Below are 57,671 nucleotides of genomic sequence, written 5' to 3'. Positions count from 1 at the left end.
TCGCGACGATTCGGTCCGTGTCCGCCGCACCCCGGTTCCGGCAAAACATGCACCGGTAACCCACCTGCAACCGATCGGCGATCGCAAATCGGCACCCCCAGCGCTTCGCCCCGCGGTCTTTGAACAATCGGCGATGGGAGACCGTTGGTCGGCACCGCTACATGTTGCCCGACTGCAAAGCAAATAAAAAGCGCAGGCGATCGAAGCGACATCAACTGCGAGACGCAATTGACTGGCGAGCGGATCGTGGGATTCAGGCGACCGAACCCGCTTCCTCGCGGAAGAACCTTCGGTCCGACGGATGCCACAGCGGCAATCCCTTCTGCACTCGCCCTTGCAGGACGCTTAACTTCTCTGCGCTCCCGGGGAGCGCGGCGGTTGGCTGATACTGCTTTTCATCGCAGGGCAGCGGCTCAAAAGCCCAATCGCCATCTTGGACAGCATCAAGAATGGAACGTCTCATCTCGCGAATCTCCGCAACAATTATGTCGTACCACGATGAACGAACGATCGCCGTCCTGACATGAGCTGACAGCCGCGGCAATCGTTCTTTGGACCTTTGCCACGATCGGCTCGAACTCCAAGTCTTTGCGGCAGCGGGGCTCCCCCATCCGTCGCAACAAGTATCGAGCGGTCGCGGACCAAAGTCAAGCAACGGAGTGTTGCTCGACGCTTCCAAGATGTCGCATCACGCGCGGCGGTGATTAGCTTTCGTCGTTCTCGCGGAGCTTCGCGATCACGGCGTAATCTTCCAGAGTGCTGGTGTCGCCAGCGGTCTCTTTTCCTGCGGCGATGTCTCGCAGCAAGCGTCGCATGATCTTGCCACTACGCGTCTTTGGAACTGCGGCGGCGAAGCGAATTTCGTCGGGCTGAGCCAACGCGCCGATCTCTTTGCGAACGTGCAGACGGAGTTCTTTTCGCAGCTCATCGGTCGGTTCACCCGACTTCAGCGTGACGAATGCGGCGATTCCCTGACCTTTGATTTCGTCAGGGCGGCCAACGACAGCAGCTTCCGCAACGGCGGGGTGACTGACCAGAGCGCTCTCGACTTCGATCGTGCTCAATCGGTGCCCCGAGACGTTGATCACGTCATCGATGCGTCCCATGATCCAGTAGTAGCCATCGGGGTCGCGACGGGCATTGTCGCCGGTCAGATACTTATCGGGGAATTTACTCCAGTACTGTTCGACATACCGTTCCTCGTCGCCCCAGATGCCGCGCAACATTCCCGGCCAAGGTTGAGCGATGCACAACATGCCGCCTTGATCGACATCCAGTTCGGTTCCCGCTTCGTCGACGACAACTGGCACCACGCCTGGCAACGGCCGCGTGCAACTGCCCGGTTTCGTTGCGGTAACGCCCGGCAGTGGACTCATCATGATTCCGCCGGTTTCGGTCTGCCACCACGTGTCGACGATCGGGCAACGCTTGCCGCCAATCTTCTCGTGGTACCACATCCACGCTTCGGGATTGATTCCTTCGCCGACTGAACCGAGCAGCCGCAAGCTGCTGAGGTCGTGCTTGTCGACGTGATCATCGCCCCACTTGATAAACGCGCGGATCGCCGTCGGTGCGGTGTAAAGAATCGTAACTTTATACTTCTCGATCAGATCCCAGAATCGATCCTCGGCGGGATGGTTGGGGGCTCCTTCGTACATCATGCACGTCGCGCCAGCAGCCAACGGGCCGTAGACGAGGTAGCTGTGCCCGGTGATCCAACCGCAGTCGGCGGTGCACCAATAGACATCGTTGTCGCGGTGGTCGAAGACCCATTCGAAGGTCCGTTTCGCCCACAGGTTGTAGCCAGCGGTTGTATGCCGGATACCCTTCGGTTTGCCGGTGCTGCCGCTGGTGTAGAGGATGAACAACGACGCTTCGCTGTCCAACGGAACCGCAGGAAAATCTTCGGGTTGGTCGGCAACGAGGTCATGCCACCAAATGTCCCGTCCCTCGACCATCGGTGTCTCTTGGTCTTCGATCCGTTGCAGGACGACACACTTTTCGATCGTCGGCGATTTTGCCAACGCTTCGTCGACAGTCTCCTTCAGTGGCAGCACTTTGCCGCGGCGATAGAGTCCGTTGGCGGTCAGGACGACTTTGGCTTTCGCGTCGTTGTTACGATCGGCGATCGCTTCGGCGCTAAAGCCGGCGAAGACGACCGAGTGAACAGCACCGATCCGGGCGCAACCAAGCATCGCGATCACCAACTCGGGCGTCATCGGCATATAGATGCTGACGACGTCGCCCTGTTGGACACCGATCGATTGCAGACCAGCGGCGAATTTGGAGACTTCCTTTTGCAGATCGGCAAAGGTCAATGTGCGGGTATCGCCAGGTTCCCCTTCCCAGATCAAAGCAGCTTTGTCGCCGCGACCGGCCGCGACATGACGATCGACGCAGTTGTAGCAGGCGTTGGTCTTGCCACCGACGAACCACTCGACGTTGGGGCTGTTCCAGTTCAGGACCTTGGTGAACGGTTCGAACCAATGCAGGTGCTCTTTCGCTTCGGCACCCCAAAAACCTTCGGGGTCGTTCTTGGCGGCTTCGTAGAGCGCTTCGTATTGGGCTTGAGATTTGATTACAGCCTGATCGGTGAATTCCGCGGGAGGCGGAAACAGCCGAGATTCGGTTAACACGTGATCGAGGTTGCCACCGGCGGATTCTGACATGCGTATTCTCTGAGCGTCGAAACGGTAGGATTGAGAGGGGGTGAAGGCAAGATTCTAAATTGCAAGCATCTGAACTGTCAACGAACAGAGAGAATCGAGCCCACGTTCTTACCGCTAAGGGTGTCGGTCTGCCCAAAACGACCTGAATATCCCCTACGCTTTGGCACCGACTTGGTCACCACCCCATTTTGCGGCTAGACTTGAGATCCCAACCGCAGTGATCCTTCGCAAATTCCGGTTGGTGCCTGTTCATCGACTGCCCCCATTTCGAGTGCCCCCCGAGTGAATCGCATCGACCCTTCATCTACCAGCGGTTCCCGCCCCTTCCTTTCCGGCAAACGCCGCTGGATGCTGGGTCTCGCGGCCTTCTTCATCGCGATCGCCGGTGGCGTCTTTGCCGATTATTGGTCGGCGATGCCGATCGATGCCAAAGCCAGCTTTACCGGCCGCGACGCCTGTATCCAGTGCCATCAAAAAGAAGCCGAATTGTTTGCCGGATCGCATCACGATTTGGCGATGGATCTGGCGACTGACGAGTCGGTGATCGGTGACTTTAGCGGCGTCGAATTTACCCATCACGGGATCACCAGCCGGATGTTCCGCGACGGCGATCGGTTCATGATCCATACCGAGGGTCCCGATGGCGAGATGGCCGATTTCGAGATCAAGTACGTCTTCGGCGTCGATCCGTTGCAGCAGTACATGGTCGAATTCGATCGCACGGCGGAGATGTCCGAAAACGAGGTCGGTCGGCTGCAAGTGCTGCGTGTCAGCTGGGATACGCACGCCAAAAAATGGTTCTACCTAGAACCGCCAGATGTCCACGAGAAACTTGCTCCCGACGACGATCTCCACTGGACCGGCATCGCACAGCGTTGGAACACGATGTGCGCCGAGTGCCATTCGACCAACCTGCAGAAGAACTTTGATCCTAAGACGGCCAGATATCACACGAGCTGGTCGGAGATCGATGTCAGCTGTGAAGCCTGTCACGGACCGGGCAGCCTGCACGTCGAACTGGCGCAAAGCAAGTCGCTGTTTTGGGATCGCCATCACGGGATGGGATTGGCCGACTTGAAAGGCGCCGATGCGATTCCGCAGATCGAAGCGTGCGCGCCGTGCCACAGTCGCCGCCGCGTGCTGAAGTCCGGTTTCCAGCCGGGTCAACGCTTCTGCGACTTCTACGAACCCGAACTGCTGCAGGAATCGACCTATCACGCCAACGGCGAGATCTTGGACGAGGTCTACGTCTACGGGTCGTTCATTCAAAGCAAGATGTACCACAAGGGGATCCGGTGCAGCGATTGCCACGACCCGCATTCGCTGAAGCTGAAGCAACCCGGCAACGCGACCTGCACCTCGTGCCACGCTCACCCGGCGGGCAAATACGACACGCCATCGCACCACCGGCACGAACCCGGCACGGCGGGGGCTTCGTGTGTCGAATGCCATATGCCCGAGACGACTTATATGGCCGTCGACCCGCGACGCGATCACAGCATTCGAATCCCACGCCCCGATCTGTCGGTCGCGTTGGGAACGCCCAACGCTTGCACTGGCTGCCATGTGGAGTTGGAGAAGGAGAAGCAGCCCGAAGAGATCCGCAAGCGATTGCCCAAGTTTGCGGAGTTCGTCGCGTCCAGCGAACAACTGCCCAGCGATTCGTATTCCAAATTGACCGAATACGCGAAGTGGTTGGAGCAAGCTCGCGGCGGCGACACAAAAATCAAAGCGGTACTGCACGAGATCGATCAGTGGTGCGATGACGCTTGCGATCGCTGGTACGGCGATCAACGCAAACGCCCCGATCACTTCGCCACCGCGCTGCATGCCGCTCGCACGCAACAGCCCGACGCGCTGCAGCAACTGGCAAACGTCGCGCTCTCCAAAGAAGGTGTGCCCGATCTGGCTCGCGCCACCGCAATCCAAGAACTGAGCCGCGCCGACAGCGGCGCCGACGCGACCCGCGTCGCTCGCGAAGCTCTAAAAGATCCGAATCCAATCGTTCGCGTGGCGGCGGTCCGCGTCTTCGAAGGTCGCGATCCGAGCCAGATTCGTCGGACGATCGTTCCGATGTTGACCGATGATTCGCGGCTGGTTCGCAGCGAAGCGGGGCGGATCTTGTCGACGGTCCCCGCGGACAGTTTGTCGGCCGGGCAACGCGAGCAACTGCGAACTGCGTTGGATGAGTACCACGAATCGTTGATGGAGACATCCGATCGCGGCAGCGCTCACTTGGTCTGGGCCGTGGTTCTGGAAAACCAAGGCCGCTATGGCGAAGCGATCGAGTCGTACGAGACGGCGATTCGTGTGCAACCTGGCGCCGTCGGACCGCGCAGCAACTTGGCGGCGCTGTTGGAATCGATGGCTCAATCGGGACAATTGCCTCCCGCCGAGGCGGCGGAGATTCAAGCACGCGTCACGAAATTGCGAGCGGATGAATTGCCGTTGCTGCAGCGCGACGCCAATCTCGCTCCCGACAACGGCCCGCTGCAATATCGACTTGGCCTCGCGCTCTACCTCCAAGGCGATGCGGAAGCCGGATTGCAACGGATTGAAAAATCGGTCGCCTTGGAACCGGAGAACGAACAGTTTCTGCTGGCCCTGGTGCTGTTGTTGCAAAAGCTGGAACGGATCGATGAAGCGAAAGCGGCTTGCGAGCAATTGCTCCAACGTTCGCCCAACAACCCACAATACCGCAACCTACTACAACAACTGTAACGGCAACCACGGGGACGCAAAACCTCGAATGAAAGCCCGTGCGTTCATCACAGGCAATTCGAATCCTAGGAACACGCCGACATGAAGCACCTGCTCGGTGCAGGTCGCCACCGTCTCGACCGCAACGTCAATTCGGCAACGCCTCGCTACAATGGCAATGACCAAATCGTCTTTGCAACCTTGGCCATGGCGGCTTGCCTCTGCTCGATGGCGACTTCCGTCCAATCATCAAAACGGGACAGTTCGCTCGTTAGACGGTACGTCGATTTAGCATAGGCAATCAATTTATTCTGAAATGACGCGTTCCCAGCGGCAGCCGAATTGAGACTGCGTTCTAACAGCGTGTAGTTCCCGAGACGTTCGACCACCCGATCCTGAGCGATTGCCGAAAACCCCTCCCATCCCGTATCGGCAGGATTCTCGGGAAGGATATGCTCGATTGTTGCCTGCATTGTTTCATCGCTAATCTCCACATTGCCCTTTTGCTTTTCAATCTTTGCAAGTAGATAACGCAAACGCTTACCCGATACACCACGCGGCTTCAAACGAAGGGTTGAAAAGTCTGCCACGAACTCTTCATCTGGAACGTAAATTCCCTGAAGCGTATCCCGCAGATCGGCAAGACGCTTCACTTTACCAGTTCGCAATTCCAACGCAGCACGATTGTAAACCTCTTCAAGAATGTGGGTACTTCGCCGTCCTACGCCGTTGAAGCGAACCGATAACACGGCACAATATCTGAGTACGTCAACCATCTGGCTAGCGTCACTAAAACTATCTTTTGCAGCCAAAACAAAAGGAGTGAACTGAGAAACGTTAAACAGTTTCAAGACCCGAACATGTTCTCTGCCCCCTTGAAAATCGAGCCAGAATTCATTGGAATCGTCATTCAACGCCTCGAACCACGCGGCGTCCTGCTCGAGTCGATCGAGTAGTGCGTACACGTCTTCAAGCGTTGCCACCTCTCTTTTGATCGTCTTAAAGAGTTGCTTGCGACGAACATACTCGTTTCGAGAATTATGATGATGTCGCAAAAACTCTGGAAATCTTGCAACGCCGACTCGAGACGTGATCCTGGCCCATTGCTTTAGCACCGGCTCCATCTGAGACTTGCTCAAGCGGTCAGCCAAAGACAACAGGTAATTCTTCAACAGGTCTGTTTCGGTTAATTCTAACCCTCGAGCATTCAGCGTTTCGAAAACAGTATACGCACTTACCTGATCCTGAACCCGCACGGTAATGAATACCAACCGTTCGGTAACGACTTCGTTGACAAATCGAGCGACGTCCGCCCCCATCGAATTGGATTCAAATTTCTTCCGCACCTTGAGCTGAAAAAACTGGAAACAAGCCCAAAGCAATTTCTCCGAGTCACTCAAGCCGCGCGTTCCTCCCTGCGGCGCCTTGCGCTGGGCAATATTCAATTGAAAAAAATCGTCATCGTTGGCATTCAATTGCAGCTTTGGCGTGATTCGTAAACTCGCGGGATCCTTGGCACCGAGATAACTTCGCTCCAGTTCTGACGCTCGCTCACGATTGTCCTCCGAGTGGAGGCCATCACGAGCCAATTGATCCAGAAAATCGACACACGCCAAAATCAAAATACTTAGTGTGGCCATCCGTTGTTGGCCATCAATGATACGGTAGTGCTTCCGCTCTGCACTCTCCAAGACCACCGCACCCATATAGTGATCTTCTCGACTTGCTTCGATCGACATCAAATCTTCCCAGAGATCTTCCCAATGCTCCTGTTTCCATGAATAATCGCGTTGGTAGGGCGGAACCTTGTAGCTCTTTCCGTTACTTAATAGCTCCTTGAGATCTTCGGTATCGGTGTTGAGTAGAGAGTTACGTGTCATTGGTTAGTGAACCTAAACATTTTGGTTGCAGCATCGGCTTTGGGGTAACAACGAGCACACCATTTCCATCCGCACTTCTTGGTCATTCTCGCGATTAACGTCCAATGCCATTATAGGCCTTTGGTTCCATAGCCAACAGTTCGTCACGCGAAGCATCTCGCGGCAGTTCGCCTCGAGAGTATCGCGTCCGTAACGCAAAGCTGGCAATGGATCGACCATTCCACCCAGACTTCCAGACGTTCCATCAGGAGTGCATCAAACGAAAACAGCACGGTTCTTGCGAACCGTGCTGTTGATGCTCGTTAGAAATCGGGACTGCCCCGACCGACTCAGTTGCCCGGCACGACGGGAGCTGCTGCTCCGGCGGGATCCTTTTTCTTGATCAGATCATCGCGAGTCAGGTGGATCTTGCGGTATTCGCTCTCGGGAACCACGTAGTACCATTCGGCGAAGCGTTCGTTCAGGCTACGAACCTTTTTCCGCGCCTCTTCCAGTTGATCGTTTCTCGCGTCCAACTTGCGTTGATTCGCTTTACGGATCGATTCCTGTGCAACCTCCAATTCCTCCTGCTTCTCCTCATCGGTCAGTTCCGGAGCGGCGGGCTTAGCTTCCGCATCGGCAGGCTTCTCCGCCTCGGACGCCTCATCGTCCTGGAACAAAGTCTCTTCGGTCTCTTTGTCATCGTCGCTAGGAGCTTCACAACTATCAGCTTCCTCTTCGTCGGCAGGCGCCTCTTCGGTCGGCTCGTCAGCGGCAGGCTTTGATTCCTCTTCAGCCGCAGGCATATCAGCTTCCTCGGTCTTTTCAGCCGCAGGCTTTTCGTCCGCTTTCGGCTTGGCATCTTCCGGCTTGGGCTCCGCCGCCGGTTGATCGGTCTTGGGTGCTTGAGCCGCTTGGATCTCTGGATGCAATTGTTCCCAGGTCTCGGGAACGGTTTGCAGTTCGGGTTCAGGGAAAGTCGCTTCGTTGACCCGCGCGCTGACCAACAAATATCGGTTCACACCGACAACTTGCTCCTCCGCTCCCTCTTCGGATTCCTCTTCCGAATCCAGGCTTTGTTGATCGATTTCACCGAAGCGGAGCAGATATTCGACTCCGTTTTTAAGCGTCGCGATCAACTCGCCATTAGCCGCAAAGACCTCTCCCTTGCCATCTTCGGTCGGTTGAGGATAGAAGCCGCGTGTGATCAGCGAACGAACGGCATCGTCGTTCTTCATGAACCCGGCGTCGGTCTTCAGATCGCCCGAGAGGCCCTCGGGTTTGCGACGAACATCAACGATCTTGAGGTCGTCCAACGCGCTGCGAAGGTCGCCCAATTTGGTTCCGTCGAGCTCTTCATCGGCGGCCAACGTTTGGGCGACTGGCTTCCCTTTTTCGTAGACATCCAACTTGGCAAGCTTCCAGACGTCATCCTCTTCCAAAGCGATATCGGCATCGAAGTTCGGTTGCATGCTGGCACCTTGCAAGGTGCGGACGATCGAATAATCGCGAATTCCGATCTCTTTGATGTCGAACGAACTGAGATCCAACAGATTGTCTTCGATCCAAGATTCAAATTTTGTCGTCAGCGGAGTGTCGTCAAATTTAACGACATAGGTGACATCTTGAGTCGGGATTCGGACGAAGCGTTGGTCCTCGGTATCTTTGACCATGCTGCCGATGATCAAATTCACCAGCACTTCCCCATTGTCGTTTTCGAATTGCACCAACCGTCCGACACCTTCGTCACCGACTTTCAACGAACTGGCGTTGGGTTCCAGAACGCCGAACTTCTCGTGATCGTCTTTGACTTCGCTGGCGACATCCAAGATCTCCAGATCCAAAAACGCGGTTGCGGCATCGCGGATCTGTTCGGTCGCATCGGCTGGATAGCCATCGTGCGAAGGGATCGACCACTGATTGGTTTTCGAGTCGCGAGTGACCTCGAAGGAACTCAGCTGCCCCAGTTCTTCGTCGAAGCGATCGATCTTCAACATCGAAACGTCCAACACATCGTTGAAGTTTTCGAAGATCGGTTTGCCGATCAAGGCGGCCAGATCGGTCTCGGTCGAACGAGGCCACGCCACGATGGCCGCCATCGCGACCACAGCCGACGCGACTAACCAAAAGACGCCTGTCTTTCCACTTTCACTCACGTTTCTATTCTCCGCAATTCTGTCTTGGTATCAGTCTGATTTAAGTCGGGGGTTATCGAAGCCGGCTTTTGGAAATGTTCTCGCGTTCACGCAGTCGACGCGACGCAAAGACGATCACGCCGATCAACAACGGCGGGATACAAGGGAGCGTCACGGCAGCAGCCTTCACACGATTCTGTCGCGCTCGAACGGTCAGATCGGCCGCCCGGCGTTCCTTTTGAATCTGGCTGTCTCGTTCGCGCTCCAATTTCTCGCGACTGACGGTCAACATCCGTTCCAACTGTTGCTGTTTCATCATGAATCGGGTCTGAATCGCCTGGAACGCACCGAGATCGATCTTGCCGTCTTGGTTGTTCTTCTTGGCGTCGTCCAGTTCCTTTTGCAGCTTCTGCAGCTCTTCGGTGTTCTTCTCTTCGATCTCGCGGACCTTTTCTTTAAACGCTAGATCGAACTCTGCTCCCGCAGCGCTCTCTTTTTCGCGAGCTTCGTTCTCGACCTCTTCGATCCACTGCAGCGTGCTGAACCGTGGCTCGTGCTTGCGGACGTCGATGAACAGGCTTTCGTCCGCCAACCAATCGACGATGTTCAACACAAAGGTCACGTTCTGAACGCGCAGATCGACCTCGGCAAACAACTCTGGCTGAGCCCGAATCGCCAAGAACTCTTGGATCAACAGATCGGTATCGGCCACATAAACGGCTTTGATCGATCCGCTGCCAGACTCGTCGGTTTCGGACTTCGCATCGGCGTCATCCTTCTCGGCGCTCTCCTTGCCAGATTCATCCTTCGCAGCTTCCGACTTGTCAGATCCTTCGATCGCCATGGCGATCGTTTGAATTCCTTTGAAGTCACCCTGTTCGGCACGCAAGGTGTTTGGGTCGCGCATCGCGGGCTGCAGTTTCGCCAACGGGATCAAGCCCGTCGCCATACCGGTTTGCACCAACGGCGTATGCTTCAGCACCGAATCTTTCTTGGCGTTGACCGCACCGGCGTAGATGAACAAGATCTCGCCGAGTCCCGCGGTGATCGGGTTCGCTTCGGAGAGCGCGTCCTCGGCGCCGGGCGATTCCTCTTTGGCGAACAACCATTGGTCGTTGTAGCCCAACGCGGCCATCTTGGGATACGGATTGTAGTGTTGCCAAACGATATCGGGGGAGAAGAGAGCTGTCATTCCCGGCATGCCGGGCGACTCGATCTCCAACACATCCCACAGTTTACGGATATCGCCCTTCGGAACTGGGCCGCCCTGCTGGCCAAACATGCCCCCTGGCGACTGCTTCGGTTCGCCCGTTCCTGGGATCCCCCGGCTCGTCATCGGATCCTCGAAGATGGCCGTTGGAATTCCCGCCTTCACCCCTTCGACCAAACGGTCGAATTGATCGGGAGCCAGCGACGAAGGTTGCACGGCGACGACCGCATCAAACCGGCTCGGATCCAATGGCGACGACAGATCGACCTCGTCGACTTGATATTGCTTTTCCAACTCGACGACCAACGGATGCTTTTCGATTCGCCGCGGCGATCCGCCAGCCATCGAGAATCCGCCCATCAGGTTGGCGTCGGTATTGACGATGCCCAATCGCTTGCGAGTGCTTTGCGAAACGGTTTTGATCGAGCGAACCAATTCGTATTCGACCGGAATGCCGTAGTCGAAGAATGGCACGACAACCTTCTCCAACCCGCTTCGGAAAGCGGCCCCCAACAGGATCTCTTGGTTCTCCATCGAGCCTTGCGAGCGAACGAATCGGGAGACCGGTTCGATCCCAAAACGCTCCGACGCCAGGGCGGCTTCGTCGCTGAACAACTCCAGATCTTGGTACAGGTTGACGTCGATCGTCTTGCCCCGCTTGGCCGCTTCGGCGCGGAACTCTTTGAGCACGCTGACCAATTCGTATCGGGTCCGTGCGTATTGTTCGGGAATATCGGTCGAGATAAACGCATCGACCACGATCGGGCGATCGGCGTCGAGATTCTTGATCAATTCGATCGTGGCGGGGGCCAACGAACTGACGTTTCCCTCGGTCGTATCGATCCGTTGGTCCCAGTTGCGAAGCAGCACAACCGCACCACCGGCCAGCACCATCAAGGCGACAGCGCGAGCGGCGTAATGCCAAAACATCGTGTTTCCATCTTTGCTGCCCGACCAGTGACGGCGACCGATCAAGACCATGCACAGATAGATCCCGATCAGGGCGACCAACAAGAAGTAAACGGTCGACGAAAGACTGATCACGCCGCGGCCAAAGTCGTCGAATTGGGCGCTCAGTCCCGATCCGCTAACGATCCGCTGGAACCAACCGCCGGGAATGATCACGTCGGCCATCGACGCAAACGCCAGCGGCGCGTTGAACAGAGCTCCCAAGATAAAGCCAACGGTCAGGTTGCCGGTCAAGAACGAAGCGACCATCCCGATCGCAATCATCGTCAGCCCGACGAACCAATATCCGAGGTAGGTAGTGAAGAACAGCCCGGTATCGAGATCGCCATAGCTGAGCACAGCCAGGGTGATGAAGTTCGACAGCTGAGAGAAGATCAACGACGCGGTGAAGATCGCCGAGGCCGCCAGATACTTACCGATCACGATGTCGAAATCATCCGCCGGCAGGGTCAGCAGCAGTTCGTCGGTCCCTTGGCGTTTCTCTTCAGCCCAGATACTCATCGTGATCGCGGGGATAAAGAACAACATGATCAACGGCAGATAGCGATTCAATTGGTCCAGCGTCGCAAGGTTGTCGTTGAAGAATTCGTACGGCCAGAAGGCAGCCAACGAAGTCAAAAAGACAAAGATACACAGGAACACATATCCGGTTGGATTGCTGAAATAACCGAAGAAATTGCGTCGCAATACCGCAAACGCGGCGCGTTTGGTGCGAGCCAAGAGACTGATCAGAACAAACAGCACGCCGACGAAGATCAAGTCGATCAGAAGCAGTTTGAGCAGAGCCAATAGGAGAGTTACTAGATCCATTCTTCTACACTATTTCAATTGCGAGAACTGGTGATTTGATTTCAACGGCATGTTCGCGATCCCCAACCGGAACCGCGAGCTCAGATAGAAACAGGAGGCGGGGCGGAATCAGCTGATGATTTCGCCATGGGTGAGTTTGTGGAACGCTTCGTCCAACTGGCCTTTGTGTCCCAAATCGTCGACGGTTCCGTCGTAGACCTTGCGTCCCTCGTTGATCAAAACGACACGCGTCGCCATCGCTTCGACCTCTTGCAAGATGTGCGTGCTCAACAGAATCGTCTTGGTCTCGGCCAACTTGGCCATCGTCGCCCGCACGCCGCGAATCTGGTTCGGATCCAGACCGGCCGTCGGTTCGTCCAAGATCAACACATCGGGGTCGTGCAACAGCGCTTGGGCCATGCCGACGCGTTGCTTAAAACCTTTAGAAAGCTTGCTGGTCGCTTTGTGCATGACTGTCGAAAGGTCGCAGATCTCGACGACGCGCTCGACGTGCTGCTTGCGTTCGCGAAGTCCCATCCCGCGGGCATCGGCGAAGAATTCCAACAGACTCGCCGGCGTCATCTCGGGATACAACGGGCCGTTCTCGGGCAGATAGCCCAGCCGCTTGCTCCCTTCGATCCGATCCGAAAGCATATTATGACCAGCGATCCGCGCCTCCCCTTCGGAAGCAGCGATGTAACCGGTCAACATCTTCATCGTCGTGCTTTTACCGGCCCCGTTGGGACCCAAAAAAGCGACAAGTTCCCCTTCGTTGACCGTGAAACTGATGTCCCGTGCCGCCGCAAACGGGCCGTAGAACTTGCTCAGTCCCACCGCCTCGATCATCGGTCGCTTTCCGTTCGATTCGCTCATGTCTTTACTTTTGTCTTTATCTTCAAAGGTCAATTGTCTTCAAAGGGCTTCGTCACCGCTGAACGTCTCTTCACTCGATCCCGTCGGTCGCTCGGCGAGTGAATTCCGTTGATCTGATAACATCGCCGAAGCCGGCAAACCGATGGCCGCCGAGGGCACAACGCACTGGGGCCCGAAATCCAGCCGGACGCTTCGGACGCCAGCAACAACCGATTTATTCTGCGTTACATCTTCCAACACGTTTGCATTCAACGGATCAGTCGACGGCATTCCATTGCCCAAAGCGAGGCGGAGAGGTAGGTCGGCGGAGTTCGGTCCAAGCGTCCGAGCGGAACGCTGCAAAGCTTTCCAAGACGCCTGTTCGCCTAGCCACAAACCGCCACAAGGCAGCTAATATAGCCGCTATTCACACGTACTCAACGGGCGGCATTTGGCCAGCAACCGACTCAGATGGTCAAACGACTCCCGTTTGACCCGTTCCTACGCACAGCGATGCGTTGCGGTTCGAGAAAAGAACCGAAAAGAAAAGGGGGGGCTCGCAGCCGATTTGCCGCGCTGCCGATCGGCTTTCACACACCCGCCCGCGAACTGCGGACGGGCCTGTTTCCCAAGCTCTCCCGATGCTGCGAGCCGGCCGGCGCGGCCGCTCGCAATGACAGCAATTCCTAGCGATACGCGCGGCCAGCGGGCTGAGCGACCTGAGACGGACTCGCCCATGGCCGAGGGTCGCCATAGACGCGGCGATGATACAACGACAACGCACGCAGCACGTGCCCCTTGGGCCCCGGTTGCCATTCGTGCGTCCGATAGCGGCTGAACGCATTGGTCAGGAACTGCACGCCGCGAACAAATCGAGGATCTTGCAATTCGTCTTGGTCGGCGGTGAAGATCAACCATTCCAGGATGTGACCGGTCGTTTGCACCTTGCGGTCGAGTTCGCGATTGTCCTGCGGCCCTTCAAACCAATTCGTACTGAACGAACCATCGCTGTTTTGCAGCGACCATGCATAGTTGACAAAGTCCTTGATAAACGCGTCGGCTCGCAACCATTGCCCTTCGATCGGCAGACCTTCCATGCGGCGTTGACGCAGGGCATAACTGAGCCCCATCAAACGATGCGTTCCGCCACACGCAGCACCTACGATCGGTTGTGCCAACTCTTCGGCCAACAAGGTTTCAAAGTTCCAGACGCTGCCGTCGGATGCTCGCCAATGGGTATCGGTCGGCAGATAGTGCGACAGACCAATCAGGCTGAACGTCAACTCTTGACCGCGGCGACAGTCGGCCATTTCGGCGCGGATCAAGTCTTCGATCGTGAACCGACTGCGGCCGGTGGTGATCGGATAGGTCGCTTCCACGTTCACCTGAGCCAACATCGCGAGCAGTTGAGCTTGATGCCCTTGCAATCCGGGCCCCTGGCGAACGTAGATCCGACCACTTTTGGTCGTCGTGATCAGGCGTTGCCCGCGGCAGGGACGATTGCTGCACAACCAGGCGATCGAATTGTGCAAATTCCTGCCCGATTGCACGTTGGCGTCGGCACCAAAAGGCAACATCATGTGAAACGTGCCCCATGGGCTACGGCCCGATACGTTTTCGGGCCGGCGATGATAATCGGTCAGCACGCGAGCGATGTGTGGCCGAAGCGTCTGCACCTCGCGAGTCAAGACACGAGCTCGACGCTTCTGCGGTGCCGGTTCATCATCCTGTTTGCCCCCGGTGCTATCCAACGCCCGAGCCATGCGATCGCTGGGGGACGACGCCGCTTCATCGGAGTCCAAATCCTCCCGTGCCGCCGATCGGCCCGGGAAACTTCGGATCGCCGCTCGCAATCGCTCCAACGATTCGGCATCGATATCGCCATCGGTGACCTCTTCCTCTGGAACCGGTTGCGATTCGTTGGGCTCCACGACATCATCGATCGGCTCGTTCGAATCGGGTGATTGAACGGGAACCAGCGCTTCGATTTCCAGTTTGGCGACCTCGCGCGGCGCGGCCATCTGCAGTTCTTCGGTCTCGGTCGACCGTCGTGAACTCGAATGCTGTTCGGTCGTGACCTGCGACGAATCGCGGCGGGCAACACGGGTCCGACGCGAAGTCTCGGTCTTCGTTTCCAATGTCTCCGTCGTTTCGGTTCGCTCGCTCAGCGTGCCGGGCGATGGGGCGGGAGCGGGATCGTCGACAGTTGGATTGACGACGATCGTTTCCGAAGTTGTCGTATTGCGCTGCACCGAACCGGCGATCCGATCGGTCCGAGTCGACCGCTCGGTTTGTGATCGCACCGTGGTCTCCCGGCGCATGCTTGGTGGCGTATGATCGGCAGCCGACGAGAGCGAGCCCGATTCTTGAACCGATTCGGAGCGATGCACCTTCGTTTCGGAACGACTCGATTCGCTCGAGCCACCGTTCGGCGCTGCGTCGCTGCTCTCTTGCATTGAACCGGAGGTCGATCGGCGATCGATATCGGGAGTCGTCCAAGGAGTGAAACGTTGAGCGGTCGAGGTCCGCAGCGCTCGACTGCCGCGTGGCACCCAGACGCCCATCGGGGGAGTCGTCGCTTTCGACGTTGAGGTCGATGGTTCGGAGCGCGAGATCGCCGTCGGCGGTTCGAATGGCAACGGCGCCTGACGGTTGGCGGCCGGTCGACGCGACGACTGGAACTGCGATTCGCCGTCCGAATCGAGTGGTGCCGAAGTCGCTTGAACTGGCATCAACACCGGACGCGACGAGCTCGGTCGAAGACTGGCAGGCTCGTCGGCATGCACGCTTCCAAACAAGCCCCCCCAGGTGATCGATGTACCGATCGCCAATGAATGGAGCAGCATGGAGCGCATGCGTCGTCGTTTGCGGTTTGTCATCATGGATTCACGGCCCGGCATAGTCGTCAGAACATCCATCGACGCGACGACCTGGAACGGTCGTGCTGATCGATACGATGGTATTGACTATCGGAACGCGACCCGTCGCAATTCAGTACGACTTGCAATTCCGTCAACTGCCGTGCCGGTTAGCCAACGCCAGCGAGCTGGAAACATTCGGCGAAGCAGCCGAACTGGGGAAGCTGGCCCAGGCGAGTGAAACTGTGACGACGATAGCATCCAGAATTTTCAGAATCTGGACGCATTGAATCAAGTTTGCCGGCTCAATTCTTCTGTAAATCCCAAGCTTGAAACCACTCGGTTTGCGTCTTCTTCATTTGAAAGTCGTTGCGCAACCGATCGGCCATGTCGGGAAGATGCCCCGCTCCATAAAAGACCGCGACCTTCCGGCTGCCCCGGTCCAATTCGTCGGTCAAGATGCTCATCGCTTTGCCGTTGCGCTCGGTGATGATCGTGCTTTTTCCCGTCGCGTCGGCCATCGCCGCGGTGGCGATCTCCATGTCTTCGAACTGCGACGCCATGATCTGTTTCATCCGCCGAGCTCGGTCGGGAGCGAACAACGCGAACAGCAACGCGGTATCCGAAGCCGCAGGTTCGGCCGACGCTTGAGTCGCCATCCCCGATCCCAACATGCGGAAGACCATTTTCATAATGCTATCGCCACGATCGGCCATATCCGCGGCAAACTCCTCGGGGCTCATGTCGGCGTGCCGGAAATTCTTGGCGTCGTAATCGACATGCTCCAACTGGAAGTCCAGGTTCAAGATGTCTTTCATCCCCAACTGCATCGCCCCTAACGGGCCGCGAACTTCCCCCGCCTGTTCTTTGTTGACGGTCGTCCCTTCGGGAGCGACCAATTCGTAGAGTACGCGGTCGTAATCGGCGAACCGCTGGTTCAATTGCTCGTAATACTCCTTCTGCCCGATATGCACGACACCGATCAGATCGACCACCCGGCCAGCATATTTGCTCCCCGGAAGACCTTCGAAGCGGACGATCGCCGTCTCCATCGAATCGGGTTTGCCATTGTCCAGCTTGGTGATTCGCAAATACTCGCCAGTCGCCTTCTTGGCCGTCGCGGGCTTCTCCTGCTCCTTGAACTCCGCCGGAGCAACCGCTTGGGCCAATGCGTTGGCAGCCCCCAGCAGCGCCATCACCAACAGGCCAACAGCCAGCAGCATGGTCTTCAACCACGATTGCATCGCGTGCATTTTGCTTCTTCCTTCGAAAGACAGGTACGTTTGAGCCGATGGGGTTCGGGCTGCGAGCGAACCGCGATCGAGCCTCCCCACTACTTTTAACATAGGCCTTGGCAAGCCGATCGTAAAGCAAACCGACACGCCCACCGGGGTTCTCCCGCGTTGCGACCAGGACAATCGGTCGCGAGATGTTCGCCACAGCGGCGAGGGGCACCGTCCCCCGCCACGGAAAACCGTCATCGGCACGCCGACCGGTCGCTTCAGCCTTGGGGATCGCTGTCCAACAGCAACGGAAAAAAGCGGCCTTCCAGAGGCTGCCCCGTGGGAATCGGATCGGTCCCCGCCAACAACGGTTCGTCGTCCGATGAACAGACGCCATCCCGAACCACGTTCAAAACAGCGGCTCTCCGCGGGCGTTCGGTCCGATTGGCGAACGATCCGTGAACCAGCAACGGATGATGAAACGCACACTCCCCCGCCTTTAATTCGATCGCGGTGGGGTTCATCAATTGAGCCATCTGATCTTCGCTCAAGACTTCGCCGATCGCTTGCATGTCTCCGGCAAGTCCGGTGATCGGCAACAACGGCCATCGATGGCTGCCAGGCACATATTGTAAGCATCCGTTGTCGGCGGTGGCATCATCCAATCCGATCCAACAGGTCAGATGGGCCATCGGTTGGGTTCGCGTCCAGTACGAATAATCTTGGTGCCACGCAACAACGCCGCCGTGGTGTGCCGGTTTGCAAAACAATTGATCGTGCCAGAACCGGACCGATCCGCCCAACAACTGGCTGGCCGCAACGGTGAAGGCTGGATTCCACAACATGTCGTGAAAACCGGGCCGCGTTCGCCAAGCCCCCAGTGCATGGAACAAGACCAGATCTGGATCGGCCGATTCATTGCTGTTGTATTCGTACCACAGCGATCGGCCGTCGTGATCGGGCTGAACCAGTTCGGCCAGTTCGCCGCGGAGGTGTTCGATTTGCGAATCGTTCAACAACCGCACACCCGCGACAAAACCAAACTCGTGGTAATGAGCGACTTGTGCGTCGGTCAATCGATACTGGTCCCGATCCGCCGCCGCGGCAAGCCGCGAGAACAGGTCGCTGATTGGTTCGTGAATGCTCGAATAATCGGTCGTCATCAGCGTCCTCGGGTCTTCCACCAGATCGATCGAATGTGGGTCAGACCGCAACAGCCGCTTTGATATGCGGATGCGGATCGTAATCGATCAACTGGAAATCGTCGAACTGGAAATCGCGCAAACTCTTCTGCTGGCCGCTGATCTGCATCGTTGGCAGCGGTCGCGGCTCGCGGCTCAATTGCAGCCGCGCCTGTTCAAAATGATTGTGATACAGATGCACATCGCCCAGCGTGTGGACAAAGTCGCCCACCTCCAGCCCCGTCACGCGCGCCATCATCATCGTCAACAAAGCATAGCTGGCGATGTTGAAGGGAACGCCCAAGAAGAAGTCGGCGCTGCGCTGATACAACTGGCAGCTCAGCCGCCCGTCGGCGACATAAAATTGGAACAGACAGTGGCACGGTGGCAGCGCCATGTTGTTGACTTCGGCAACATTCCAGGCCGAAACGATCAAGCGCCGCGAGTTGGGGTTGCTGCGGATCTGCGATTCGACTTCCGCGATCTGATCGATCGTGCTGCCATCGGGCGCCGGCCAGCTGCGCCATTGATGGCCGTAGACCGGCCCCAAATCGCCATTTTCATCGGCCCATTCATCCCAGATCGAAACGCCATGCTCTTTGAGCCAAGCGATGTTGGTGTCGCCTCGCAAAAACCACAACAATTCGTACAAGATGGACCGCAGGTGCAACCGCTTGGTGGTCAGCAACGGAAATCCGGCTGACAGATCGTAACGCATCTGCGCTCCGAATTGGCTGCGCGTTCCAGTTCCGGTTCGATCGGGACGATCGATGCCGTGGTCGAGGAGTTGTCTCAGTTGATCGAGATAGGTTTTCACGACGCGGCCTCTTCTTGGTGAGCGGTTGTCTTGCGAACATCCAACGTCCAATGGCGATCGCTGGTCATCTGCACTGAATCGCGAGGCAGTCCCGCGGCGGCAACCATCTGTTGCACTTCGTCCAGCGTCAGCGCCGCGTGCAGCGATTGGCGGAACAATTGTTGGGCGATCTCCGATTCGTCGGCCGCATACTGGGCGACCAACGCTTCGACAGCCGTCTCCGAATCGGGGCGACAGAGATCGCGAACGAATATCCGGCCGCCGATCGCTGTCAACCGATGGATCTCGGCAAACGTCGGCTGAGGTTCGGGCAGATGATGGATCAGACTGTTGCACATCACGCAATCGAACATCTCGTCTTCAAAGTCGTCCATCGCTTTGGCATCCCCCTGCATCAGTTGGATGCGTTCGATGGCACTGGCGATCTCGATGTTGTAGATCGCCAATTCCAACATGCTGGCCGCCGCGTCGAGTGCCATGATCCGCACCTCGGGCATCCGTTCGCACAACAGGATCGGGATCTGCGCCGTCCCGGTGCCGAGGTCCAAGATGTCGTTGCCAATCTCGCCGCCGGCCAAGAGGTCGTCGACAAAGCGGATGTTGACCGACGAGTGGTTCATGTCGTCGTAGCTGGCCGCTTCGGCCGGGTCGTCCATCGATTCGGGTTCGAGCGTGCGTGGCAACATGGATTTTGAGGCGGGACCGGTGGGGAGCAAAAGATAAAAGCGAAAGCAAGCGTTTAGCGCCGAAATGAGTCGCCAGGTATCATATCAGATGCACCGTAGCCCAGGAGAGGGCCCAATCGACGTGTCGATTCGGAGATATCAACCGGCACGCATCAGCATCCCGGTTGACGAGAAACCGCAAAACATCGCTCGCCCCCCGATTTCAGTAGACGGTCCTGGCGGGGGAACAACAGCCTCTGCACGCGCTGGGGCAGTGAGCCGCAGAGGGGACAGAGAACATAGATTGAATAGCGTTCATTAAGAGCGGCCCCGGCCTGCGGCGATTCGATCACGCCCCTCTGCGATCTCAGCGCCTCTGCGTTTTAATCAAATCAGCCCCTCGCTCGCCCCAACAGAATCGCCGCATGGCGTAAGAGGAAATTTAAAACGCAGAGTCGCAGAGATGACAGTTCCTACTTTAAAAGTCGAACAAGCGATAAAGCCGACCGACGCTCCCACCACAAAACCTCTGCGACCTCAGCGCCTCTGCGTTTTAAAATCAAAACCGACTCGTCTGCCGCACTTCATGTCACCGGCGATGTGGGGAGGAACTGAAACGCAGATTCGACACTTCCTATCCGAAGCGAGCGATCAAGCGGTTGGCCAACCAGGGACAGCAGCGGTCGAGATAGACCAACAGCTTGCCGCCGGGGCTGAGGACGATTTCGTCGCGGCGTTTTTCGATCGCCCCGATCGCCAATCGAGCCACCCGATCGGGACTCATCGCCCCGCGGCGGCGATGCGACGCCGACTCTTTTGTTTCGATCGCCACATCAAAAAATTCGCTCGCCGTCGTGCTGGGACTGACCAACGTGACCTGGATTCCCGACCGCGCCAACTCGGCCCGCAGCGAATCGCTCCAACCATGGATCGCAAACTTGCTGGCACAATACTCACTCTTCCCCGGCACGCCGCGATGCCCCAGCACGCTGCTGACGTTGCAGATCACCGCGTTGCCGCTGGACCGTAGCATCGGCAGGGCCAACCGGGTCAATTCGACAGGAGCGAAGAAATTGACCTCCATGATCCGACGCAGTCGATCGGGAGTGGCATCGGCAAAGGGGCCGATGCCCCCAATCCCCGCGTTGTTGACCAACAGATCCAGCCCATCGGAGATCGATCCGGCCCGAGCGATAATCTGGTCCCGAAATGCCGCATCTGTCAAATCTCCCGCCATAGGAACGATCTTCCCCTCGGCACCGGACAAACTGTCGGCCAATTGCTGCAACCGATCGCCACGCCGCGCCACCGCGATCACGGTCGCCCCACGCATCGCCAACTGGCGGGAGATCTCCCACCCGATCCCGCTTGATGCACCACTGACGATCGTCGTCGCTCCGCTGGGCCGCCATCGAACCATTAAAATTTGTTCCTTCTCAAAGCCGGGCCCCCCCTCGAAGGGCTATCCCGTGTTGGTGTTGCGGCGAACTAGCCGGCTCGTGTCAGGGGCTGGTTCCCTTTGGAAGCCTCGCAGGGCCATTCAGTGTTTCAAACTGGAGCGTCGCTGGAAATGGTAACCCGACGCGTAAGCGAGGAATTCACGCGGTGCCTCGCTTACGCTTCGGGTTGCCAATAATGCCTAAGCCCTGGGAAGCCAACGTTTGCCGATTGGCCTTGGGGATGTCCAGCAACTAACATGATCAACTATCTCACCGATTTCCGATCCCCCTTTTCCACGAATGCGAATTCGGATCGCAGGGGATCGCCATGCGTCCGCAAAATACGGGCGTGCGTTTTTCGACGACATCCGCCGCGTAATGACGCAATGGCACCGCAAAGCGTACACGATAGCAAAGGTTTTTGATTTGCCGGGACGACGAAAATGGCTGTTTTTTGCGATCGCAGTAGCGGTCGGAGGCTGGTTGCTGCACGAACCGCTGCTCTCCAGACTGACGCGCACCTTCCGCAGCAACGACACGATCGATGAATCCGAACTGACGCATCTATATATGATCAGCGGCGATCGGATGCTGGAAACAACGATCGCGATGGCAGCCGGCCAAAAGACGATCCTTATGCCCGAAGAATGGGCCCCCCGATCGGTACAGTGTGGTGCAGCTCCGCCAACCGACGACCTGTTGCCCAATCTGCTGATCGACGTGGGAGCGAAGCCGGAGCAATTGCAACACGTTCCGGGCCGTTCTCGCGATCGACTCCAGAAGCTCCAGTTTCTTGGGGACTGGTTGGAACAGCACCCCGATGCGATCGTCTGCATGTTTGCCGACGCATTGTCCAGCGGAGGACTGCGCCGGATGATCGATCGCGAACTGGTCGCCGCGACGGCGGCGCAGATCAAAGTCAAACCGCTCGAACCGACCGAATATTCGGCCGATCGCTGGTGGCGTACGACCACTGGTTGCAAAGCCTTCTATGGCCAAGCGATCGGAAGGTTTTATAACTGGATGTCCCCCGGCGGGCTCCCAACCGTCGACGATCTGAGTCCGCAAGAATACGAGGACGCCTTCATCGAGCGGTTGCAAGCGTTTGGCGTACCGATGCGTCCCGCCGACGAAAACAGCCTACCCCCCACAGAACCTTTGCCGTCGGAACCTTTGCCTGTGGGAGCGTCCTGATGGTCCGTCGCGTTGGCTTTACATTGCTGCTCGTCTTGGGACTGCTGGTCGCCGGCCACAGTTATCTGTTGCGGGAGGTTGCGAATTGGTTGGATGTCACCGATCCGCGGCTTCCGGCCGACTATGTCGTCGTCCTTCCCGGCGGCCCTGAATCTCGGACCTTTGCCGCCGTTGCGATCCTGCGCGAAGGGCTTGCCGACAAGACAGCGATCCTGCGCAACCCAAGTTCCAGCGCGGTCCAAGAGGGGCTGAGTCTGCCGACACACGAATTGACCCATCGCATCTTTCAAAAGCGGGGAATCGCCGAGGAGCGGATGATTTTCCTGGATGGGGAGAGTCGCACGACGCACAGCGATCTAGAGTTGATCGGTTCGATCCTGGAATCCGATCCCGAAGCGACGATCGCGATCGTGACCAATCGGTATCACACGCGGCGAGCGCGGTGGGCGGCCGCCAGCATCTACGGCGATAAACTCGAAAGCTTCTGTTTCATCGGGGCGCCGACCGATGCTTTCGACTGGGACGTTTGGTGGCAATCGCCGCAAGGAACCGAACTGGTCCTGGCGGAATATTTGAAGCTGGGGTATTACTTGGCGGTCTACTCGACGACGATGCAGCGTGTGGCGGCAGGGGCCATCGCCGCGGGAGTGCTCGTGCTCGCCGTGCTGCTGATCCGCCGACGCTTTCGTTACTAACGCACCTCCGCTCCCCCCGCTCTGCAATCCGAACGCCCCGCCGACCATGACTCGCCCACGAATCGCATTTTTGAATCGCTGCTATTGGCCCGATGTGGAAGCGACAGGGCAATTGTTGGAACAGTTGTGCGGGGCGTTGTCGACCGATTGGGATATCACGGTCGTCGCCGGGCAACCGAACAAGAACCTCAGCGGCGAAGCGTTTGTCCGCCGCGGACAACAGCAGCGCGATGGGGTCACGATCGATCGACTGCCCCACACGACATTGCCCAAACGATCGAAGCTCGGTCGCTTGATCAATCTGCTCTCCTTCACATGGCAAACCCGTCGCTGGGGTCGCCGCGTCCCCGCCGCCTCTCCCTTCGACGTGATCGTCAGCGAATCGGATCCCTTTTTTCTGCCGATCGTCGCCGCGCCGATCGCTCGCCGGATGGGGGCAAAATTTATTGTCTACACGCAGGACGTCTACCCCGACATCGCGATCGGTTTGGGGGTGATCAAAGAGGGAATGATCACTCGCCAGATCCGCCGTCGCTTGCTGGCTGCGTACCAACAGGCCGACCAGATCGTTGTCCTGGACGACGACATGCGCGACCGCTTGGTCGGTTGGGGGCTGCCGCCCGAAAAATTTTCGATCGTCCCCAACTGGGTCGACACCGAAGCGATCCAGCCGTTGAAGTCGGCCAATCCGTTTCGCGTCGAGCAACAATTGGACGATCGTTTTGTCGTCATGCACTCGGGCAATATGGGGATGAGTCAACGGTTGGAAGTTCTGATCGACGCAGCGTGCCGTCCCGACTGGCCCGATCGAGCAGTGATTGCCCTGGTCGGCGATGGGGCTCGCAAAGCGGCGTTGCAAGCTTATGCGGCCCAACGCGATGCGAAACACGTTCGCTTTATCGAGTACCAACCGATTCAACGGTTAACCGAGAGCTTGTCCGCAGCCGACTTGCACGTTGTTTCGATGGATGCGAACATCCGCGGCTGCCTGGCCCCCAGCAAACTGTACGGGATCCTCGCCTCGGGAACGCCGGTGATGGCGATCGCCCCGGAAGAATTTTCGATCGCCCGCGAGATCCACACGCACCAAGTTGGCCGCGCCGTGCCGCCGGGCAGCGTCTCGCAGATCGTCGATTATGTCCGCTGGTGCACCGAACATTCGAACGAATTGCAAGCCAGCGGTGAAAATGCCCGCCGACTGGCACAGACTCGGTACGATCGTAGAATAGCAACCCAGCAATTCGCCGATGTCTTAGAAGTGGTTTGCGAAACCGACCGCCGCCTCTCCCCGATCCAAGCCACCTAAATTGGAAACGAAATGAACGCTGCCCCCTCGGCTCCTTCAATTCAACGACTGTTTGTCGCCGGACACCGCGGCATGGTCGGCGACGCAATCTGCCGACGCGTTGCCGCCGATCCATCGATCGAACTGCTGACCGCCGGGCGCGAGGTCGTCGATCTCTCCGATCCGCAAGCTGTCGACCAATTTTATGCCGACAACCGCCCCGACGCTGTCGTCGTGGCGGCGGCGAAGGTCGGTGGGATTTTTGCGAACAGCCAATATCCGGTCGAGTTCCTTTCGGAGAACTTGAAGATCGCCCTGAACTGCGTCGAATCGGCCTATCGCCACGGGGTCCAGCGGTTGTTGTTTTTGGGCAGCACATGCATCTACCCACGCGACGCGCCGCAGCCGCTGGTCGAATCGGCACTCCTTTCCGGACCGCTGGAAACCACCAACGAAGCCTACGCGATCGCAAAGATCGCCGGTTTGAAGCTGTGCCAATACTACCGACAACAGTACGGCGTGATGTTCCACTCCGCCATGCCGACCAACCTGTACGGCCCCGGCGACAACTACCACCCCGAAAACAGCCACGTTCTGCCGGCGCTGCTGCGTCGGTTCCACGAAGCCAAGGAAGAGGGGCTGCCGAGTGTGACGATCTGGGGGAGCGGTTCGCCACGCCGCGAATTCCTGTACGTCGACGACTTAGCGTCCGCTGCGATGCATCTACTCTCCGCCAGCGATCCGCCCGACTGGGTCAACGTCGGCACGGGCGAAGACCTCACGATCCTGGAACTAGCCGAAAAGATTGCAGCCGTCGTCGGATACCAAGGCCAGATCGAAACCGATCCTTCGAAACCCGATGGCACGCCGCGGAAAGTGACCGACGTGACACAGTTGCACGCACTCGGTTGGCGACACGAAGTCGAACTCGCCCAAGGCCTGCAGCAGGCTTACGCAAGTTTCTTGAAAGAGAACGCCCAAAGCACGCTGCGGCAAGCCTAACGAATTCCCAACGCCGGGCTATAAACCTCCCCCACCGCATTGCGTCCGACGCGGCGATTGAGGTCCGGATCCGAGCCTGCTGCGCAAGCTATTTTAAAACGCAGAGGCGCTGAGATCGCAGAGGTTTTGCATCGGGAGAGTTGGCAGGTTTTATCGCTTCTTGGGATGTGTCTTCTCTGCGACTCTGCGTTTTAAATATACCTACTGCGACACGCGGCCATCCTGTCGGGGCGAGCCAGGAGCCGGTTTGATTGAAACGCAGAGGCGCTGAGTTCGCAGAGGTTTTGCATCGGGAGAGTCGGCTGGGTTTAGCGCCTGTTCGATTTTCGATAGAAAGCAGCTTCTCTGCGCTCTCTGCGACTCTGCGTTTAAACTTTCCGTTTTGCGAACAGCAGCTATTCTGCCGGTGCGACTCGAGTCCGCTTGCGTCGCTTGCTTCGCCGTCGAGACTCGCTGCGATGTCCGGAGTCGGATCGCTTGTGCCGCTGCTTTGAAAAATAGCGGCCGTTGTCGCGGGCGTCGCAATGGGTGCACTGATTGGTCGACCGATGTTGGATCGACATCAGTAACGGATAAGCGATTCCAAGCGTTGCCACCAAGCTCATCCAAAACAACCACGGCGGGATGATCTCGTATACCTCATGGTTGGTCATGTCGCGGCAGCGACGACACCACTTCGACTTGATGGTTTGATGGCGAATCATGAGCGAAAAACGTTGAAAACAATGCAATTGAACCCCATCAACCCAAGTGCCGCAGCCTGTCGCGTGCCCCGCAAACCAGCGTTGGTCGCAATTGTAGCACACCACCAGATCGGGTGTATCGCTAATCTGGAGTCACTGCAGGACTCCCCCACGCACGGTGACACCACGCTGCAACAACTCCAACGCCCCCGAGGCAAAACCGATCCCGCTGAGTACGATCTAACTGCGGGATCCAAACCTTAGCCTCAACGTCTCCAACCGCCCAGTGCAGCGAAGAACGAAAACTATTGCATCAAAAGAATCATCGGCCACCCCAGGACTCTGCGATCTCGGCGGCTCTGCGTTTCCCATTCCTCTCTCTGGTGTGAAAGGAAACAGACAGGTGTCAAAGACTTGCGGGGACCAGTTTCGCCGCGGGAGTGCGGCGAGTCGACCAGAGTAGCACTGCGGCGCCCGCCCCGATCACCAACAGCGCAACGCCCAACCAGACCGTTGGTAGATGGGTTTGCGCATCGATCCCGATCCCTCGTTCCAACAATTTTGTCTCGAAGTGACTCATCGAGACCAAGATCCCGTTGTGCAACGCGTGCAACACGATCCCCGGATAGAGGCTACCGCTGCGGTAACAAACAACTCCCAACACCAACCCCATCAACGAACTGGGCAAAAAGCGTTCGAACAGCAGCGAATCGCGGACGACGACATGGAACAATCCGAACAGCCCCGCAGTTGCCAACACGGCGACCCAAGGTTTGCCATTGCGCAGGAAAGCGCTCAGCAGAAAACCGCGAAAGAAAAACTCTTCGCAGATCGCCGGCACAGCCGCCAACGTCAGCAACTTCAGCGGCAACGGGATCGCGGCAAAATCGAACTTCATCCCCTCGAAGATCTGTTTCAACAACTCGATCCGACTGGCCGACAGCGTCAACACTTCCAACTCGTACGCCATCGTCCAAACCGAACATCCCAACAGCACCGCGGCGACAAAGGCCGACAGCTTCGGCAAGTCTAAAAAGAAGGCCGATCGAATCCGCACATAGCCCAGCCGAGCGAACAACCACGGCAACAAACCAAACAACATCACCGTGACAACTGCGTTGGCGACCAACTTGCCATCCATCGAACTGCCGATCCGCGACGACATCCCGCCGATCACGATGAAGCTGGGAAACAAGACGGCCAAACAGAACATCGCCGCCGGCATCGACGGTGCCGACCGGGGCGTCGCGGGGCGACGGAACAGATCGGCCCAAGAACCATCGCTGCCGTAGAGGATCGAATCGGTACCAAAGACTCGCGCGGCCAGCGTCAGAGCCAACAATCCATACAGCGACGTCGAGATCAACGTGATCGCAAACATCGCCGGAACCAACGTCCCTTGCAACAGATCGCGTCCCGCCAACACGATGTTCACCAACGGCACAATCGCAAGCGCCGCGGTCAGTCGCAGCTCGGGCATCAAGCTCAACATCCCCGGTGCCAGCGCGACCAGCATCAATGGAATCAGATACGCTTGCGCCTCTTTGAACGATCGTGCGAAACTGGTCAGTCCCAACATCATCGCGGAAAAGAATGCGGCGAAGACCAGCAACAACACCAGGATTTGCAAGACCACGACGATCGAAAGCCCGCCGTCGCCAAAGATCATCCCATCGATCCCCAACGTATAGACAGTGATCAACATCGCGACCAAATTGACCACAGCCGTCAACATCGCCACGACCAGGACCGCGACAAACTTACCGATCAACAGCGAGATCCGCGGCACCGGCGCAGCGATCAAAATTTCCATCGTCCCCCGCTCCCGCTCCCCCGCGGTCAAGTCGATCGCCGGGTAGACCGCCCCTGTGATCGTCATCAAGACGAGCATCAATGGCACAAACGTGACCAACGAAAAGGACTGTGTCTGCGATGCGACATGTTGTTCGATGTAGGGAGCGGGGAGATCGTTGGCGATCTTCGCCCGCTGCAAAACGCGACGCGTCCAGGTGTCGTTGACGGCTTGCAACCGACGGACCATTTCATCCCGAGCCGCCGCGGCCGCTCCGACGCGTTGGTCGTAGATCAATTCAAATCGCGGCTGCCGCGCCGGGTCCGCCTCCTCTCCCGTCCACTGGACGATCACCCCGACCTGCAGAATTTGCTCTGCAACCATCTGCTGCAATTGGTCCCGCGTCCCGGTCGGCTCGAAGGGCTGAATGACCTTCAGTTCGACTGCCGACGCGTCGGCTCCCAACAAATCCGCCATCGGATCGGCGCGTTCCGGTTCGGTCGCCGCCGGCTGCTGTTCGTCCAACAGCAACTTGCCTTGATGCAACAGATTCAACAACAACATCCCATCGGATTCATTGGCGACGCCGATGTCGTAGACCAACGATTGCTGCTGTTGGAGGCTGTTGAGTAGAAATTTCTGGACCGTCACGCCCAACAGTGGATAGACCAACAACGGCATCAAGACCAAAGTCATGATCGTCCGCCGATCGCGCAAGATCTCGCGAAGCTCTTTTAACGCCAACCGCGACGTGCGGATCGAAGCCGGTCGGCCGATGGCCTCTTCTCCACCAACGCGATCGACACCTTGCCCCTGGTCGTGCGGATCGTTTCCCAGATCGGAAGAACTCAAATCGAAGGCTCCGTGGTTGGTTTGGAATCGGCCGCCAACAGATCCACAAACATTTCGGTTAATGTCGTCCGCCCCGTTCGATCCTGCAGATCGCCAAGGCTGCCGTGCTGGCACAACCGGCCGTGATTCAACAAGCCAAAGGAATCACAAAACCGCTCCGCCTCGTCCAACCGGTGCGTGCAAACGATCACCGCTTTGCCAACGCTGCGTAAATGAACGATGTAATCGAAGACGACCTGGCTGCCGACGATGTCCAATCCACGCGTCGGTTCGTCCATCAACATCACCGGCGGATCGTGGACCAAAGCCCGAGCCAGATTCATTCGCTGCTGCTGCCCGGTGCTCAAAACCGAACAGCGCCGATCCAGGATCTCTTCCAGTCCTAACAACTTCGACAGCCGCTCGATTCGTTCAACCGCCACCTGCGGGCGAACGCCATACAGATCGCCGACGAAACGCAACACTTCGCGCGGAGTCAGCCAAGGGTAGACGCCGACGCTAGCCGACACAAAACCGATCCGCCGCTTCACCTCATCCGAATCGCGGCTGACCTGAAATCCGTGGATCTGAGCGTCGCCGGAGGTCGGTTCGATCAACCCCAACACCATTCGCAGCGTCGTCGTCTTGCCTGCCCCATTGGGCCCCAGCAGACCGAAGACATGCCCCGGTTGGACGTCAAAAGAAAGATCCTCGACAGCCAGCACCTGCTGGTTGCCGTTGGCAAACCGCTTCGTTAAATGATTGGCAGAGATCAAAACGCGTCGCTGGGTTGCAGAAGAAGAGAAGAAACCGGCGTCGTGACGAGCAAGCCGAGATTCTAGCCTATCGATTGCAGCGGCGGAAATCGGGGCAAGCAATTTGTCCGCATTTTCTCCACAACTGCAGGGGGTTGGCATTCAGGACCAACCACAGCCACGCCCCGCAGAGGCCGGAAAAGCCGGGGAAGCGAATCTTGAAAATCGGCAAGCTCTGTTGCTGGTAAATCTTGCAAGGAAAGACCACCTCGGTGCTCTCTGCGTCCTCCGTGGCTTAACAATAGAGCGAAGATCATCGACCTCTAACCTGCCTCGCCCCCATTCGCGTCGATTCGCAGGCAACTGATTTTTCTGCTCACAGAGGCGCAGAGTACACGGAGTTTGCACGTGGTGAATCACGCGAACAACGCGAAATTTGAAAATCCAAACTCGCAGATCCCTGATCGTCCCATTCGCGTTATTCGCGGGCACCTTCTCTTTCCCTTGCCACAGAGGGCGCAGAGGACACTGAGTTTTTACGTGGCAAGATGGACCGACCAATCAGGACTGCGCGATTCCGGCGAGAACAAAGCGAATCTTGAAAACAAAAGAAAAGCCTCTCGCTGATTCGCGTCGATTCGCGTCGATTCGCGGGCAACTGATTTTTCCGCTCCCAGAGGCGCAGAGCACACGGAGCTTGCGCGTGGTGAATCACGCGTACAACGCGAAATTTGAAAATTCAAACTCACAGATCCCTGTTTGCCCCATTCGCGCTATTGGCGTTATTCGCGGGCAGACTCGATGCGCCAGTTTTCTTGCCTTCCAAGCACGCAACGAACTGGAGCACCGGAAAGCTTGGTTGCTGGTTGGCTTTTGAAACGAAACGCCACCTCCGTGTTCCCTGTGCCCTCTGTGGCTAAACAAAAGAGCGAAGATCATCGACCTCTAACCTGCCTCGCCCCCATTCGCGTCGATTCGCGGGCAACTGATTTTTCTGCTCACAGAGGCGCTGAGCAAACGGAGCCTGCGCGTGGTGAATCACGCGAACAACGCGAAATTTGAAAATTCAAACTCGCAGATCCCTGATCGTCCCATTCGCGTTATTCGCGGGCAGACTCGATGGGCCAGTTTTCTTGCCTGCCAAGCACGCAACGAACTGGAGCATCGGAAAGCTTGGTTGCTGGTTGGCTTTTTAAACGAAACGCCACCTCCGTGTTCTCTGCGCCCTCTGTGGCTAAACAAAAGAGCGAAGATCATCGACCTCTAACCTGCCTCGCCCCCATTCGCGTCGATTCGCGATATTCGCGGGCACCTGATTTTTCTGCTCACATAGGCGCAGAGCACACGGAGCTTGCGCGTGGTGAATCACGCGTACAACGCGAAACTTGAAAATTCAAACTCGCAGATCCCTGATCGTCCCATTCGCGTTATTCGCGGGCACCTTCTCTTTCCCTTGCCACAGAGGGCGCAGAGGACACAGAGTTCTTGGGGGGCGAGGTGAAGAACCGAAGCGTGTGGCGGCGGTATTGTTTGCCCGCGAATCTCGCGAACAGTGCCAATCTTGAAAATAGAACAGATCAACGACCTGCAGTTCCTTTCGCGTCGATTTGCGATATTCGCGAGCAGACATTTTTTAAGCCACAGAGGGCCCAGAGGACACTGAGTCTTAGGTGGCCAGGTGAAGAACCGCCGTGCGGTGGCGGCGGTATTGTTTGCCCGCTAATCCCGCGGACAGCGCGAAATTTGATAACTTAAGCTCGCGGATCCCTGATCGTCCCATTCGCGTTATTGGCGTTATTCCCGGGCAGACTCGATGCGCCAGTTTTCTTGCCTTCCAAGCACCCAAACGAACTGGAGTATCGGAAAGCTTGGTTGCTGATTGGCTTTTGAAACGAAACGCCACCTCCGTGTTCTCTGTGCCCTCTGTGGCTAAACAAAAGAGCGAAGATCATCGCTCTACCGCAACTCACCCTTCGCGCAATGGACAAGTGCGCGAGTCGCTCGATTGCTCGAACGCACAAAAAACACGCGACGCACATAGAATGAAGCATCGGCAGGCGTCGTTGCGGCCTAGCTTTTAAGAGGCAACGTCTCCTCCGTGGCTTCGCTTTTCCTGCTCCCTGCCGGCGCGTCCCCCCGATTCATCCGACGCGACGGGGATGAAAAATCGGAACCGTTGGCGCGGCGGGGGCGGGGGCGGAGCGAATCGAACTTGGCGACCGCGACTGAAAACGCCGATCCTACTTTGGAAAACTGATTTGCGGTGGCGAAAAACCACGCATCCGCTGGGGTTCTCCTCTGTACAATAGACTGCGGTACAATTTCCGCTGCGCAGCGGAGGGGGCGAGGGCAACGACGCCGATCGATCGGCCGACAGCGACTGCCCCCCAACGGCCTCGATGAGGCGATGCGCAAATCACACAAAAATCAACGACGGCTTCACGCTTGCTGCCCACGATCCACCCGCGGGGCGCTCGTCTTATATGCAAGCCTGCCGTCGCTTATCGGATCCGAAACGCTACGAGGGATTTCATGGCTGGTCCAAAACGCGACTTTACCGATCTACTGCTCCAGCGGGGCATCGTCAGTATCGACCAACTCAACGAAGCGGCGCAGATCTCCCGCGACTCGGGGATCAACATCAGCGAAGCGCTCGATAAACTGGGCTACGCCACCCCCGAGGAATCGACCAAAGCGCTCGCCGACTTCCATAAGCTCGAATACGTCAACCTCAGCGAGATTCGGATCGACGAGACCGTCATCGAACTGGTCCCCGAATCGGTCGCCCGCGAAAACAACGTCTTGCCGATCGGGGGGGACGAGACTGTCCTCAAGGTCCTGATCAGCGACCCGTTCGACCTCGAGACGATCGAAAAGCTGCGGTTTATCCTGAACCGCAAAGTCGAAACGGCGTTGGCTCCCAAAACCTCGATCCAAGAAGCGATCAACCGCTATTACGGTCAGGTCGAAGGTGAATCGGCCGACTCGATGTTGCAAGAGTTCACCGATACGGCGATCGACTTCACCGAGACCGAAGAGGATTCCGGCGGCGACGTCGACGAGATCTTCGACGAAGCGAGCCCGCCGGTCGTAAAATTAGTTCACCTAATGATCGCCGAAGCGGTTCAATTGCGAGCGTCGGATATCCACGTCGAACCGTTCGAGGACCGAGTCCGGATCCGATACCGGATCGACGGCCGGTTGGTGGAGCGGGACAGCCCCCCCCGCCGGATGCTGATGGCCCTGATGTCCCGCATCAAAATCCTCTCCAAGATCGACATCGCCGAAAAGCGGAAACCGCAAGACGGCCGGATCAAGATCACCGTGGGGGACAAAGAACTCGATTTGCGGGTCAGCCTGATCCCGACCAACCACGGCCAATCGGCGGTCATGCGACTGTTGGACCGCGACAATATTAAGGTCGGCATCCGGCAACTGGGACTGGCCGAGCGCGACTTCCGCAACTTCCAATCGCTGATCAAACGCCCCAACGGCATCATCTTGGTCACCGGCCCGACAGGGTCGGGAAAGACCACCACACTCTACGCCTCGCTGAACGCCCTGAACCGCCCCGATCGCAAGATCATCACCGCGGAGGACCCTGTCGAATACTACCTGCAGGGGATCAACCAGTGCGAGGTGCGGCACAACATCGGACTCGATTTCGCCCTGATCATTCGAGCCATGTTGCGTCAGGCACCCAACATCATCCTCGTCGGAGAAATGCGCGACAACGAGACCGCTTCGATGGGAATCCAGGCTTCTCTCACTGGACACTTGGTATTCAGTACTCTGCACACGAACGATGCGCCCAGTGCCGCGACACGAATGATGGACATGGGTGTACCATCCTATCTGGTGGCAAGCAGCGTGATCGCAGTCCTCGCTCAGCGGCTGGTCCGGACGATTTGCCCACGTTGTAAGACACGTTACAAGCCACCGGAGAGCCTGATCCGCGATGCTGGCATTCCGCCCGAATTGGCGAAGAAGGCCGAATTCGCTAAGGGCAAAGGATGCGCCCATTGCCAACGCAGCGGATACCGCGGCCGGATCGGTATTTACGAACTGATGCTGGTCCGCAGCACGATTCGCGAGATGATGTTCCAGGCCCGCAGCTCGCAGGACATCCGCAAAGCGGCGATCGAAAACGGCATGACCACGCTGTATGCCGACGGTATACGAAAGATCATGCGAGGGATCACCACGTTTGAAGAGGTCTATCGGGTCGCGAAAAAGACCGAACAGGATCACTTGGCAATCGAACAATTGCTCAAAGAAGATCTCTAATCGCTTGGTTTGCTAGCTTCCCCCTCCGCCGCGACGGCATTCCTGGCGGGGGAAGCGTCACGCCACTTGGGCGGGCCGCGACCTCGATCGGCGATCGCTCGGTCCAGCCGCGGCCCCGCTGCGGATGCTTGTCGCTCGGCCGGAACCGTGCGGCCACGACGGGGAACTCTCCCCGCTTGGCCCACCGCTGGCGACGCGACAAAACGCCGCGACAACAACGGCAACTTATCTTCCGTTGCTTCATCGCTAGGGGACTTCTCCCCGATCCGATTTCCGGTTGTGACGGATCTGCCAAAACGGCCGTTTGCCCGCCCCGCCGGCATCGGTTGCCACCGCCTCTTTACCGCCTCGTTTTGTGCCCCCCAGGGCCTTTCCGGCCTGCGTGGTTTTGCCGGATGAAACGACAGCTCGGGGACGGCCGTTGCGCCGCAAACCGCAATTTCATTGTCTCCGCGGCGTCGTTGGGGATAATACCTTCACACCCGAGAGGGTTACTCATCATCTAATCAAACAGATATCCAACAACCTTATTGATTCATTTCGCTGCTTGTCATCCTTATTTATTCCCTGACAAACAGACTTGAAATAAGAGACGGGCGCACGACGCCGCAACATTCATCATTCGTTCAATCGCAATTAATGAAGTTTTGAGAGGCCCGCTGGGGGCATCGATTGTTGAAGGGTTCACCCATGAAGCGTGAACCGATTCGCCACCGCGCGAGGATCTAACCAGGTATGGCAACCGTTCTGATCGACAAGCTGCTGCAAGCAGCGGTAAAACAAGGCGTCAGCGACATCCACATCGTCGTCAACCAGCCTCCCGTCTTCCGGCTCCACGGCCGGATGCGGAAACTGGAGACCAAGGTGTTGGAAGCCGAGGATACCGTCGCGTTGATGAAAAGCATCACGCCCGACCGCTGCCAGCGCGAGCTGCAGGAGACCGGTAGCACCGACTTCGGCTTCGCCTTTGGCGAACTGGCGCGATTTCGCGTCTCGGTCTTCAAACAGCGCGGCTTCATCTCGATGGTGCTGCGACAGATCCCCAACGACAAACTGACCCCCGAACAACTGGGGCTCTCCGAAGCGATCATCAAATTGGTCCAACGGCCTCGCGGTCTGTTCCTGGTCACCGGCCCGACCGGTAGCGGTAAGAGCACGACGCTGGCCAGTTTGATCAATTACCTGAACGAGACGGTCGATCACCACATCATCACGATCGAAGATCCGATCGAGTTCTATCACGAACATATCGAAAGCACGATCAACCAGCGGGAAGTAGGAGTCGACGTCCCCAGTTTCTCCGAGGCGATTCGCCGCGCGTTGCGGCAGGATCCCGACGTGATCCTGGTCGGCGAGCTCCGCGATCTGGAGACGATCGAAGCGGCGATCAGCGCCGCCGAAACCGGTCACATCGTCTTCGGCACGCTGCACACCAATAGCGCCCAGGGAACGGTCAACCGGATCATCGACGCTTTCCCCGGCAACTTGCAGGACCAGGTCCGCACCCAATTGGCGTCGTCGCTGATCGGTGTGGTCGCCCAAACCCTGCTACCCAAAATCGGCGGCGGGCGTTGTGCCGCTTACGAAACATTGATCGTCACCCCAGGCATCGCCAACCTGATCCGCGAGAACAAAACGTTCCGGATCAATTCGGCGATCCAGACCGGAGCCAAGTTCGGCATGCAATTGATGGACGACGCGCTCTACAACCTCTGGGCCGGCGGCCTGGTCTCGGTCGAAGACGTGTTGGGCAAAGCGCATCGCCCCGACGACTTGGCCAAACGGATCGTCGAAGCTCGCCGCGAAAGTGGCGACGACGGCGAATCAAACGAAGATTAAATCGCGGACAACCCAACGTTCCTTTTCCATTCCTCCAACGACAAGCCTTGACCTGTGGCAACACGAAAAATCGGACAGATCCTCGTCGACCTCGGTTTCATCACCGACGAACAACTGGAGGTGATCCTCGAGGAACAACTACAACAGCCGGGCGCTTTGTTGGGGCGGATCGCGGAGGATATGGGCCTGGTCACCGACGAACAGGTGGCCCAGGGCTTGGCCGAACAGATGAACATGCAGACGGTCCAGTTGCAGGATACCGAACTGCCGCCAGAAGTCCTGGCGATGATCACCGAAACGATGGCCCAGCTGTATCGCGTGATCCCGGTCAAATTCGACGGCTCCACCCTGACCGTCGCGACCTGCGACCCGCAAAACCTTTCGATCCAAGACGAACTGCGGACCTTCCTCGGTTACGACATCCGGATGGCCGTCTCGACCGAACGAGACATCATGTCCGCGATGACGCGGTACTTCGACAGCGAATCGGAGAGCGTCGAAAAAGTGATCGCCTCGCTGGAAGAGGACGACGACCTCAAAGCGGCGATCTCGGCGCTGGAGTCGGACAAATTTAACATCACCGATGCCGAGGCGCTTGCCGATTCGGCGCCGGTCCGCAAGCTGTTGAACATGGTCCTGTTGCTGGCGATCAAGGACCACGCCAGCGATATCCACTTCGAACCGTTCGAGGATGAATTCCGGATCCGGATCAAAGCCGAAGGCGTGTTGTACGAAATGGTTCCGCCGCCGCGCCACCTGGCCTTTGCGATCACCACGCGAATCAAGGTCATGGCGAACCTGGACATCGCCGAACGCCGGATGCCGCAGGACGGCCGGATCGAATTGATGGTCGGTGGCCACCCGGTCGATCTCCGCGTCAGCGTGATGCCAACGATGTTTGGCGAATCGACGGTAATGCGGATCCTGGACCGCTCGGTCGTCTCGCTCAGTCTCGACAATGTCGGCATGGACGAAACCGTGATGGTGCCGTTCCGCAAAGCGATCGAAAAACCAAACGGCATCATCCTGGTCACCGGACCGACGGGCAGCGGCAAAACGACGACACTCTATTCGGCCCTGACCGAACTGAACACGATCGACGAAAAATGTATCACCACCGAAGACCCCGTCGAATACGACATCGATGGGATCATCCAGATCCCGATCGACGTCGGATCGGGTGTCACGTTTGCCAGTTGTCTGCGAGCGATCCTGCGACAGGATCCCGACCGGATCCTGGTCGGTGAGATCCGCGATCTGGAGACGGCGGAGATCGCCGTCCAAGCCGCACTGACCGGTCACTTGGTCTTCAGCACCCTGCACACAAACGATTCCCCCAGCACGATCACCCGTATGAAAGACATGGGCGTGCCGACCTTCCTGTTGACCGCCACGGTCGAGGCGATCTTGGCCCAGCGGTTGGTTCGCCGAATCTGCACCAATTGCCGCGAAGAGGCGCCGGCGTCGATCGATCTGTTAGCCGAGATCGGCATGTCGGCTCAAGATGTCGCCGAGCAGAAGTTCTACCGCGGCGGCGGATGCGACAAATGCAACAACACCGGATACAAGGGGCGCGTGGGGCTGTTTGAATTGATGATCATGAACGACACGATCCGCGAGATGGTGATGGCCAACGCATCGACCGACGAAATCCGCGACGTCGCCGAATCCAACGGCATGGTCACGCTGCGTGCCTTCGGTATGGGACTGGCCTACAAAGGCATCACGTCGCTCGAAGAGGTCGTTCGCGAAACCGTCGACCACTAACATCCGATCGATCGCGGGCACCAGCCCCCCCGGCTGCAAGCTCATAAAACAACGTTAATACATTCCAACAATTGACTTTTCCCTTCAAAGTGTAGACCTCCGCCATGCCTATCTATCTATTTGAAGCGATGGACGCGACCGGACAAGAAATCCGGGACGAGATCGATGCGCAGAACGAAGAAGAGGCGCAAACCACTATTCGGCAGATGGGATACTTCGTCACGAAGATCTCCGTCAAAAAGCAAGCGGCCAAAGCGGCGGCCCAAAAGAAGCGCCGTGGAGGCGGCGGGTTCGGTGGTGCCAAGACAAAACATATCGCGATGTTCACTCGCCAGCTGTCGATCCTGCAAGACTCCGGTCTGCCGATCCTCCGCAGCTTGAAGATCCTCGAAGGAAATCAGAAGCCGGGCAAGTTGAAAAACGCCCTACTCGATACCTGCGAAGAGATCGAGAGCGGTTCGACGATGAGCGAATCGATGGCCAAGAGCCCCAAGGTCTTCAATCGCTTGTACGTCAACATGATCAAGGCGGGCGAGGCGGGTGGTGCGTTGGAGACGATCCTGCAGCGGTTGGCCGACTTTATGGAGCGGGCTGAATCGCTCAAACGGAAAGTCAAAGGTGCGTTGATCTATCCCTGCGTCGTCGTCTTCGTCGCCTGTGCGATCGTGACCTTTATCATGATCAAGATCGTTCCGACGTTCGAACAGATGTTTGAAGAGTTCGATCTGGAACTGCCGGCGCCGACGCTGCTGCTGATCGCCCTGTCCAACTATATCGTGCGGTACGGGTTCCTGATCGTCGTGATCCCGGTCTGTATGTTTATCATCGTGAAATTGATACGCAAATTTAAACAGGGGCGGATGGGCTTTGACATGTTCATCATCAAAGCGCCGATCTTCGGCGGTTTGCTGGAAAAGAACATCCTCGCCCGAACCACCCGAACCCTCGGTACGTTGGTCTCCAGCGGTGTGCCGATCTTGGAAGCGCTGAACATCACCCGCGAAACGTCGGGCAATGCGATGTTCGAGCGGCTGTTTGGCAAGGTGACCGAGTCGATTCGGCAGGGTGAAGTGATCAGCAAACCGCTAGCCGAAAACAGTACCCCCGGCTTCCACCCGATGGCCGCCTTCTTCTGGGCGTTTTTGGGAGCGTTTCCAGGGATCATGTTGATGTCGGTCGCCCTGACAGCGAACTACACAAAACTGGGTGAAAACCCCGAGATGGTCCAGACGCTGCGCAGCATCGCCTTTGGCGGCACCGCCGGCGGATGCACCTTCGCCGTCTTGTGGTACCTGATGAAGATGAAAGAGCGCGTGGTCGACGACCTGGTCGTCAACATGATCGACGTCGGCGAAGAGACGGGCGAGCTGGACACGATGCTCTACAAAGTTGCCGACACATACGACGAAGAAGTACGCGTAATGACTGACGGCATGATGGCTCTGATGGAACCGTTGCTGATCGTATTCCTCGGTCTAGTCGTCGGCTTCATCGTCGTCAGCCTCTTCATGCCCCTCGTCTCGCTGATCAGCAGCCTGGGATAACAAACGCAAAGACGCCAACCATCGGCCCCGCATAAAAGATGCGACGGCCGGTGGAAAAGACCGTCATTGAAAATGACGGTGGCCGATCGACTCCGATCGATCGCCACCCAATAAAACGAAATCGAAAACAAAACAAGATCGCCGACCGACACCGTCGGTCGCGTCAACCGCCCGTGTTGCCACCTCGCATGATCGCGAGGGCGTGGTGACGCTGCGGCAGAAGGAACATCGGTCGCCGCGGGCGGTCGCGAAGGAACAAGTCAGAAACGAGAGTGGTTAGAGCGGACGGGGGAGTGGTTTGAAAAAACAGCTCCACCAAGAAGCTTGGAGACCAGCAGCGGCTCTAATCGATGGCCACCCCCGCTGCTTGGAAGTGACGGACCGTACCCGAGGCCGAACGAGGAAAAACAGTGATGCAAACGCAACAGGCACAGGCACAGGTAAAGCAGATGTCCCAGCCCCTCCGCTCCAGAACCAAAAACCCCCGAGCAGCCTTCACGTTGATCGAAATTTTGATCGTCGTGACCATCATTGCTCTATTGATGGGGCTTCTCACGCCTGCGGTAATGACGGTGATGGGGAATGCCAGGGAGGCGGCGATGAAAAGCGAAGCCGATGGTATCGCTTTAGCAATCGAAGCATACCGTGACAAATACGGTGAGTATCCACCAGACTGCTCAGATAAAGACCTGGTCATCCGTCACTTCAGGACAATCTTTCCTCAAATCGACGTTAGGGAACTGCAGTTATTAGACAACATGCTGCTTCAGGGCGGGACTTTTTCAGCTCACAACATAAGCCGTGCGGAAGCACTCGTTTTTGTGCTAGGAGGATACAGCAGTAACCCCCAAAATCCGCTTACGGGAGATGGTGGTCCGTTCGACTTCGTTGGCACGGGTTCGCCCACTACCGTCGCAGGCGATTACCAATACAACACCGCTCGCACCAATTCACTGTTTGATTTCGACATCACACAACTGTCGATCACTCCATGGGACCCAGCTAGCTCCACAAAACCAACTCCAACGAGCAAAACAATTTCCAGCGACGATGGAGACATTTTCCCTGTCTACTCGCCCCCCAACAAGGTTGCCCCCTACGTTTACTTCGATTCCAGGACTTACGGATGGCTTCCCGATGTGGGCCAATTCAACTCGTTCCCCAATACTACCGCTGCGTCGGTCGTTGGCTACGTCCGACCACTGAAAATCAAGAACGGGCAACCCGCATCAGGCTCGACGTATGGCACAGCCGCAGCGGCTTCCAAAGCTTGGGATTTCGCCAATCCCAAATCTTTCCAGGTGATTGCAGCCGGACGGGATGATCAATTCGGATCAGTGCATACGCAGTCCGGTTACCCAGTCTATTTTATCGCGGGAACCGGCGAGGCGATGGTCGCCGATCCCGATGCTGATGGGCCGACCGCGACGCTAATTTCCTCGGTTTCAAACTTCCAAGCCTCGTCTGACAACGCGGTTGCCGACAACATTACGAATTTCTCGACGCGAACACTGGAGGCAGACGTTGAATAGTCCATCCGTCAAAAACCGGTTGATGCGTCAGGGCTTCACGCTCGTCGAATTGTTGGTTGCCATGGCGTTGGTTTCGATCCTTGCGGTAATGGTTACCGTTGCCTTAAATTCCGCCCAGCAAGACGCGCGGTTGGCACGTACCAGATCGCTGGTTCAGCGGATCGATGAAATCCTTCAGTACAAAATGGAGGAATACAAAACACGCAAACTTCCGGTTCAGTTACCGCAGAGTTCAACTACGGTTGAAATGACAGTGCCTCCCGTCGAAGTATCGCGGGTCCGCATGATGATGATGCGTGATTTGATGCGAATGGAAATGCCAGACCGACGTTCTGATTTGGTTAATTACGTTCCCAGCACCCCCGTTGCAATGGGGCCGATGAACATTCGCGCTATCGTCAATCGCACCGATTCAGCGGGGGCTGCATTAGGAGCGATTGCAACGTCAATTGCGTGGACAACACCAAGTAAATTCGCAAACTATATCAGGCGTTTGCCATCAGATTTTGACGACTGGACTGCCGAACACGAGAGTTCTGAATGCTTGTATTTAATTCTGAGTACTACAACGTTGAACGGTGTTTCTGCGTTAGATCTGATCAGCCCGGCAAATGTTACCGACCTTGATGACGATAACATGCCGGAGATTGTCGATCCTTGGGGCAACCCCATATCTTGGGTGCGTTGGCCCGCTGGCTCGCCTTCATCGGTTGTAACAAAAGCTGGCGAAGATGAGTTTGATTTATTGAACTCCGATTGGGGCTATGGACCAGCCAGTGGCATTTCCCCTTCATTCAGCCTTCGGCCTCTTGTTATGTCGCCTGGGCTTGACGGTGAACTTGGGGTGGTTACTACACAGTTCCCGACAACCCCTTATGCCCAAATGATGTGGCCCGTTAGCGACACTGACGGGAAGCCTCGCCCCGTATCGGGAAGCTCGTATCCCTACATCGATCCGTTCAATCGCCAGGTTAGCGAAGCACTTCCGGGCGCAGTCATATCTGAAGATTCAATCGCCGACAACGTCTTGAGCTACGATCTATGATCCGTATTCAATTAAAACGAACCGTGCAGGGCTTCACGCTCGTGGAACTGTTGGTAGTGATAGGAATCCTCTCGCTATTAACTGCCGTCACGTTGCCAACATTTCGTGATGTAATCACAGATGCTCGCGCTTCAGAATCCATTCGGAACGTTCGCGCATTCATTGAAACGGCTCGAACGATGGCGACGACAACGGGCCGATCCCATGCCGTCGTATTCGAACGCGATGGTATCAATTTCGCTGAGGAACGCGGCAGCGTCACGCTTCTGCGTATTGTGTCCGCAGCACCTGATTACACAGGGGATTTCGAGAAATCCGCATGTTTTCTCTACCACGAAACGGCTGCGGCAGCACCGCTTTCTGGGATGACTCTGGCCCCTAACGCCGCCGTATTTAATCCTAGCGAATGTGTCTCTTTATCCAAATCGGCAATGGTTGCTAATGGACCGGTTCGTGTTGGTGATGTGCTAGTGTTATCAGGCCGACGTCTGGTCATCACTGCAATTAGCTTTTGCGACAACACAGACCCACCTGACGTTGACTTTTCCGATGCGGCACCTAACACCTGGATCAAAGTCTATTTTGACCCAAGAGGAGCAACAGGGACCGGAAATATTGACACTCCAGAGTTCCCACTTTTATCGCTATCTGGAACGGGGACAAATGTCGACACGACACCGCGTCAGTTTCGAATCGAACGGAAGACACTTCGCGGAGGAGGGAAGACATTACGTTTACCTCGCAATTCTGCGATTGATCTGTATTATTCCGGAATTGGCATCGCTAGCACGCAGTTTTCACCGGCTACAATTTCGGCCGCGCAGATGAATTCGAGCGCGGACGTTGATTACGGTCCTGTTTCAATTGTCTTCAATTCAACAGGCGCTGTGGAACGCACGTACGTTGGCAGTTTGGTTCCTGATAGTACGCCGCCGAATTTCACTTGGTCTCCGAATACGCTGCAACCCTACTCTTCAATTTTCATTCTGGTAGGGCGAACTGCAAACGTGCGTCCCGACCAGATCAACACATCGGCATCGACTCTTGTCGATATCGGTGACGACGAGCGATCCAATATTCTTGATGTGGAATCGGGATGGGTTGTCATCAATCCGTTTAACGGACAGGTCCGAACGGCGGACGTTGGCTCCATCACCGGCCCGTTTCCTTATGATTTCACAACGTCGATGGCGCTGGCACAGCGTTTGGCGATCGAGTCCAACTGAGGAAGCGATAATGAACATGCATAAATTAATGTTGAAAGATGGCCGTAACGGCGCGACGATTATTGAGGTAATCTTTGCGATCGGCGTCCTTCTCTTTGGCCTTCTCGGAATCGCTTCGATGATCCCGGTTGCCGGGCGGATGGCGAGATCTTCGATGAACCTAGATCGCGGCACGACGCTTGCTTCACGGGTGGCAACTCAGTTCAGTGCATTCGGATTCAATTCAGAAGGCCGCTGGCAGGCACTCAATGACAACAATGCCACAGGCACCTTCAATCCCGTTAGCGCGGGGTCGAGAGGTGTATGCTTGGATCCACTCTTGCTGGCGCATCCCGAAGTTATTGTTCCACCATCCGCAACCACCCTCTTCCCTCGAACCGGATGGTATGAATCGAGTAGTACATCCAACCACAACTATTATGTGAGGAAAACTTTTCCATACTACTCAGCAAACTACAACCCACTCGTTAACCCGATGCTCGCCCAAGGCTCTGCTGACTGGCCTACGATGCCTAGGCTTCCGCGTGCAACATTGAGTGTCCCTCGCATCGGTTCGTTTTCTCCACGCATGACATCAAGCGAGTCGCAGCAACTCATCCAGGATGGTGATGATCTTTTAACCGTTGAGACCGAAGATGACACCCTTCCAGTGGCTCAAATGGTACGGTCGACGGTTGCAGACGTAGCTAACGGTTATTCAATGAACCCAGCGCAACGTGCGACAGGAGGTCGATACACATGGTTTGCGACGGTTCGTCCCACCTCAGTGAACACAGCCGTTGCTAGCGTTGTCGTCATGTACAACCGAAAACGAAGCTTTGAATTGCCGTTCTCAGACGCAACGATTGATAGCGAAGATCCTGTAAAGGCAAACAACGCCGCAGAACGAGTGACCTGGGTCGACACCGCAGCAGACTTTCGCGGTGGTGGTGGTGGTAGCATACGGATTGTCGGTAGCCAAGCGGTCAGTTCGCAGTTGTTCGAAGGTGACTGGATCGTTTTGATGCGTTTCGTTGGAACCACAGTTGTGCACGCTTGGTATCGGGTGCTTTACGCCGACCAAGAAGTTGAGTTGGACAATGCATATCCGGATCCTCATACAGGAGACTCGCGTCAGGTTTGGCTTCGGAATATTACGGTCGACGGTCCTGACTGGAGCTTTGCGAACACCTCCGGGGTTGCCGGCGAGACGCTTGCCGTCATTGTGTCCGATGTTGTGGCAGTGAAAGACTTCCCGATTTCTCTAGTTCCATAGTTCCGCAACTTTTCTGTTTTCTATTGTTACGAAGTTCTTCGTACGAGAGTTGAATGATGAATAGTCGAATCCCCATGAAACGTCGACGCGGTGTGATCCTGCTTGTCGCTTTGGCAATGCTTGCCTTGTTTGCGATATTAGCGGCAACCTACCTGACGTTTGCCAGCAACTCTCAGCAAACATCGTTTGCAACCGCAAGACAGCAGTTCCACGTCGTCGACCACGAAGAGGTTGCGCACTCAGCCTTTATGCAACTACTTCGTGGAACGACCGACCCCCTCTCGGCAGCCTATCGGCACGACCTGCTCGGCGATTACTACGGTTATCAGTGGGAAGATCCAACAGCTCTCCCTGTCGACAATCCAATGAGGGTATCCCTCAGTGCGACCGAATCTTTACTCGCAACAGCTATCGAACCAGGAGACATCCATTTCACTGGAACTCCGATGCGAACCCGTGGGGTAATGAGCGCAGGTGGTGGAATTGTTAAAGTTCCCGTTAAACTTAACGCGCCGCACCCGTCAACTACGACAACCCCACCGGCGGATCGGTTTGACAGCAACATCGGGCGCGACAGTGAATATGGTTATGATGACACTCTTACGGGACGCACTGTCTCATTTGGCGGAGGACCATTGGCCGGCCATACGGTCAAGATTGTTCGGTGGGTCGGCTATCGGCCGCAAGCTGATGGATCCGGCAGTGTGCATCCAGAATATCATCTAAGGTATTCAATGTTCTTGGACTTAAGTGATCCAAGTCTTCCGTCAACAATCGTTCTAGATGACGGAACCGTCCGTGACTTGCAAACAGTGTTATACGACACGGAATACGGCGCATCAGCGTTGTTCTATACGCGTGGCAACGATCGGGCATGGGGAACAACATCCAACGACTTTGCGCGAGGAGGCGATTACGCCGAAGCAGGTTGGCCGGCATCCGACGACGGACAGGTTGTACTGCGAATTAACCCATTGCCGCTAAATGGCCAGGGAACCGGCTTCAATACTGGGAACTACCAAGCGATTCCGCTCATTCACGCGACTGACCAAGGCTACCAAGTACCTGTCGCGCTCCAGCCGAATTACCGCCGATGGTTAACACCGGGGTTCACCATTTCAGGCAATAGTGACGAGCCATACGACGCCCCTGACTACGAAAACTTCTTTCTTTCGAGTCGCGTGTTCCAAGAAGGCCAGCCCGGAAGGCCCGATCTGGCGGCGGTGCTGCCGTCTTTCCATCGCCCGGCGCTAATCAACTATCTGCTAAATCTAAGTGGAGTCGATGCATCGGGTACGGTCCCCGACGAGGAGATTCAACGGCTTGTCGAGACCATCCGTCGTGCAACAGCACGCCCACTCCCCTTTGCGTCCGGTCAACTTGTTGGAAACGGTTCTCCAACATTCACGGGAAATCATTCGCAGTTTACTGGAGGGAATAGCAACTTCGCGTTACGAACTCCCAACCTAATCAACACTGACGCACAAAAGACGCGACTGCACTCTCTCGTAACGGCATTGACTCAGGGACCATGGGACGTTGATAACGATGGCGATGGCATTGCAGACAGCGTATGGGTCGACCTAAATCTTCCTCTGATTACCGGGGAGGATGGAACTTTATTGAGAGCGCTTGTCGCACCCCAAATTGAAGATCTGAGCGATCGCTTTAATGTGAATGCTCACGGTTCAGCAGCACAATTAGCTGATGATTATGGACGACGTTCGACGTACCCGTTGGCTGGCACGCCCGATGCCGCGTCTCCGAGCCTCATCGATTTACCTGCTGGACGCGGCTACGGACCAGCGGAAATCGTTCCATTGCTTGTCCATACCAATTCGGATGTCCAGACCTCGAATGCCGGAACAAACGACAAGTATGGCACATTGGTAGGCACCGGGTTCTCCGGACGTCTTGCGAATGTACTCTCTAACGTCTTTTCAGAACGATATTCCTCAAACCAACAACCGGAGTTGGCGTCAACGAACACGATTGCCGGGCTGCGTGGAAACGTTCCAGGATCATTCGATGCTGACGGCGGTGATCCACTGCTACCAGGAGTATCGGCCACCCACACACGTGCAACGCGTCCTGGATTGCCCATGGATAAGCACGGTCGTGGCGGTTTAGCCATTGATCAATCCGGAAACCTAGTCGCCACAAACGTTGGAACGACAATTGTCGCTGGTGTCGATGAAATAACCAATACACCCTACGAATTTGCCCCATCAAAGCCGACCGCTTTTGACAGCCCGTTTTCTGTTTCTGAATTAGAAAAGGTGCTGCGTTCGAAATCCTGGGAACAACATCTACTACCTGGTCGACTGTCAAACTTTCTTGCACCGTTGCTCGTTGCTGACCCATCCGTTGGAAAGCTTGTCACCACAACCAGTTCATCCGATGATCGTCCGCCAGCATTTGAGTTGCCCGAAGATCGTACGGGAGACCAGGTCGGAAGTGCGATTGAAGGTCTCATTCGGCGGTTGCGCAATGTCACCAGTGCTTCTGGAGACATCGACGAAAATGACGTTGCGCTAGCAAATTTCTTACTGCCACCAGAGATCCGGCTTGGCATGAAGTTAAACGTCAATCGTCCATTAGGTAACGGACTAGATGACGATGGTGACGGTGCCATTGATGAAGATGATGAAATCGAAGTTGCATATCGAGGTGTAGCGAATGTTATGCCACACTACACGTTTAATCAGCCTGCTACGGACGAAACGCCACGCCAATTGTTGGCAAAACACCTATATGTTCTAGCGACGCTTTTATGTACCCAGCACTCAGACTTTGAATGGCCAACTGCCAACACGACGCCTCTAGCACCAGATGAGGCCGAGCATTATCGCGCTCGTCGACTCGCTCAATGGGCGGTCAACGTTGTCGACTACCGGGACAGCGATGGCATCATGACGGGGTTTGAGTTCGATTTGGACTTATCTGACGGTTGGAATGTCGACGGCGACATATCGACCGACGAAGGCGATACGGTCCGCGGCGTTGTTTGGGGATGCGAGTTTCCTGAGTTGCTGTTCAAAGAAGGACTGGCTATACACGACCTTCGACTTCGCGATACGGACCTTGATCCGACAGGCAAAGATACCACCGCGATGGTTGACCCAGATCCGACCCTGGATTCAATCCGGATTCCCCAGGGCTCTTTATTTCTCGAACTGTTTTCACCAAGGGCACGGACCTACGCAAACGTAGCCAATCATCCATCGGTTCCGTCCGAACTTTACAATTTCAGCGGAGCCCAACCAGTACTCGACCTGGATCGCATGACTCCAGTTTCCGCTGGTGCTCCAGTGATGCCTGTCTGGCGGATCGCAATTTCGGCGCCACACAGTGCCTCTTCCGCAGGGACAACGCCCGAGCAAATTGCTGCGAGTCCGCTGGTGTTGCGCAGCAATTCCGTGGACACAGCAACTTTTCAACCAGAAGCTCCAGACATTATCACGGGGCTTGCACCTGAGTTGGAACTTGAACGTTTCGTGCTATTTGGCGAATACGTCGCCGATACCACCGGAGACGGAAACGACGATTATCAAGTCCTCGAAGAGGTGCTAAATCAATTCGAAAATGAACAAGCATGTATTGGGACATTGAGTCGCGCCAATGCATTCTTCAACATGATCCCAGCCACAAGTAGCACGAATTTAATGGCCGGGAATTATCTCGTTATTGCCCCCCGTCCCCGAACGTTCATTGGTTCCAAACTTTATGACCCAGCCAACTGGCACCAAGATGTGCCCGCCGGACCATCAGAACAACGATTCGTAAACGAGGCCACAGGAATCGTACACTACGACCTGGATGGCGTTTCTACATGGCCCACATACGCACAAAATGCGACGGTATTCTATGCTCAAACGCCTGCACCAACGAACTGGAAATCAGATCCTGACTACGATGAGACAGCCTTATTTGGTGGCACAGGCCGAGGCGTAGGACTTAATGTTTCCGAGCCATTTACGGACACAGGATACTATGCGATGCCACGTTATCAGACACTCGATGGCGCGGGAACAGCAGGGGTTGTTTACGATGTGCGAGATGGTTATCGCATGTACGAAAACAAGGACGACCCTTCACTCGGTACGGGCCAACCACGGGATTTACCGGAAGATCTTCGAGTCGCTGCATCAATCGCGAATCTGCCACGAGATGGTGATAATCCCGGCGTTGGGGATTACGAGAACTACCGCACTGCGTATTTGCAACGATTAGCTGATCCTACAATTGCGTACGATTCGGATACGAATCCTTACCGCACTATCGACTGGCTGCCAATCGATTTAGCCGTGTTTAATGGTGATGGTGCGTCTGCAACCACCAGCCCCAATTTTGTCACGAGTCGCGCAAGAAATGGTATGGACTCGGCGGGTGCGCAAAAACGAATCTTGTTCGGACACGAAACTACCGCACCTGTGGCTGCTGCCCCAGGTACAGGGACCCAAGTATTCGACCTGACAATGCAAAATTCGTTGGGCTACCTGAACACTGAAATCGCAAATACAACGGACTCGAGTGTTATCGAGGCAACTTCAAATCCTCCACAAACGGACATTTACCTTGGATATCCGAAAGAACCGTTCGCCTTTCATCCATGGCTGAACCGTCCCTACGAGTCGGCACTGGAACTGATGTACGTCCCTGCGACTTCTCAAGCTCGACTTCTTGAAGAGTTTTCCGTTGAATCAACCCCAACTGTCTACGACAACTCTGTTCCAGAAGCCTTTAGAGGTCCGTTCAGGCACCTGCTGAACTTTTTCGGCAGCTACGAAACCGAGAATAGCGATCCACTTACTGATGCATCGCACACAAAGGGACCGCACGCTTACCGTGTCTTGGACTTTTTAACCACGGGACCAAGATTCAAATCGGAAATGAACGACGACGCAGCAATGTTGTCACGATTGCAAGCGGCGGCATTTGACGATGATCCTTTCGGACCACTCGTAAACAATCTTGACACATCAACTGGCCCTATCCCAGAGTCGTTAGCAGCGTTCCATGCATGGAATCAGTTGCTCAGGTTTCCGTTTAATCGTAGACCTGAATACGTGAAGTCTGGAAAAATCAACTTAAACACAATTGCCGATTATCGCGTCTGGATGGGGCTCAATTGGGGACACTTGACGTCTGCCGAACGTCAGCCTGGCTCGGTTGCCAACTGGGATTCATTCAACCAATCACGGCGTGGATACGATGTTTCGACAAGCGCACCACAAACGTTGAGTGGTGGTGCGCCACCCTACAACTACGCCCCCAACTTTTTCTCACCTGACTATCCCACCCAGTATGCTGGGGCGTACACGAACTCTTTAGCAAACGACCTCCATCCGATTGTTGATGGTTCCGACCGGTTACGCGATCACTGGGTTGAAGGAACCTTACTTCGCCCAGGACGGGATTCGTCTTCGACTGCGGCATTGCTAAACAACTCGCCCCTAATGGTGCGGGGCACAGCCACGTCACCCGCAACGGACGTGGACAGAAACCCCGTCATGCGTTACCAGAGCCTCACCCGGCTTCAGAATTTGACGTCAAACAATTCGAATACCTATATCGTTCGTTTGACGGTTGGTTACTTCGAAGTCGATCCTGCGAGTTTAGCATTAGGGAAAGAGCATGGAGTTGATACGGGAAACGTCAAACGCTTCCAAGCCACATATGTCGTAGATCGTTCAATCCCATGTGGATACGTGACGGGCGCTGACACAGACACTGAAAAGCTGATTCTATTCCGCAAGTTCTCAGAAAAGTAAACGTAAGTCCGGTCATGTTTTGGTTTGTCAAAATGAACAATAAGTCTCATCAAAAAAACGGCTTTACACTCGTCGAAATGTTGATCGCGATGGCGGTCACATTGCTGATGATGGGTGCTTTGGCACAGGCATTCGGCTATCTTGGGAACAGCATCCGCGATAGCAAGGCGAATCTTGAACTCAGCAACCGAACCCGTGCTCTTTCATCCTTAATGCGTTCGGATCTTGACAAAGCCACCATTTCGGTACTTGGCCCTAAAGACGACGATCGCGACCACAAAGGCTACCTCGTTTATTACGAAGGGCCGCTTTCAGATTCGTCCGGTATTGTGCTGGGATCTCAACCCTCCGCAGTCGAGCCGAAGTACCTTCCCGAAAGCCGATTTGGTGACTTGGATGACTACCTTGCGTTTACGGCATACGCTGGAGAGGGCTGGTTCACCGGTGTAGTTCCTCGATATATCGTTGAAGAACGTCGAGATGAATTGGATGACGCCAGTGGGGATACCAATCCAAATGATTACGTTCCTTCGAGTGACCCGTTAGCATTACAACCGGTCGTGATCACATCCAAGTACGCCGAGATTATTTATTTCTTATCGCCCGACTATAACAACACAGCGTCCGGCGAGTTCTTGTATGATGCTGCCGGCAACCCAATCATCAGCGATGGTTTGCTCGATTCTTCGGGGGCGGCGTTAGCAGGTGCCGCGGGAGACAACTTTCCCGATAAAATGCGTCTGCACCGTCGCGTCTTGTTGATTAGGCCAGATCTCAACCTTCAAAGTGCAACGGCGAGCCCCGGGCAACCAATCGGCGGTCTTGCGAAATACAACTACACGGCAGCGCCATATTCGACAAGCGATCCGTATGTTTTCATGGAGCCTGATAACTGGTATAGCGACAGCACGACCAGGAAGCCTGCCATCCTGAATACGTCTCAGCAATCGCGGGCGTGGCAAATTGGAATGGCGCCAGTCCACCAACAATCGGATTTGTCGGTCCGCAGAGTACTCAATGCCGATGGGTTGCCCGGCAATGGAAGCGTTGCTGCAAATTCCATTGACGACCTGGAATTTCCTCACAATCGCTTTGCGCACGTTCGAATTGCTGGCGAACAACTCACAAGCGCATCGATTCCCGGCATACGGTTCACCTCAATGCCAATTCTTGCTGTCGGCTCACAATTGCCTCTGCTTTCAAAAGCAATCGTTGATGGTACGTCGTCCAGTGCCTACTTGCCATCCGTAGCTTCGACCGGTGCTTCGACAGCGATTCCGTCCATGAATGGCTTCCTGAGGCCCGAGTTTATCCTTGGCCAAGATCTTTCACATACTCCAGTGCCATCGACGTTTTGGGGGGCTGGCCGTCGTGGCGATGACGTCATCGAAACAAACATGCTGGCGTTTGATGTCAAGATTTTTGATCCTAACGCCCCAAATATATTTTGGTTTGGACCAGATGGAGCACCTGGGGCATCGGGGATTGATGACGATGGAAATGGAATGGACGATGACTGGTCCGAAGTTGGGGCCTCAAACACCGATGATAGTGTGATAGCCCCCGATGACCCTCTGTTCTTTGATTTGATTCGTGATGCAACAAACTCAACACGTGTCGCATCACGCGGTAGTTTTGTTGATCTTGGATACGCACTCTTGCCAGGTGGTTCCAGTCGAGGTATAGGCGCCCTTCGGAAAGTTGCTTCCGCTTCCGCTAGTGGTATTGTTCCTGGTGTTAATCGATCTTTGGTCGAAACTCCAGCAAGTGGATTCTCCGTTTCAAACAGTCCATTGTATGACATTCCCACCGACCTCTATGAATCGGGGCGAGCCTTGGCGATAGGAACATCTTTGACCTCCCGCAATTTGCGGATCTATCAACCGACCTTTGACACTTTCACCCATGCCTATGAAAAAGATGGTTTTTACCAAGGAGATGGCAAAGCCGCGACGATGCGAGACGATGGTACGGTAGCATCGATTGACTTTGCGACGAGCAACAATCTTTATGTTGTGGGTACTCTATGGTTTCAGCAACATTCCAACCTACGCAACTATACGGATCTCGCCGTTAACGGTGTTGATGACAACATTGTTATTTCCCCAGGATCAACACCTTACACCGCCAATGTTGGAGTTGACGACATTACTGAACGCGAAACGCGTGCTCCGTTCACCTCAACGTTTCCGTCGCTGGAAATTCAGGTACGCATGCTGGATAAGAGTAGCGAGCGAATTGGACAGGCAACCATACTGAAGAATTAGGTGCCGAGTCACCTATTCCCGAGGCGAGTCAGGTGCTGTTGAGAATCGAGGATCCGTCGCAGACTTACGTCAAACAGATGACTGTCTCGGAGATCATTCGCAAATAGAATCGCTTGGTCCCTGGCTCCGCTGGTTCTTCCCAAGCGGAGCGTTCAGGTTTTCTAAGATTCAGTGGCGATGCGAACCACTGTTTTACAGCTTCGCAAGCGCGTTGCCGCGGTTGGCTAGCGGCAGCTCGACGGCGGCGCTTCCTTGACGGTGTGACTCAAAGACGCCGCAGATCATCTCGACCGTCGTCGCGGCGTTTTGCATGTCGCACAGTGGACGACGGTTCTGGTCGACCGCTTCGATCAGGTCGCGGACTGCCGTCCGGTGGTGCGTCGCGTCGGCGACCGATTCCGGATCGGGCTCCGCCACTCCCGCCCCGCCGCTGCTGATCGGCACCCAACGCCGCGGCTCCTTCGGTGGCCGAAACGGACTCCCCTCGCACAAGTACGCAAACGGCCGGCCGTCCATGTGGATCGTGATCGTCCCGCGGCTGCCGATCAACTGCAGACAAAACGCCGTCCCGGCGGTGCCGTCGAGAGCGACTGAATCGTAGTAGGCGATCGGGCCGGCTGTCGTTTCGTAGCGGGCGTGCAGGGCGTCGCCAGCCAACGGCCCCAAACCCTCCGCTCCCGACACCACATCGGCCGCCGTCACTCGCCGGTCCCCCTGCATCATCACGGCGGAGCAGGTTTTGGGAGGGCCGGTGAAATAGTCGACCAGGTTCAACACATGGCTCCCCAAGACCCACAGATCCTCCGCTCCCCCGCGGCGGTCCCCCTTGCCGCGACCGCGCAGCTCCAACAGGTTCCCGATCCGGCCGTCGGCGATCAAGCGATCGATCTGCGGCAGCGCCGGGTGGTATCGATTGCGGTGAGCCACGGCGATCGTCGCTCCCCGCCGCTCGCACGCGGCGAGCATCGCATCAGCTTCCTCCGGCGTCCGGCAGATCGGTTTTTCGATATACAGTCCCCGCGCTCCCGCCTCGATCGCCGCCAGCGCCATCGCATGGTGTTGGTCGGCGTGGCGAGAGCAGATGGCGACAAATTCGGGCTGCACCTGGTCGAGCATTTTGGTGTAGTCGCCGAAACCGCGATCGATCTTCAGTTTGGTCAGTTGCCGGGCCAGTCCCGCCGGATTGGCGTCGGCGACGGCGACGATCTCGGTTTCGGGGATCTGGTGCCAGACGGTGTCCAATCCATGCCCAAAGTCGCCTCGCCCGGTATGCCCGATCACCGCGACGCGGCGTTTGGTGGGTGCAGCGGAAGCGAGCGAGGTGGCGGCCAACGCGGAGGTGGAGGAGAGGAAAAAACTGCGGCGGGTGAGGCTCATCGATCGCTCCTAATTCGGGGGCGGAGTGGTTTGGAGAGGGGGGAGTCGTTAGATTCGTTATCGAAAACCGCAAAGCGGCAGATGCAAGAAACCATACCATCCCAAGCCCCCCAATGCGCCAATCCAAACCGCCTATTTCGGTCCCGCCAACAGATTTGCCCGCTCCCTCCCGTGAAGCCAAAACCGATCGATGCATATCGTCCGACAGCTTTCACATGCAACGCTGGAGGACAGCCCTCGGTTTCTGGCCACAGAGGGGCGCAGAGAGAGCAGGTGGTGAATCACCAATAGAAGCTCGCAGATCCCAGTTCGTTCCATTCGCGCTATTGGCGTCATTCGCGGGCAGACTCGATGCGCCAGTTTTCTTGCCTTCCAAGCACGCAACGAACTGGAGCATCGGAAAGCTTGGTTGCTGGTTGGCTTTTGAAACGAAACACCACCTCCGTGTTCTCTGTGCCCTCTGTGGCTAAACAAAAGAGCGAAGATCATCGACCTCTAACCTGCCTCTCTCATTCGCGTCGATTCGTGCAATTCGCGGGCAACTGATTTTTCCGCTCACAGAGGCGCTGAGCACACGGAGCCTGCACATGGTGAACCACGCGAACAACGCGAAATTTGATAACTTAAGCTCGCAGATCCCTGTTTGCCCCATTCGCGTTATTGGTGTCATTCGCGGGCACCTTCTCCTTTCTTGCCACAGAGGGCCCAGAGGTCACGGAGTTTTTATGGGACGACTAGGATCGACCAATCAGGGCTCGCGATTCCGGCGAGAACAACGTGGATCTTGAAAACAAAAGAAAAGCCTCTCGCTCATTCGCGTCGATTCGCGCGATTCGCGGGCAACTGATTTTTCCGCTCACAGAGGCGCAGAGCACGCGGAGCCTGCACGTGGTGAATCACGCGAACAGCGCGAAGTTTGAAAATCAGAACAGTTCAACGACCTGCAGTTCCTTTCGCGTCGATTTGCGATATTCGCGGGCAGACTTCTTTTAAGCCACAGAGGGCCCAGAGGACACTGAGTCTTAGGTGGCCAAGTGAAGAACCGCCGTGCGGTGGTGCCGGTATTGTTTGCCCGCGAATCTCGCGAAGCACGCGAAATTTGATAATTTAAGCTCGCAGATCCCAGTTCGTCCCATTCGCGATATTGGCGTCATTCGTGGGCAGACCTTTTTTAACGCAGAGGCGCAGAGGACGCAGAGGTTTTGGGGGGCGAGCCGAGGATCCGAAGCGTGTGGCGGCGGTATTGCTTGCCCGCTAATCCCGCGAATTTGGAAATCAGAACAGTTCATCGACCTGAAGTTCCTTTCGCGTCATTCGTGGGCAGCTGATTTTACTGCTCACAGAGGCGCGGAATACACGGAGATGGCTGGTGGTGAATCACGCGGGCAGCGGAAAATTTGAAATTTGAAAAGAGCTTCACCCTGCAGATCCCTGGCTCGCTCATTCGCGTCGATTCGTGCGATTCGCGGGCAGATTTCTTTTAAGCCACAGAGGACTCAGAGGTCACGGAGTTTTTAGGTAGCGAGGAGGATTGACCAATCGAAAATCTGCGATTCCGGCGAGAGCAGATGCGCCGGTTTCCTAACTGCCGAGCACTCAACTAACTGGAACATCGGCAAACGTTGTTGCTCGCTGGCATTAAAAAGAGACGCCACCTCGGTGTTCTCTGCGCCCTCTGTGGCTAAAACCATAGCGGAGTCCATCGTTCTGCAATCTGCCTCGGCTCCCCCGTTCTCGATATTCGCGGGCACCTTCTTTTTCCTGCCACAGAGGGCCCAGAGGTCACGGAGTTTTTATGGGACGACTAGGATCGACCAATCAGGGCTCGCGATTCCGGCACGAGTAGAGACGCTGGTATTCTTGCCCGCTAATCGTGGGCAGCTGATTTTTCTGCTCACAGAGGCGCGGAGCACACGGAGATGGCTGGTGGTGAATCACGCGGGCAGCGGAAAATTTGAAAGTTGAAAAGATCATCGCCTGCGGATCCAAGGCTCCTCATTCGCGTCGATTCGTGCGATTCGCGGGCAGATTTCTTTTAAGCCACAGAGGACTCAGAGGTCACGGAGTTTTTAGGTAGCGAGGAGGATCGCCTGATCAGGACTCCGCGATTCCGGCGAGAGCAGATGCGTCGGTTTCGCTGGCTACTGAGCACACAACAAATCGGAACATCGGCAAACGTTGTTGCTCGCTGGCATTAAAAAGAGACGCCACCTCGGTGCTCTCTGCGCGCTCTGTGGCTACTGAGCTGCGTGCGATGACGTGGATCCGATAGCCGGCATCGGCGGGTAGGTTTCAGCGCGGCGTTCCTCGCGGAACGCTCGACTCAGCGTGGTAGGGTGACTTCGATTCTTGTGCCGCTGCCCACCTGCGACTGAACCGTTGCGGAGCCGTCGAGTAGGGCAGCTCGTTCGTGAATCCCTTTGAGTCCGTAGCGGTCGGCGCCCACACTCACTTGATCGAATCCTATCCCATCGTCTTGCACGGTGATGACCAAGTCGCTGTCGACAAACTTTGCATCGACCCGGACGTTCTCCGCTTTGGCATGCCGCAGCGCGTTGCCGACCGATTCCTGGACGATCCGGTAGACACAGCGTTGCATCGCATCGCTGACAACGCGGGTCGCGGGGTCGAGGTTAAATTCGACAGCGGTTTGGCAACCGGTGCGAGCGATATTGGCCCAATGAGTCAACGCAACGTGCCAATCCGATTCATCCAATTCCGGCGGCCGCAGTCCCGCCATCAACCGCCGCCCTTCCAAGACGGCGCGCGACAGTAGCGTGCCGAGATACTGCAATTGGTCAGCTGTGGGAGGCTTGCCATCCATGCTGCGGGCATGCAGCGATTCGGCTTGCATCTTGGCCCCCACCACCCACTGCATCAAACCATCATGCAGCTCGTGGGACATCCAAGTCCGCTCCAGTTCCGCCAATTCGGTAGCGGAATGATTCGAAAGATTCTCTTGATCGCTCATCGGACTCGCAGTTGTCAAAAAGAGAACGCAGCTGCAAGCTCAAATTCCACAACGGGAACTCGGACAACAACCAGCTGTTAACCGAACCAGCTCTTTTTCCCAAAGCTGGCGATCGCTTTATCCTCAGCCGGCTTGATGTCAAAGACCTTGTTCAGCTTGGTGATTTTAAAGACTTCCATCACGTTGGGCGACACCTCACAAAACTTCATTTCAACGCCCGCTCCCTTGCACGCCTTGCTCAACGAGACCAGTTTGCTGATCATCGCCGAAGACATGAACGAGACACCGCGGAAGTTCAACAACAATTTTTTGTGGATCGCTTGAGGGACGGCGGCTTGCAGTTCGCCACCGACCTGTTCGATGCGTTGGCTGTCGAGAATCTTCCCGTCGGAAAAGTAGACAACCACGACTTCTTCTTTGACTTCGATTGTGGTAGCTGCCATCGCACCTGCTTTCAATTGATCGGGGAATTGGGGGAAGGAGTGCGCTTCGCTGGGGAAGCGACCTTTGGATCGATGAACTGCGACAAGATTACCACGCCGCTTCACACGCCGCAATCGACCGTCGTCAACGCCCCATCGCCAACGCGCTCCCACGCCCTTTCCTATTCTATCTCGGCCTGCTGGAGCCGACGAGTCGACCGGCCCGGACCGAAAAGGGATTCAGGGTTTGTGCCTGCCGACGCTCCCGCACAAAAACTCTGCGATCTCAGCGCCTCTGCGTTTCAATCACCCCGGGGCGTCCAAACCTAGACGACGTCAAAGCGATGGACTGTCGATTGTCGGAACGTCTGCCCCGGATCCAACCGCGTCGACGCGAAGGCCGGTTGGTTGGCGGCATCGGGAGGATGTTGCGTTTCAAAACAAAACGCCTCGTGCTGACCATACCCACCCGCATCGGCCTGGCCACTTAAATGATTGCCGGTATACAGCTGCATGCAGGGCTGCGTCGTCAGCACCTCCATGGTCCGTCCGCTGGCCGGATCGACAGCGTAGGCGGCGCTTCGCAATTCTCCCGGCTCGCCCCGCAGCACATAACAATGATCGTAGCCCTTGGTTTCGGGCAATTGGTCGATTCGATCGCCGATCGCTCTCGGCTCGCGGAAATCCAAGACGCTCCCCTCCAGCTCACTCTGCTCTCCCGTCGGAATCAGATCGTCATCGACAGCCAGCGAGCGATCGGCG

The 57,671-nt window shown here is 56.4% G+C and carries 37 protein-coding genes (2 of these 37 cut by a window edge); 17 read left to right on the top strand and 20 right to left on the bottom strand.

The features are described 5' to 3' along the window. Positions 1-187, top strand: the 3' portion of a protein-coding gene (locus tag EC9_RS08545; RefSeq protein WP_145344073.1) for a hypothetical protein. The gene continues 635 nt to the left of window position 1, outside the view; 187 of the gene's 822 nt are visible here — the last part of the coding sequence; its start codon lies beyond the left edge, outside the window; its stop codon occupies positions 185-187. A 66-nt stretch (positions 188-253) separates the two neighbouring features. Here the strand turns inward: EC9_RS08545 and EC9_RS08540 are convergent, their stop codons facing one another. Together EC9_RS08540 and acs are read right to left on the bottom strand one after the other, a co-directional pair. Beyond that, entirely contained in the window at positions 254-463 is a 210-nt protein-coding gene (locus tag EC9_RS08540; RefSeq protein WP_145344071.1) for a hypothetical protein, read from the bottom strand. Positions 464-704: 241 nt separating this feature from the next. Continuing rightward, positions 705-2,669, bottom strand: coding sequence for an acetate--CoA ligase (acs, locus tag EC9_RS08535; protein WP_145344069.1), 1,965 nt, complete (start codon positions 2,667-2,669; stop codon positions 705-707). 282 nt (positions 2,670-2,951) lie between these two features. Between acs and EC9_RS08530 the strand changes: the two genes are divergently transcribed. Continuing rightward, complete coding sequence (locus tag EC9_RS08530) at positions 2,952-5,390, top strand: ammonia-forming cytochrome c nitrite reductase subunit c552 (RefSeq protein WP_145344067.1); 2,439 nt, start codon at positions 2,952-2,954, stop codon at positions 5,388-5,390. Between the two features lie 146 nt (positions 5,391-5,536). On the opposite strand, the gene EC9_RS08525 is transcribed toward EC9_RS08530, so the two are convergent. The 10 genes from EC9_RS08525 to EC9_RS08480 all read right to left on the bottom strand — a co-directional run bounded on the left by EC9_RS08525 (position 5,537) and on the right by EC9_RS08480 (position 21,347). Continuing rightward, positions 5,537-7,249, bottom strand: coding sequence for a DUF262 domain-containing protein (locus EC9_RS08525; RefSeq protein ID WP_145344066.1), 1,713 nt, complete (start codon positions 7,247-7,249; stop codon positions 5,537-5,539). 329 nt (positions 7,250-7,578) lie between these two features. After that, a complete protein-coding gene (locus tag EC9_RS08520; RefSeq protein WP_145344064.1) occupies positions 7,579-9,384 on the bottom strand; it encodes a DUF4340 domain-containing protein in 1,806 nt (601 codons plus the stop codon). 52 nt (positions 9,385-9,436) lie between these two features. After that, positions 9,437-12,352 carry a Gldg family protein gene (locus EC9_RS08515; RefSeq protein WP_145344062.1) on the bottom strand — a complete coding sequence of 972 codons (2,916 nt, stop codon included), beginning with the start codon at positions 12,350-12,352 and terminating at the stop codon, positions 9,437-9,439. Between the two features lie 108 nt (positions 12,353-12,460). After that, entirely contained in the window at positions 12,461-13,204 is a 744-nt protein-coding gene (locus EC9_RS08510) for an ABC transporter ATP-binding protein (RefSeq protein WP_145344060.1), read from the bottom strand. Between the two features lie 665 nt (positions 13,205-13,869). Continuing rightward, positions 13,870-16,029 (bottom strand): hypothetical protein, encoded by a 2,160-nt coding sequence (locus EC9_RS08505; protein ID WP_145344058.1) that lies wholly within the window; start codon positions 16,027-16,029, stop codon positions 13,870-13,872. A 317-nt stretch (positions 16,030-16,346) separates the two neighbouring features. Further along, the gene (locus EC9_RS08500) at positions 16,347-17,294 is read right to left on the bottom strand and encodes a TraB/GumN family protein (RefSeq protein WP_246106025.1); all 948 of its coding nucleotides are present in this window, start codon (positions 17,292-17,294) and stop codon (positions 16,347-16,349) included. 248 nt (positions 17,295-17,542) lie between these two features. Continuing rightward, positions 17,543-18,427, bottom strand: a complete 885-nt coding sequence (locus tag EC9_RS08495) for a phytanoyl-CoA dioxygenase family protein (RefSeq protein ID WP_145344056.1) — start codon at positions 18,425-18,427, stop codon at positions 17,543-17,545. 40 nt (positions 18,428-18,467) lie between these two features. Beyond that, positions 18,468-19,262 carry a thymidylate synthase gene (locus EC9_RS08490; RefSeq protein ID WP_145344054.1) on the bottom strand — a complete coding sequence of 265 codons (795 nt, stop codon included), beginning with the start codon at positions 19,260-19,262 and terminating at the stop codon, positions 18,468-18,470. After that, complete coding sequence (locus EC9_RS08485; RefSeq protein ID WP_145344052.1) at positions 19,259-19,948, bottom strand: class I SAM-dependent methyltransferase; 690 nt, start codon at positions 19,946-19,948, stop codon at positions 19,259-19,261. Before EC9_RS08485 ends, EC9_RS08490 begins: the two co-directional genes overlap by 4 nt. Positions 19,949-20,561: 613 nt before the next feature. Then, positions 20,562-21,347, bottom strand: coding sequence for an SDR family NAD(P)-dependent oxidoreductase (locus EC9_RS08480; protein WP_145344050.1), 786 nt, complete (start codon positions 21,345-21,347; stop codon positions 20,562-20,564). 319 nt (positions 21,348-21,666) lie between these two features. Here EC9_RS08480 and EC9_RS08475 point away from each other — a divergent pair, with 319 nt between their 5' ends. From EC9_RS08475 to EC9_RS08460, 4 genes are read left to right on the top strand one after another with little or no spacing between them, the layout of a single operon-like run. After that, complete coding sequence (locus tag EC9_RS08475; protein ID WP_145344048.1) at positions 21,667-22,560, top strand: hypothetical protein; 894 nt, start codon at positions 21,667-21,669, stop codon at positions 22,558-22,560. Further along, the gene (locus tag EC9_RS08470) at positions 22,560-23,255 is read left to right on the top strand and encodes a YdcF family protein (protein WP_145344046.1); all 696 of its coding nucleotides are present in this window, start codon (positions 22,560-22,562) and stop codon (positions 23,253-23,255) included. The genes EC9_RS08475 and EC9_RS08470 overlap by 1 nt, the downstream gene beginning before the upstream one ends. Positions 23,256-23,301: 46 nt before the next feature. Next, complete coding sequence (locus EC9_RS08465) at positions 23,302-24,561, top strand: glycosyltransferase family 4 protein (RefSeq protein ID WP_145344044.1); 1,260 nt, start codon at positions 23,302-23,304, stop codon at positions 24,559-24,561. A 12-nt stretch (positions 24,562-24,573) separates the two neighbouring features. Further along, complete coding sequence (locus EC9_RS08460; RefSeq protein WP_145344042.1) at positions 24,574-25,542, top strand: GDP-L-fucose synthase family protein; 969 nt, start codon at positions 24,574-24,576, stop codon at positions 25,540-25,542. 395 nt (positions 25,543-25,937) lie between these two features. Here EC9_RS08460 and EC9_RS08455 read toward each other — a convergent pair whose 3' ends face one another. The 3 genes from EC9_RS08455 to EC9_RS08445 form a co-directional block, all read right to left on the bottom strand. Next, positions 25,938-26,246: a hypothetical protein gene (locus tag EC9_RS08455; RefSeq protein ID WP_145344040.1), complete on the bottom strand. Its 309-nt coding sequence runs from the start codon at positions 26,244-26,246 to the stop codon at positions 25,938-25,940. 385 nt (positions 26,247-26,631) lie between these two features. After that, complete coding sequence (locus EC9_RS08450) at positions 26,632-28,869, bottom strand: ABC transporter permease subunit/CPBP intramembrane protease (protein WP_218934677.1); 2,238 nt, start codon at positions 28,867-28,869, stop codon at positions 26,632-26,634. Beyond that, entirely contained in the window at positions 28,866-29,624 is a 759-nt protein-coding gene (locus EC9_RS08445) for an ABC transporter ATP-binding protein (protein WP_145344037.1), read from the bottom strand. Before EC9_RS08445 ends, EC9_RS08450 begins: the two co-directional genes overlap by 4 nt. A 577-nt stretch (positions 29,625-30,201) precedes the next feature. Between EC9_RS08445 and EC9_RS08440 the strand changes: the two genes are divergently transcribed. Further along, positions 30,202-30,480 (top strand): hypothetical protein, encoded by a 279-nt coding sequence (locus EC9_RS08440; protein ID WP_145344035.1) that lies wholly within the window; start codon positions 30,202-30,204, stop codon positions 30,478-30,480. Positions 30,481-32,135: 1,655 nt separating this feature from the next. Next, the gene (locus tag EC9_RS08435; protein ID WP_145344033.1) at positions 32,136-33,890 is read left to right on the top strand and encodes a GspE/PulE family protein; all 1,755 of its coding nucleotides are present in this window, start codon (positions 32,136-32,138) and stop codon (positions 33,888-33,890) included. Here EC9_RS08435 and EC9_RS08430 read toward each other — a convergent pair. Continuing rightward, positions 33,887-34,114 carry a hypothetical protein gene (locus tag EC9_RS08430; RefSeq protein ID WP_145344031.1) on the bottom strand — a complete coding sequence of 76 codons (228 nt, stop codon included), beginning with the start codon at positions 34,112-34,114 and terminating at the stop codon, positions 33,887-33,889. The two genes, EC9_RS08435 and EC9_RS08430, sit on opposite strands and share 4 nt — an antisense overlap. Positions 34,115-34,625: 511 nt before the next feature. Here EC9_RS08430 and EC9_RS08425 point away from each other — a divergent pair. The 9 genes from EC9_RS08425 to EC9_RS08385 all read left to right on the top strand — a co-directional run bounded on the left by EC9_RS08425 (position 34,626) and on the right by EC9_RS08385 (position 52,139). Beyond that, positions 34,626-35,729, top strand: coding sequence for a type IV pilus twitching motility protein PilT (locus EC9_RS08425; protein WP_145344028.1), 1,104 nt, complete (start codon positions 34,626-34,628; stop codon positions 35,727-35,729). 54 nt (positions 35,730-35,783) lie between these two features. Next, positions 35,784-37,496: a GspE/PulE family protein gene (locus tag EC9_RS08420; RefSeq protein WP_145344026.1), complete on the top strand. Its 1,713-nt coding sequence runs from the start codon at positions 35,784-35,786 to the stop codon at positions 37,494-37,496. Between the two features lie 104 nt (positions 37,497-37,600). Beyond that, positions 37,601-39,040 (top strand): type II secretion system F family protein, encoded by a 1,440-nt coding sequence (locus tag EC9_RS08415; protein WP_145344024.1) that lies wholly within the window; start codon positions 37,601-37,603, stop codon positions 39,038-39,040. Positions 39,041-39,453: 413 nt separating this feature from the next. Next, positions 39,454-40,572 carry a type II secretion system protein gene (locus EC9_RS08410; RefSeq protein WP_145344022.1) on the top strand — a complete coding sequence of 373 codons (1,119 nt, stop codon included), beginning with the start codon at positions 39,454-39,456 and terminating at the stop codon, positions 40,570-40,572. Next, positions 40,565-41,617, top strand: a complete 1,053-nt coding sequence (locus EC9_RS08405) for a type II secretion system protein (RefSeq protein ID WP_145344020.1) — start codon at positions 40,565-40,567, stop codon at positions 41,615-41,617. Before EC9_RS08410 ends, EC9_RS08405 begins: the two co-directional genes overlap by 8 nt. Continuing rightward, positions 41,614-42,843 carry a pilus assembly FimT family protein gene (locus EC9_RS08400; protein WP_145344017.1) on the top strand — a complete coding sequence of 410 codons (1,230 nt, stop codon included), beginning with the start codon at positions 41,614-41,616 and terminating at the stop codon, positions 42,841-42,843. Before EC9_RS08405 ends, EC9_RS08400 begins: the two co-directional genes overlap by 4 nt. Positions 42,844-42,853: 10 nt before the next feature. Beyond that, positions 42,854-44,098, top strand: a complete 1,245-nt coding sequence (locus EC9_RS08395; RefSeq protein ID WP_145344015.1) for a type IV pilus modification PilV family protein — start codon at positions 42,854-42,856, stop codon at positions 44,096-44,098. 74 nt (positions 44,099-44,172) lie between these two features. Continuing rightward, positions 44,173-49,872 (top strand): hypothetical protein, encoded by a 5,700-nt coding sequence (locus tag EC9_RS08390; protein WP_145344013.1) that lies wholly within the window; start codon positions 44,173-44,175, stop codon positions 49,870-49,872. A gap of 14 nt (positions 49,873-49,886) precedes the next feature. Further along, positions 49,887-52,139: a PulJ/GspJ family protein gene (locus EC9_RS08385; RefSeq protein WP_145344011.1), complete on the top strand. Its 2,253-nt coding sequence runs from the start codon at positions 49,887-49,889 to the stop codon at positions 52,137-52,139. 192 nt (positions 52,140-52,331) lie between these two features. On the opposite strand, the gene EC9_RS08380 is transcribed toward EC9_RS08385, so the two are convergent. The 4 genes from EC9_RS08380 to EC9_RS08365 all read right to left on the bottom strand — a co-directional run. Next, complete coding sequence (locus EC9_RS08380) at positions 52,332-53,516, bottom strand: Gfo/Idh/MocA family protein (protein ID WP_145344009.1); 1,185 nt, start codon at positions 53,514-53,516, stop codon at positions 52,332-52,334. A gap of 2,323 nt (positions 53,517-55,839) precedes the next feature. Further along, a complete protein-coding gene (locus tag EC9_RS08375) occupies positions 55,840-56,487 on the bottom strand; it encodes a sensor histidine kinase (RefSeq protein ID WP_145344007.1) in 648 nt (215 codons plus the stop codon). 77 nt (positions 56,488-56,564) lie between these two features. Next, positions 56,565-56,930 (bottom strand): STAS domain-containing protein, encoded by a 366-nt coding sequence (locus tag EC9_RS08370; RefSeq protein WP_145344006.1) that lies wholly within the window; start codon positions 56,928-56,930, stop codon positions 56,565-56,567. A gap of 305 nt (positions 56,931-57,235) precedes the next feature. Further along, positions 57,236-57,671: the end of an aldose epimerase family protein gene (locus tag EC9_RS08365; RefSeq protein WP_145344004.1), read on the bottom strand. It continues 602 nt past the right edge of the window; the window shows 436 of its 1,038 coding nt (coding positions 603-1,038); its start codon lies beyond the right edge, outside the window — the gene reads right to left on this strand; the stop codon is at positions 57,236-57,238.

Origin of the sequence: Rosistilla ulvae (assembly GCF_007741475.1) — a bacterium.
Taxonomy (GTDB): domain Bacteria; phylum Planctomycetota; class Planctomycetia; order Pirellulales; family Pirellulaceae; genus Rosistilla; species Rosistilla ulvae.
The sequence above is the reverse complement of the archived record's forward strand: the minus strand, read 5'-3'. Positions and strand labels throughout refer to the sequence as shown.

What these genes read in the sequence shown, in the direction of transcription:
- EC9_RS08465 (WP_145344044.1), top strand. Translation starts at nt 23,302, where the DNA reads ATGACTCGCCCACGAATCGCATTTTTGAATCGCTGCTATTGGCCCGAT.
- EC9_RS08425 (WP_145344028.1), top strand. Translation starts at nt 34,626, where the DNA reads ATGGCAACCGTTCTGATCGACAAGCTGCTGCAAGCAGCGGTAAAACAA.
- EC9_RS08505 (WP_145344058.1), bottom strand. Translation starts at nt 16,029, where the DNA reads ATGCTGCTCCATTCATTGGCGATCGGTACATCGATCACCTGGGGGGGC.
- EC9_RS08415 (WP_145344024.1), top strand. Translation starts at nt 37,601, where the DNA reads ATGCCTATCTATCTATTTGAAGCGATGGACGCGACCGGACAAGAAATC.
- EC9_RS08495 (WP_145344056.1), bottom strand. Translation starts at nt 18,427, where the DNA reads ATGACGACCGATTATTCGAGCATTCACGAACCAATCAGCGACCTGTTC.
- EC9_RS08380 (WP_145344009.1), bottom strand. Translation starts at nt 53,516, where the DNA reads ATGAGCCTCACCCGCCGCAGTTTTTTCCTCTCCTCCACCTCCGCGTTG.
- EC9_RS08525 (WP_145344066.1), bottom strand. Translation starts at nt 7,249, where the DNA reads ATGACACGTAACTCTCTACTCAACACCGATACCGAAGATCTCAAGGAG.
- EC9_RS08395 (WP_145344015.1), top strand. Translation starts at nt 42,854, where the DNA reads ATGAACATGCATAAATTAATGTTGAAAGATGGCCGTAACGGCGCGACG.
- EC9_RS08455 (WP_145344040.1), bottom strand. Translation starts at nt 26,246, where the DNA reads ATGATTCGCCATCAAACCATCAAGTCGAAGTGGTGTCGTCGCTGCCGC.
- EC9_RS08375 (WP_145344007.1), bottom strand. Translation starts at nt 56,487, where the DNA reads ATGAGCGATCAAGAGAATCTTTCGAATCATTCCGCTACCGAATTGGCG.
- EC9_RS08485 (WP_145344052.1), bottom strand. Translation starts at nt 19,948, where the DNA reads ATGTTGCCACGCACGCTCGAACCCGAATCGATGGACGACCCGGCCGAA.
- EC9_RS08385 (WP_145344011.1), top strand. Translation starts at nt 49,887, where the DNA reads ATGTTTTGGTTTGTCAAAATGAACAATAAGTCTCATCAAAAAAACGGC.
- EC9_RS08400 (WP_145344017.1), top strand. Translation starts at nt 41,614, where the DNA reads ATGATCCGTATTCAATTAAAACGAACCGTGCAGGGCTTCACGCTCGTG.
- EC9_RS08475 (WP_145344048.1), top strand. Translation starts at nt 21,667, where the DNA reads ATGCGAATTCGGATCGCAGGGGATCGCCATGCGTCCGCAAAATACGGG.
- EC9_RS08410 (WP_145344022.1), top strand. Translation starts at nt 39,454, where the DNA reads ATGCAAACGCAACAGGCACAGGCACAGGTAAAGCAGATGTCCCAGCCC.
- EC9_RS08480 (WP_145344050.1), bottom strand. Translation starts at nt 21,347, where the DNA reads ATGGTTCGATGGCGGCCCAGCGGAGCGACGACGATCGTCAGTGGTGCA.
- EC9_RS08460 (WP_145344042.1), top strand. Translation starts at nt 24,574, where the DNA reads ATGAACGCTGCCCCCTCGGCTCCTTCAATTCAACGACTGTTTGTCGCC.
- EC9_RS08390 (WP_145344013.1), top strand. Translation starts at nt 44,173, where the DNA reads ATGAAACGTCGACGCGGTGTGATCCTGCTTGTCGCTTTGGCAATGCTT.
- EC9_RS08500 (WP_246106025.1), bottom strand. Translation starts at nt 17,294, where the DNA reads ATGCACGCGATGCAATCGTGGTTGAAGACCATGCTGCTGGCTGTTGGC.
- EC9_RS08515 (WP_145344062.1), bottom strand. Translation starts at nt 12,352, where the DNA reads ATGGATCTAGTAACTCTCCTATTGGCTCTGCTCAAACTGCTTCTGATC.
- acs (WP_145344069.1), bottom strand. Translation starts at nt 2,669, where the DNA reads ATGTCAGAATCCGCCGGTGGCAACCTCGATCACGTGTTAACCGAATCT.
- EC9_RS08510 (WP_145344060.1), bottom strand. Translation starts at nt 13,204, where the DNA reads ATGAGCGAATCGAACGGAAAGCGACCGATGATCGAGGCGGTGGGACTG.
- EC9_RS08435 (WP_145344033.1), top strand. Translation starts at nt 32,136, where the DNA reads ATGGCTGGTCCAAAACGCGACTTTACCGATCTACTGCTCCAGCGGGGC.
- EC9_RS08470 (WP_145344046.1), top strand. Translation starts at nt 22,560, where the DNA reads ATGGTCCGTCGCGTTGGCTTTACATTGCTGCTCGTCTTGGGACTGCTG.
- EC9_RS08540 (WP_145344071.1), bottom strand. Translation starts at nt 463, where the DNA reads ATGAGACGTTCCATTCTTGATGCTGTCCAAGATGGCGATTGGGCTTTT.
- EC9_RS08370 (WP_145344006.1), bottom strand. Translation starts at nt 56,930, where the DNA reads ATGGCAGCTACCACAATCGAAGTCAAAGAAGAAGTCGTGGTTGTCTAC.